59 protein-coding genes, 1 tRNA gene and 1 other RNA gene (2 of these 61 only partly in view) are annotated in these 57333 nt (G+C 44.1%); 32 read left to right on the top strand and 29 right to left on the bottom strand.

What is annotated here, in order from left to right; translation table 11 throughout:
• The 7 genes from purE to ICE88_RS05505 form a co-directional block, all read right to left on the bottom strand.
• Positions 1-124, bottom strand: the start of a protein-coding gene (purE, locus tag ICE88_RS05535; protein WP_216250306.1) for a 5-(carboxyamino)imidazole ribonucleotide mutase. Its footprint begins 374 nt before the window's first position; the window shows 124 of its 498 coding nt (coding positions 1-124); it begins with the start codon at positions 122-124; its stop codon lies beyond the left edge, outside the window.
• Positions 125-153: 29 nt separating this feature from the next.
• Positions 154-1047, bottom strand: coding sequence for a phosphoribosylaminoimidazolesuccinocarboxamide synthase (locus ICE88_RS05530; RefSeq protein WP_216250302.1), 894 nt, complete (start codon positions 1045-1047; stop codon positions 154-156).
• Between the two features lie 7 nt (positions 1048-1054).
• On the bottom strand, positions 1055-2119 hold the full coding sequence (gene fba / locus ICE88_RS05525) for a class II fructose-bisphosphate aldolase (protein ID WP_216250300.1): 1065 nt from the start codon (positions 2117-2119) through the stop codon (positions 1055-1057).
• Positions 2120-2141: 22 nt separating this feature from the next.
• A complete protein-coding gene (gene pyk, locus ICE88_RS05520; protein ID WP_216251890.1) occupies positions 2142-3575 on the bottom strand; it encodes a pyruvate kinase in 1434 nt (477 codons plus the stop codon).
• Entirely contained in the window at positions 3572-4786 is a 1215-nt protein-coding gene (locus ICE88_RS05515; RefSeq protein ID WP_216250297.1) for a phosphoglycerate kinase, read from the bottom strand. The genes pyk and ICE88_RS05515 overlap by 4 nt, the downstream gene beginning before the upstream one ends.
• 66 nt (positions 4787-4852) lie before the next feature.
• Positions 4853-5179 (bottom strand): AzlD domain-containing protein, encoded by a 327-nt coding sequence (locus ICE88_RS05510; protein WP_216250295.1) that lies wholly within the window; start codon positions 5177-5179, stop codon positions 4853-4855.
• Positions 5176-5838 (bottom strand): AzlC family ABC transporter permease, encoded by a 663-nt coding sequence (locus ICE88_RS05505; protein WP_216250293.1) that lies wholly within the window; start codon positions 5836-5838, stop codon positions 5176-5178. The genes ICE88_RS05510 and ICE88_RS05505 overlap by 4 nt, the downstream gene beginning before the upstream one ends.
• 179 nt (positions 5839-6017) lie before the next feature.
• On the opposite strand from ICE88_RS05505, the gene ICE88_RS05500 reads away from it, so the two are divergent.
• Genes ICE88_RS05500 through ICE88_RS05485 form a run of 4 tightly spaced genes read left to right on the top strand, consistent with a single transcriptional unit; the run spans position 6018 to position 8606 of the window.
• Positions 6018-6938 carry a branched-chain amino acid transaminase gene (locus tag ICE88_RS05500; protein ID WP_216250289.1) on the top strand — a complete coding sequence of 307 codons (921 nt, stop codon included), beginning with the start codon at positions 6018-6020 and terminating at the stop codon, positions 6936-6938.
• Positions 6939-6954: 16 nt separating this feature from the next.
• Positions 6955-7146, top strand: coding sequence for a zinc-finger domain-containing protein (locus ICE88_RS05495; RefSeq protein ID WP_216250286.1), 192 nt, complete (start codon positions 6955-6957; stop codon positions 7144-7146).
• Position 7147: 1 nt separating this feature from the next.
• Positions 7148-8164 (top strand): lipopolysaccharide heptosyltransferase II, encoded by a 1017-nt coding sequence (waaF, locus tag ICE88_RS05490; RefSeq protein WP_216251888.1) that lies wholly within the window; start codon positions 7148-7150, stop codon positions 8162-8164.
• 7 nt (positions 8165-8171) lie between these two features.
• The gene (locus ICE88_RS05485) at positions 8172-8606 is read left to right on the top strand and encodes a nuclear transport factor 2 family protein (RefSeq protein ID WP_216250283.1); all 435 of its coding nucleotides are present in this window, start codon (positions 8172-8174) and stop codon (positions 8604-8606) included.
• Between the two features lie 14 nt (positions 8607-8620).
• Here ICE88_RS05485 and ICE88_RS05480 read toward each other — a convergent pair whose 3' ends face one another.
• Positions 8621-10270, bottom strand: a complete 1650-nt coding sequence (locus ICE88_RS05480; RefSeq protein ID WP_216250280.1) for a M48 family metalloprotease — start codon at positions 10268-10270, stop codon at positions 8621-8623.
• Positions 10271-10296: 26 nt separating this feature from the next.
• Here ICE88_RS05480 and moaC point away from each other — a divergent pair, with 26 nt between their 5' ends.
• On the top strand, positions 10297-10770 hold the full coding sequence (gene moaC, locus ICE88_RS05475) for a cyclic pyranopterin monophosphate synthase MoaC (RefSeq protein ID WP_216250276.1): 474 nt from the start codon (positions 10297-10299) through the stop codon (positions 10768-10770).
• Positions 10771-10882: 112 nt separating this feature from the next.
• Here the strand turns inward: moaC and ICE88_RS05470 are convergent, their stop codons facing one another.
• The 7 genes from ICE88_RS05470 to recA form a co-directional block, all read right to left on the bottom strand.
• The gene (locus ICE88_RS05470) at positions 10883-11398 is read right to left on the bottom strand and encodes a pilin (RefSeq protein WP_304608746.1); all 516 of its coding nucleotides are present in this window, start codon (positions 11396-11398) and stop codon (positions 10883-10885) included.
• 110 nt (positions 11399-11508) lie between these two features.
• Entirely contained in the window at positions 11509-12216 is a 708-nt protein-coding gene (locus ICE88_RS05465) for a TerC family protein (protein WP_216250274.1), read from the bottom strand.
• A 76-nt stretch (positions 12217-12292) separates the two neighbouring features.
• On the bottom strand, positions 12293-13186 hold the full coding sequence (gene sucD / locus ICE88_RS05460; protein ID WP_215290345.1) for a succinate--CoA ligase subunit alpha: 894 nt from the start codon (positions 13184-13186) through the stop codon (positions 12293-12295).
• 25 nt (positions 13187-13211) lie between these two features.
• Complete coding sequence (gene sucC, locus ICE88_RS05455) at positions 13212-14372, bottom strand: ADP-forming succinate--CoA ligase subunit beta (protein ID WP_216250271.1); 1161 nt, start codon at positions 14370-14372, stop codon at positions 13212-13214.
• Between the two features lie 107 nt (positions 14373-14479).
• Positions 14480-15058 (bottom strand): DUF2889 domain-containing protein, encoded by a 579-nt coding sequence (locus ICE88_RS05450; protein WP_216250268.1) that lies wholly within the window; start codon positions 15056-15058, stop codon positions 14480-14482.
• A gap of 24 nt (positions 15059-15082) precedes the next feature.
• The gene (recX, locus tag ICE88_RS05445) at positions 15083-15556 is read right to left on the bottom strand and encodes a recombination regulator RecX (RefSeq protein ID WP_216250265.1); all 474 of its coding nucleotides are present in this window, start codon (positions 15554-15556) and stop codon (positions 15083-15085) included.
• Positions 15549-16631 (bottom strand): recombinase RecA, encoded by a 1083-nt coding sequence (gene recA, locus ICE88_RS05440; protein WP_215290349.1) that lies wholly within the window; start codon positions 16629-16631, stop codon positions 15549-15551. The genes recX and recA overlap by 8 nt, the downstream gene beginning before the upstream one ends.
• A gap of 192 nt (positions 16632-16823) precedes the next feature.
• Here recA and ICE88_RS05435 point away from each other — a divergent pair, with 192 nt between their 5' ends.
• The 15 genes from ICE88_RS05435 to ICE88_RS05365 all read left to right on the top strand — a co-directional run bounded on the left by ICE88_RS05435 (position 16824) and on the right by ICE88_RS05365 (position 31692).
• Complete coding sequence (locus tag ICE88_RS05435) at positions 16824-17525, top strand: response regulator transcription factor (protein WP_216250263.1); 702 nt, start codon at positions 16824-16826, stop codon at positions 17523-17525.
• Positions 17526-17533: 8 nt separating this feature from the next.
• Entirely contained in the window at positions 17534-19024 is a 1491-nt protein-coding gene (locus tag ICE88_RS05430) for a sensor histidine kinase (RefSeq protein ID WP_216250261.1), read from the top strand.
• Entirely contained in the window at positions 19021-19245 is a 225-nt protein-coding gene (locus tag ICE88_RS05425; protein WP_216250258.1) for a DUF4212 domain-containing protein, read from the top strand. The genes ICE88_RS05430 and ICE88_RS05425 overlap by 4 nt, the downstream gene beginning before the upstream one ends.
• Positions 19246-19361: 116 nt before the next feature.
• Complete coding sequence (locus tag ICE88_RS05420) at positions 19362-20378, top strand: DUF6352 family protein (RefSeq protein WP_216250254.1); 1017 nt, start codon at positions 19362-19364, stop codon at positions 20376-20378.
• 330 nt (positions 20379-20708) lie between these two features.
• Positions 20709-21512, top strand: a complete 804-nt coding sequence (locus ICE88_RS05415) for a bifunctional 2-polyprenyl-6-hydroxyphenol methylase/3-demethylubiquinol 3-O-methyltransferase UbiG (protein WP_216250250.1) — start codon at positions 20709-20711, stop codon at positions 21510-21512.
• Positions 21513-21621: 109 nt separating this feature from the next.
• A tRNA-Met gene (locus ICE88_RS05410) sits at positions 21622-21698 on the top strand.
• Positions 21699-21910: 212 nt separating this feature from the next.
• A complete protein-coding gene (locus tag ICE88_RS05405; protein ID WP_216250248.1) occupies positions 21911-23176 on the top strand; it encodes a putative Na+/H+ antiporter in 1266 nt (421 codons plus the stop codon).
• A 3-nt stretch (positions 23177-23179) separates the two neighbouring features.
• On the top strand, positions 23180-24520 hold the full coding sequence (gene miaB, locus ICE88_RS05400; protein WP_216250246.1) for a tRNA (N6-isopentenyl adenosine(37)-C2)-methylthiotransferase MiaB: 1341 nt from the start codon (positions 23180-23182) through the stop codon (positions 24518-24520).
• Between the two features lie 7 nt (positions 24521-24527).
• A complete protein-coding gene (gene ybeY / locus ICE88_RS05395) occupies positions 24528-24992 on the top strand; it encodes an rRNA maturation RNase YbeY (RefSeq protein WP_216250243.1) in 465 nt (154 codons plus the stop codon).
• Between the two features lie 30 nt (positions 24993-25022).
• The gene (locus tag ICE88_RS05390) at positions 25023-25862 is read left to right on the top strand and encodes an HlyC/CorC family transporter (protein WP_216250242.1); all 840 of its coding nucleotides are present in this window, start codon (positions 25023-25025) and stop codon (positions 25860-25862) included.
• Entirely contained in the window at positions 25855-27309 is a 1455-nt protein-coding gene (lnt, locus tag ICE88_RS05385) for an apolipoprotein N-acyltransferase (RefSeq protein ID WP_216250240.1), read from the top strand. Before ICE88_RS05390 ends, lnt begins: the two co-directional genes overlap by 8 nt.
• Before the next feature lie 52 nt (positions 27310-27361).
• Positions 27362-28261, top strand: a complete 900-nt coding sequence (gene glyQ / locus ICE88_RS05380) for a glycine--tRNA ligase subunit alpha (RefSeq protein ID WP_216250237.1) — start codon at positions 27362-27364, stop codon at positions 28259-28261.
• Complete coding sequence (gene glyS, locus ICE88_RS05375) at positions 28258-30393, top strand: glycine--tRNA ligase subunit beta (protein ID WP_216250235.1); 2136 nt, start codon at positions 28258-28260, stop codon at positions 30391-30393. Before glyQ ends, glyS begins: the two co-directional genes overlap by 4 nt.
• Position 30394: 1 nt before the next feature.
• Complete coding sequence (gene gmhB, locus ICE88_RS05370; protein WP_216250233.1) at positions 30395-30955, top strand: D-glycero-beta-D-manno-heptose 1,7-bisphosphate 7-phosphatase; 561 nt, start codon at positions 30395-30397, stop codon at positions 30953-30955.
• Positions 30952-31692: a 1-acyl-sn-glycerol-3-phosphate acyltransferase gene (locus tag ICE88_RS05365; RefSeq protein ID WP_216250230.1), complete on the top strand. Its 741-nt coding sequence runs from the start codon at positions 30952-30954 to the stop codon at positions 31690-31692. Before gmhB ends, ICE88_RS05365 begins: the two co-directional genes overlap by 4 nt.
• Here the strand turns inward: ICE88_RS05365 and rsmA are convergent, their stop codons facing one another.
• The 4 genes from rsmA to ICE88_RS05345 are packed head-to-tail and all read right to left on the bottom strand — an operon-like array spanning position 31693 to position 37122.
• Positions 31693-32490, bottom strand: a complete 798-nt coding sequence (gene rsmA / locus ICE88_RS05360; protein ID WP_216250228.1) for a 16S rRNA (adenine(1518)-N(6)/adenine(1519)-N(6))-dimethyltransferase RsmA — start codon at positions 32488-32490, stop codon at positions 31693-31695.
• On the bottom strand, positions 32490-33449 hold the full coding sequence (gene pdxA / locus ICE88_RS05355) for a 4-hydroxythreonine-4-phosphate dehydrogenase PdxA (RefSeq protein ID WP_216250225.1): 960 nt from the start codon (positions 33447-33449) through the stop codon (positions 32490-32492). The genes rsmA and pdxA overlap by 1 nt, the downstream gene beginning before the upstream one ends.
• 2 nt (positions 33450-33451) lie before the next feature.
• Complete coding sequence (locus ICE88_RS05350; protein WP_216250222.1) at positions 33452-34774, bottom strand: peptidylprolyl isomerase; 1323 nt, start codon at positions 34772-34774, stop codon at positions 33452-33454.
• On the bottom strand, positions 34771-37122 hold the full coding sequence (locus ICE88_RS05345) for an LPS-assembly protein LptD (RefSeq protein ID WP_216250219.1): 2352 nt from the start codon (positions 37120-37122) through the stop codon (positions 34771-34773). The genes ICE88_RS05350 and ICE88_RS05345 overlap by 4 nt, the downstream gene beginning before the upstream one ends.
• 30 nt (positions 37123-37152) lie before the next feature.
• Here ICE88_RS05345 and ICE88_RS05340 point away from each other — a divergent pair, with 30 nt between their 5' ends.
• Genes ICE88_RS05340 through ruvB form a run of 10 tightly spaced genes read left to right on the top strand, consistent with a single transcriptional unit; the run spans position 37153 to position 46541 of the window.
• Positions 37153-38178 carry an aminoglycoside phosphotransferase family protein gene (locus ICE88_RS05340; RefSeq protein ID WP_216250215.1) on the top strand — a complete coding sequence of 342 codons (1026 nt, stop codon included), beginning with the start codon at positions 37153-37155 and terminating at the stop codon, positions 38176-38178.
• The gene (gene murU, locus ICE88_RS05335; protein WP_216250212.1) at positions 38178-38882 is read left to right on the top strand and encodes an N-acetylmuramate alpha-1-phosphate uridylyltransferase MurU; all 705 of its coding nucleotides are present in this window, start codon (positions 38178-38180) and stop codon (positions 38880-38882) included. The genes ICE88_RS05340 and murU overlap by 1 nt, the downstream gene beginning before the upstream one ends.
• Before the next feature lie 2 nt (positions 38883-38884).
• The gene (locus ICE88_RS05330) at positions 38885-40252 is read left to right on the top strand and encodes an aminopeptidase P N-terminal domain-containing protein (RefSeq protein ID WP_216250210.1); all 1368 of its coding nucleotides are present in this window, start codon (positions 38885-38887) and stop codon (positions 40250-40252) included.
• A 22-nt stretch (positions 40253-40274) separates the two neighbouring features.
• A complete protein-coding gene (locus tag ICE88_RS05325) occupies positions 40275-41393 on the top strand; it encodes an FAD-dependent monooxygenase (RefSeq protein ID WP_216250208.1) in 1119 nt (372 codons plus the stop codon).
• A 60-nt stretch (positions 41394-41453) separates the two neighbouring features.
• Positions 41454-42470, top strand: a complete 1017-nt coding sequence (gene dusB / locus ICE88_RS05320) for a tRNA dihydrouridine synthase DusB (protein WP_370624432.1) — start codon at positions 41454-41456, stop codon at positions 42468-42470.
• A 1-nt stretch (position 42471) separates the two neighbouring features.
• Positions 42472-42714: a helix-turn-helix domain-containing protein gene (locus ICE88_RS05315; protein ID WP_089514770.1), complete on the top strand. Its 243-nt coding sequence runs from the start codon at positions 42472-42474 to the stop codon at positions 42712-42714.
• Positions 42715-42769: 55 nt separating this feature from the next.
• On the top strand, positions 42770-44353 hold the full coding sequence (purH, locus tag ICE88_RS05310; RefSeq protein ID WP_216250206.1) for a bifunctional phosphoribosylaminoimidazolecarboxamide formyltransferase/IMP cyclohydrolase: 1584 nt from the start codon (positions 42770-42772) through the stop codon (positions 44351-44353).
• 3 nt (positions 44354-44356) lie between these two features.
• The gene (gene ruvC, locus ICE88_RS05305; RefSeq protein ID WP_215290374.1) at positions 44357-44854 is read left to right on the top strand and encodes a crossover junction endodeoxyribonuclease RuvC; all 498 of its coding nucleotides are present in this window, start codon (positions 44357-44359) and stop codon (positions 44852-44854) included.
• 18 nt (positions 44855-44872) lie between these two features.
• Complete coding sequence (gene ruvA / locus ICE88_RS05300; RefSeq protein WP_216250205.1) at positions 44873-45451, top strand: Holliday junction branch migration protein RuvA; 579 nt, start codon at positions 44873-44875, stop codon at positions 45449-45451.
• 31 nt (positions 45452-45482) lie between these two features.
• Complete coding sequence (ruvB, locus tag ICE88_RS05295; RefSeq protein WP_216250204.1) at positions 45483-46541, top strand: Holliday junction branch migration DNA helicase RuvB; 1059 nt, start codon at positions 45483-45485, stop codon at positions 46539-46541.
• On the opposite strand, the gene ICE88_RS05290 is transcribed toward ruvB, so the two are convergent.
• A complete protein-coding gene (locus tag ICE88_RS05290; RefSeq protein WP_216250202.1) occupies positions 46496-47152 on the bottom strand; it encodes a histidine phosphatase family protein in 657 nt (218 codons plus the stop codon). The genes ruvB and ICE88_RS05290 overlap by 46 nt on opposite strands.
• A gap of 3 nt (positions 47153-47155) precedes the next feature.
• Positions 47156-48403 (bottom strand): tyrosine--tRNA ligase, encoded by a 1248-nt coding sequence (gene tyrS, locus ICE88_RS05285; protein ID WP_216250200.1) that lies wholly within the window; start codon positions 48401-48403, stop codon positions 47156-47158.
• Positions 48404-48464: 61 nt separating this feature from the next.
• Between tyrS and ICE88_RS05280 the strand changes: the two genes are divergently transcribed.
• Positions 48465-49595: an anhydro-N-acetylmuramic acid kinase gene (locus tag ICE88_RS05280; RefSeq protein ID WP_216250196.1), complete on the top strand. Its 1131-nt coding sequence runs from the start codon at positions 48465-48467 to the stop codon at positions 49593-49595.
• A 4-nt stretch (positions 49596-49599) separates the two neighbouring features.
• On the opposite strand, the gene erpA is transcribed toward ICE88_RS05280, so the two are convergent.
• From erpA to rplM, 4 genes are all read right to left on the bottom strand, one after another.
• The gene (gene erpA / locus ICE88_RS05275; RefSeq protein ID WP_089514778.1) at positions 49600-49974 is read right to left on the bottom strand and encodes an iron-sulfur cluster insertion protein ErpA; all 375 of its coding nucleotides are present in this window, start codon (positions 49972-49974) and stop codon (positions 49600-49602) included.
• A 64-nt stretch (positions 49975-50038) separates the two neighbouring features.
• A complete protein-coding gene (argC, locus tag ICE88_RS05270) occupies positions 50039-51097 on the bottom strand; it encodes an N-acetyl-gamma-glutamyl-phosphate reductase (RefSeq protein ID WP_216250194.1) in 1059 nt (352 codons plus the stop codon).
• A gap of 76 nt (positions 51098-51173) precedes the next feature.
• Positions 51174-51566, bottom strand: coding sequence for a 30S ribosomal protein S9 (rpsI, locus tag ICE88_RS05265; RefSeq protein WP_088812966.1), 393 nt, complete (start codon positions 51564-51566; stop codon positions 51174-51176).
• Positions 51567-51575: 9 nt separating this feature from the next.
• A complete protein-coding gene (gene rplM / locus ICE88_RS05260; protein ID WP_088812964.1) occupies positions 51576-52004 on the bottom strand; it encodes a 50S ribosomal protein L13 in 429 nt (142 codons plus the stop codon).
• A 376-nt stretch (positions 52005-52380) separates the two neighbouring features.
• Between rplM and ICE88_RS05255 the strand changes: the two genes are divergently transcribed.
• Positions 52381-52803: an OsmC family protein gene (locus tag ICE88_RS05255; RefSeq protein ID WP_215290380.1), complete on the top strand. Its 423-nt coding sequence runs from the start codon at positions 52381-52383 to the stop codon at positions 52801-52803.
• A 16-nt stretch (positions 52804-52819) separates the two neighbouring features.
• Here the strand turns inward: ICE88_RS05255 and rnpB are convergent.
• From rnpB to ICE88_RS05235, 4 genes are all read right to left on the bottom strand, one after another.
• Positions 52820-53126, bottom strand: an RNA gene (rnpB, locus tag ICE88_RS05250) — RNase P RNA component class A.
• Positions 53127-53137: 11 nt separating this feature from the next.
• Entirely contained in the window at positions 53138-54190 is a 1053-nt protein-coding gene (gene pyrC, locus ICE88_RS05245; RefSeq protein WP_216250192.1) for a dihydroorotase, read from the bottom strand.
• A 3-nt stretch (positions 54191-54193) separates the two neighbouring features.
• Positions 54194-55528 carry a glycerate kinase gene (locus tag ICE88_RS05240; protein ID WP_216250188.1) on the bottom strand — a complete coding sequence of 445 codons (1335 nt, stop codon included), beginning with the start codon at positions 55526-55528 and terminating at the stop codon, positions 54194-54196.
• A 1-nt stretch (position 55529) separates the two neighbouring features.
• Positions 55530-57333 carry the 3' portion of an ABC transporter ATP-binding protein/permease gene (locus ICE88_RS05235; protein ID WP_255535313.1) on the bottom strand. It continues 11 nt past the right edge of the window, so the window shows 1804 of its 1815 coding nt (coding positions 12-1815); its start codon lies beyond the right edge, outside the window; the stop codon is at positions 55530-55532.

Raw genomic sequence — 57333 nt, 5'->3', positions numbered from 1 at the left:
GCGCAGAAACCACCTTGGCTTCGTATGCAACTCCGAAATCAGTGAGAGTTTGAGCTGCGTTCTGCATGGTGTCCCAATCAGAATTTGAACCCATCAAGATTCCAACAATTGGTTTTTGACTCATCTTTTTTCCTTTGTGCTTTTAGCGAGCAATTAAGCAGTCAGTGTTGCTAAAGCTTCACGGTATTTAGCCGCTGTTTTTTCAATCACATCATCAGGTAACTTTGGTGCAGGTGCAGACTTATTCCATGGTTGACCATTGATTCTTGCAGACTCCAACCAATCACGCACAAACTGTTTATCAAATGATGGAGGATTAGATCCCACTTGATATGAAGCTGCTGGCCAAAAACGAGACGAGTCAGCAGTTAACACTTCATCCATCAATACCAATGTATTATTTTCATCTAAACCAAATTCAAATTTCGTATCAGCAATGATGATGCCTTTACTTGCAGCATAAATAGAAGCTTCTTTGTATAAACGAATACTCACTTCTTTGATTTTTGCAGCTAATTCTTGACCAATGCGTTTTTCAACTTCTGCATAAGAAATATTTTCATCATGCTCACCAACATCCGCTTTTGCGGCTGGTGTGAAAATCGGCTCAGGCAACTGTTGTGCATTTTTAAGGCCTACTGGCAATTTGATGCCGCAGATAGCGCCAGTGTCTTGATAATCCTTCCAACCACTACCAGATAAATAGCCGCGCACCACCGCTTCAACCATGATTGGTTTTAAACGCTTCGTCACGATGGCTCGACCTTTGACTTGATTTACCTCATCAGCCGCCACCACTGAGCATGGGTCAATACCCGTCAAATGATTAGGAATCACATGGCTTAACTTACCAAACCAAAAATTAGCCATCTCATTAAGAACAATGCCTTTGCCAGGAATAGGTTCACCCATGACAACATCAAATGCTGATAAACGATCAGTAGTCACCATCAACAGTTGATCATCACCAATGGCGTAAATATCTCTTACCTTGCCTTTTGAGATTAATGGCAATGACTTGATTGAAGATTCGTAAAGAGCTTGCATGAATACCTTATTTAACTAATTGAGCTAATTGACCGCTTTTGTAACGCTCAGCCATTTGTTCCAAAGGAATTGATTTGATCTTGCCAGCTTGGCCTTCGCAACCAAACGCTAAATAACGCGCTTTACAAATCTCTTTGGCAGCTTCACGTGCTGGCTTCAAATAATCGCGTGGATCAAACTTGCCTGGGTTCTCAAATAAATATTTACGAATAGCAGCAGTCATTGCCAAACGAATATCTGTGTCGATATTGATTTTTCTAACGCCGTGCTTGATACCTTGCTGAATCTCTTCAACAGGCACACCGTAAGTTTCTTTCATGTCGCCACCAAACTCACGGATGATTGCGAGCAACTCTTGAGGTACGCTGGAAGAACCATGCATCACAAGGTGTGTGTTTGGAATACGTTGATTGATTTCTTTGATGCGATCAATCGCCAAAATATCACCCGTTGGTTTTTTGGTGAACTTATAAGCGCCATGGCTCGTACCAATCGCAATCGCCAAGGCATCACATTGAGTTTGCTTCACAAAATCAGCCGCTTGCTCAACATCGGTCAATAACTGTTCACGAGTCATAGCACCTTCTGCGCCGTGACCGTCTTCTTTATCACCCATCATGGTTTCTAAAGAACCTAAAACACCCAACTCAGCTTCAACAGTTACACCAATCGAATGCGCAAACTTCACCACCTCTTGAGACACAGCGACGTTGTACTCGTATGAGGCAACTGACTTACCATCAGCCATCAAAGAACCATCCATCATCACAGATGTGAAACCTGAACGAATCGCTGCCATACAAACGGCTGGGCTTTGACCGTGGTCTTGATGCATCACCACTGGAATATGCGGATAAGCCTCAACAGCCGCATCAATCAAATGACGTAAAAATGCTTCTCCAGCATATTTACGTGCGCCAGCAGAAGCTTGCATGATGACTGGTGCATTGACTTCATCGGCAGCAGCCATGATGGCTTGTACCTGTTCAAGATTATTCACATTGAATGCTGGCAGTCCATAAGCATTCTCAGCAGCGTGGTCCAATAATTGGCGCAAAGATACAAGAGCCATTGCTATTTCCTTAAATTAAAATTTATTTAACATTCACAATCTTGAGCGTGTTGGTTCCGCCAACTTGGCCCATTGGCTCACCCACCGTCAATACGATGGTGTCACCAGAAGCCACAACGCCTAATTTTTTAATTCTTGCCTCTGCCTGCCCTAAAGCAGTGTCCCTGTCATTGCTGGTATCCAAATGCAAAGGGTGCACGTTTCTGTAAAGTGCCATTGATCTCTGACTAGCGATTTTTGTTGTGAGTGCAAAGATAGGAACCTGGATCTTATGGCGGCTCATCCATAAAGCAGTTGAGCCAGAATCAGTCAATGCAGCAATTGCTTTGACACCCAAGTGATAGGCGGTGAATAAAGCACCGAAAGCAATTGATTGATCAATGCGCGTGAACTTTTGATCAAAGAAATCAGCATCCAAATGATGCACTTCGGTTTTTTCAGCCTCAAGGCAAATAGCTGCCATTTGTAAAACAGTTTCAATTGGATACTGACCCGATGCAGTCTCGGCCGATAACATCACAGCGTCTGTGCCATCAAGAACTGCATTGGCCACATCGCTGACCTCAGCTCTGGTTGGCACCGGATTAACAATCATTGACTCCATCATTTGAGTCGCAGTGATCACCACTTTGTTCGCTTCACGAGCCAAACGAATCATTCGTTTTTGCAGCGCCGGAACAGTCGCATTCCCAACCTCCACAGCCAAGTCGCCACGAGCCACCATGATGCCGTCACTGACCTCAAGAATTTCTTCCAATACACCAGGCATCACTGCTTCTGCACGCTCAATCTTTGCAATGAGTTTTGTTTTATGACCAAACTCTTTGCTGGCAGCATCAGCCAAGCCACGAGCAATTTTCATGTCTTCAGCATTTTTGGGGAAACTGATCGCAATGTAATCGGCGCCCAATGCCACTGCTGTTTTTAAATCTTCTTTGTCTTTATCCGTCAATGCAGGTGCAGTCAAACCACCACCTGCACGATTGATGCCTTTGTTATTTGAAAGCTCACCGCCCAATTCAACAATCGTGTGAATGCAAGAACCCTCAACACCCTCAACTCGAATCACCAATAAGCCGTCGTTCAGCAATAACTTATCGCCAACCTTCACATCATTGGGCAAGTTTTTATAATCAAGACCTACTTTTGTTTGATCACCTAAAGTGCAGTTGGCATCCAAAGTGAACTTTTCGCCAGCTTTCAAAATAATTTTGTTATTTTCAAATTTGCCGACGCGGATTTTTGGACCTTGTAAATCTGCCATGATGGCAACTTCACGACCGGCCGCTTTAGAAACTTCTCTAACAAGCTGAGCTCTGGCTTGGTGATCTGCTGCTGTACCGTGTGAAAAATTCAAGCGGACAACATCAACACCCGCTTCCATTAATTTTTTTAAAACTTCAGCACTGCTTGATGCTGGACCTAGGGTCGCAACAATTTTTGTTGCACGCATTATTTATCCGCTCTTTCTGACAAGATAGCAAAGGCTGGCAAGGTTTTACCTTCTAGGAATTCCAAGAAAGCGCCTCCACCAGTAGAAATGTAATCAACTTGTTTCTCAATACCGTACTTGGCAATCGCTGCCAAAGTATCACCACCACCAGCGATTGAGAATGCTGGAGAGTGAGCAATTGCAGCGGCCAACATCTTCGTGCCACCGCCAAATTGATCAATTTCAAAAACACCGATCGGGCCGTTCCAAACAACTGTTCCTGCGTGTGCAATGATGCTTGTCAGTTCAGCTGATGTTTTTGGCCCTACATCCAAAATCATGTCATCAGGCTGAACATCGGTTGATGCCACTCTATTCGCACGCGCCAATGGTGACAATTCATTCGCAACCACCACATCCACAGGAATCGGCACACTCGCACCACGCTTGGCCATCAAATCAATGATTGCTTTTGCTTCGCTCACCAAATCTGGTTCAGCCAAAGACCTACCGATCGGCAAGCCTGCTGCCAACATGAAAGTGTTTGCGATACCGCCGCCCACAATCAATTGATCAACTTTTTCTGCCAATGATTTAAGAATCGTTAATTTTGTTGAAACTTTTGATCCTGCAACAATCGCCACCAATGGACGCTTTGGATCAGTCAATGCTTTACCCAATGCATCTAATTCAGCGGCCATCAAAGGACCCGCACAAGCAACTGGTGCAAATTTAGCCATGCCATGAGTTGTTGCCTCAGCACGATGCGCTGTACCAAATGCGTCATTCACATAAACGTCACACAAGCTAGCCATTTTTTGAGCTAACTCATCATTGTTTTTCTTTTCGCCCTTGTTAAGACGGCAATTCTCTAAAAGCACCAAGTCGCCAGGCTGTATTTCAAAGCCACCCTCAACCCAGTGACTGATCAATGGAACTTTGCGCTCCATGAGTTCTGCAATTCTGTCGGCAACTGGTGCCAAAGTATCCTCAGGTCTGAACTCACCCTCAGTTGGGCGACCCAAGTGAGATGTCACCATCACAGCTGCACCTGCATCCAATGCCAACTTGATGGCTGGAATGGATGCTCTGATGCGAGTGTCTTCAGTGATGTTGCCTGCCTCATCTTGTGGAACGTTCAAATCAGCTCTGATGAAGACTCGCTTACCTTTTAGCTGGCCATTGGCGGCCAAGGTTGAAAGGCGATTAAATTGAAGTTTTGATGTGCCTGGCATAGCGAATTTTCGACAAAAGACAAGAAAGTCAGATTTTACCTTTTTACAGCTCAATTGGACGGTTTTTTAGGACCCAATCAAGCCCACCAAGGTAAAAGCCAACATTCCCAAAATAATCGTGAAAAACATACTTCTTGTGACTAAAAATGCCACAAAAGAGGCAACACCTCCCCAAAATTGAGGCGTGGTCACTTCAGATGGGGTGAATGTCTGAGTGATAAATATTTCAGGGGCAATGATGGCCACCAAAGCGGCGGCTGGAGCGTATCTGAGGGCATTCTGAACTGTTTCTGATAGCTCCATTCGTTCGCCAATGATCAAAAAGAAGCTCCGAGTGATCAAAGTCACCACCATCAGGCCGATGATCACGATCCAACTATCGACTGGGCTCATGACACTCCTTTCCTTTGCCTAAAAAGACGATCAGACGCAATACCGACCACTATGGCTGCCAAAACCGCCAAAACAATGCTCAACTTATAAGGCAGGTCATTGGCCGCTAATGCCACTACCAAGGCTGTAATGGCTGCCAAGCGCATGGATAAACCATCCAACATCGGTAACAAAATGGCGATCAATGCCAATGTTCCAGCAAAGCCTAGACCCCAAGCATCTGGGACTGCTCCGGCAAGAAATATCCCAATCAAAGACCCTGTTTGCCAAATCGTCCAGTTGGTCAAAGACATGCCTAAGAAAAATGGTAAGTGGGATGGATCCGCTCGATATTGTGAATAACGAGACATCAAAAGAGCAAAGGTCAGATCCCCGTTCATGTAACCCAAAATAGATCGCTTCCAAAGCGTTCTGTCTTTAAAAAACGGTTGTAGGCCAGCGCTGAAAATAACAAATCTCAAGTTGACCACGGCAGCCGTTAAAAAAATGGTCCAAAAAGGGAAATCACCAGCCATCAAGGGCAAGGCAGCCAATTGTGCAGAACCGGCGTAAACCAACAGTGACATTCCAATGGCTTGCCAGGTGGTCAAACTTGATTCAGCCATGGCCATACCAGTCACCAGCGCCCAAGTGAAGATCGCAAAACCAGCTTTTGACATGGTTTTACTGCCTTCAAGTAGGTGTTTTTTATTGTTTGAGAGCCAGGTCACTGTGAATTCAGTCGTCTAAGAGGATCTTTGATTATAGGGAGCACAGATGTCTTCGTCATAGCCATCTCCCTGTGGCTGTTTTACAATGGCGCTTCAACCCATTTTTCTCAGAATTTAGGAAACAAACCATGTCAATGGCAAATCGTGATGGCTTTATTTGGATGGACGGCAAGATGGTCCCTTGGAGAGACGCAAACATCCACGTGTTAACTCACACACTTCATTACGGCATGGGTGTTTTTGAAGGCATCAGAGCCTACAAAACTGATGCTGGTCCAGCGATCTTCCGTTTGAAAGAGCACACACGTCGCTTATTCAATTCAGCAAAAATCTTCCAGATGAAGATGAACTACACCGAAGAGCAAATGGCCAAAGCAATTATTGATGTTGTTAAAGAAAATAAATTGGCATCTTGCTACATTCGTCCAATTGTTTGGATTGGCTCTGAAAAACTAGGTATTTCTGCAAGAAGTAATTCAATTCACGCGGCAGTTGCTGCTTGGGAATGGGGTGCTTATTTAGGTGAAGATGGTTTGAACAAAGGTATTCGCGTCAAGGTATCTTCATTCACAAGACATCACGTCAACGTTTCTTTGGTGAGAGCCAAAGCTTCTGGTTACTACATCAACTCAATCCTTGCCAATCAAGAAGTGACTGCTCAAGGTTACGACGAAGCGCTTCTTTTAGACACTGATGGCTATGTGTCAGAAGGTTCTGGCGAGAACGTTTTCATCGTTAGAGATGGTGTTATCTACACACCTGATTTGGCTTCATGTTTGGATGGCATTACTCGTGATGCTATTTTTACAATTGCTAAAGATCTTGGCATTGAAATTAAAGAAAAGCGCATCACGCGCGATGAGATGTATTGCTGTGACGAAGCCTTCTTCACAGGCACAGCCGCGGAAGTAACACCAATTCGTGAACTTGATGATCGCATCATTGGTGATGGCACACGCGGTCCGATCACAACAAAAATTCAGAAAATATTCTTTGATGCAGTAGCTGGTAAGAGCGATAAATATCGTCACTGGCTAACTGTGGTTTAAGAAAACCGAGGCCATCATGAGTCAGCAAAGTGTTATCAAGGTCGATGGCAATAAAGATTTACCTCTTCATTGCCCCAACAATAACTCCCCTGCCTGGAGCATGCACCCTCGCGTCTTTCTAGATGTGCTGACCACTGGCCATGCTAAGTGCCCATACTGCGGCACCGAATATGAGCTTCTGCCTGGCACAAAGCCGCACGGTCACTAAGATGGTGAAGATACTCATCATTGCACCCAACTGGATTGGTGATGCAGTGATGACTGAACCTCTGATATCTCAGCTTAAAAAAAATAATCCCAACAGTCAGATTGATGTTTTAGCGACCCCATGGGTGGCCAGCATCATGAAAGCAATACCAGCAGTTGATCAAATCATCACCGCTGATTTTCAGCATGGGGTATTACAGTGGAACGAGCGAAAAGCTCTGGCCAAACAATTGGCCAATGGCGCTTACACCCATGCCTATGTTTTACCCAATAGTTTTAAATCAGCACTGATTCCTTGGCTTGCCAAGATTCCGCGCAGAATTGGCTACCAAGGTGAGATGCGTTGGGGCTTGATCAATGAGGCGCTCAACAATCCATCTCGCTCACATCGCCCACCCATGTCGAGCCATTACTATGCACTTTCAGGGCAGACGTCCTCCGAAGTGCCGCAACCTCACCTATCATTGCCAAAAGCAATGATTGACCAGAGCCAGCAAACGCTTCAAAACATTCAAGCGCATCAAGAGCTCTATGTGCTCTGCCCTGGTGCTGAATATGGCCCAGCAAAACAATGGCCCATAGAACATTTTGGTAACTTGGCCAAACAACTCATTCAAACAAAGCAAAACTCTTTGGTATTAATTCTTGGTAGCAAGAAAGAGTTTTCAATTGGCAGTGATATTGCAAACATCAGCAATCATCCAGATAGGGTCATCAATTGGTGTGGTCAAACCAGTCTTGAAGATGCCATGGCTGCCATCAGCAATGCCACAGCCGTCATCAGCAATGACTCTGGCTTGATGCATATTGCTGCTGCATTTAGACGCCCTCAAGTGGCCATATTTGGCTCTAGCGATCCAAGGCACACACCGCCACTCTCGAAGCTTGCCTCAATTCATTGGCTACATCTCGAGTGCAGCCCATGCTTTAAGAGAACTTGCCCACTCGGCCACTTGAAATGTTTAGTGGACATAGAAGTAAAAGACGTCCTAAACTCTGTCAATCAACTTAATCAATAAAAATACCATGCCAAGTCAAGCCAGATTGTTTCAAATGCCAGAAGAAGTCATCGAAGCATGGCGCGAATCATTGCATCGCAATGACTTGGATGGATCCATTGATCTATGGATGGATGAGGACTCAATCACATGCATCTTGCCAGGTGGCAAACGCTTGAATGGGCACGCTGAGCTTCGCGAAGGATTGAAGAAAATACTTGAAGATCACTTTTTGTGGCTCGACCCAATTCAAGTGATTGGTCACACAGGCATCGGTATATCTTTCTTTGACTCAACCGAAGCTGTCCGCTTAGAGGCTGAGCAAATTGAACCTGAGTTTTTCTTGAACTTCACTTATATCTTGGTTCAAGGCCCTATGGGCTGGAGAATTGCTCATATTCACACAAGCCCTGCTCAAGAAGAACATATTCAATTGCCGAGCACCATCCACGGCTTTCACTGATCAAACCATTAAAACTATTTTTGTTTTTGTTGAATAAGTTCTTGACGATACAAGTCTTGAATTTGTCTAGCGCGAGCATCAATTTCTGAAGACTGATAAAAATCAGCGTCAACGGCTAACTTAGCTAAACGCATCTGCTCAATAGCAGCAACCCACGCCCCATCAGCAACATACTTCTCTGCTAAGGCGCCATGCTGAAGCGCTTTTTTACCTGATTGCGCATAGGCTCTTGCCAGGAGGTCCCACCATATTGAATTTTCTGGCTGTGATTTTGTTTGATTTTTTAACCAATTAATGGCTTGATCATATTGCTTGGTTTTTAACTGACCTTCAACCGTCAAAATATTCAGAGATCTTGAATGAGGGTGCGTTGCTTTGATTTGAGCAATTTGTTTAAGCCCTTCTGCATGTTGACCTTTGGCAAACAAAATATCAATCGCAGTTGTTTCTAGAGAGAGGCTTGAGCGCTGCACGGGAGAGCCCTGTGCAGAAACTGTTTGCATCAACACCCTACTTTTTTGCAAATATGACTCTGCTTCACTTATCTTTTGTTGCTTAAGATTCAACAATGTCAGGCCGTAATTACCCTCCAACTGCTTAATAGAATCGGGTTTTCTGGCAAGGCTTTCGTAAAATTGTTTTAGTTCAGGGTAATTACTTGAGCTTGTGGTTTGTATTAACCTCGCTCTGGCTTTCAACAAGTAAAACTCTATTGATGAATTGACCTTCGGCTTGCTCAAGCCACGCACTCGATCTTGCATATCTGCAATACGATCTGTTGTCAGTGGATGGGTGCGCACATAACCAGGAACACCACTTTCCATGATGCTATTGGCTCTTTGCATTCTTTGGAAAAAGTCTGGCATGCCCTGTACATCAAAACCACCTGCCTGAAGAATTTGAAAACCCACGCGATCAGCTTCACGTTCAGCATCTCTTGAATAGGCCAATTGATTCTGTATCGCTAATGCTTGACCACCCACAGCAAGTCCTTGAGCTGCGTTCGGATTACGGCTGGCAGCAACTGCCGCCAAAATGATCGATGCCAAGGCAATCATTGAATTAGTGCCTTGCTGACTAAACATGCGAGCAATGTGTTTTTGAGTCACATGGCCAATCTCATGACCAAGCACTGAGGCTAATTCAGACTCTGTTTCTGCAGAAACAATCAAACCGGTGTGCACACCAATAAAACCCCCTGGCAATGCAAAGGCGTTGATGCTCTTATCTCGCACACCGAATAATTCAAAATTAATGGCAAAGCTACCTCGACCATCTAAACCAGCCACGCCTTGCTTTTTAGCTGTATCAATTAAATGCTGACCAACTGTGTTGAGGTAATCATGAAAAACCGCATCCTTTGAATAATCTGGGTCTCTGCGAATATCGCGCATGATGCGCTCACCCAATAATCTTTCATCAATCGGGGATAAAGCTGCACTCGATGAATCCCCCAAATCAGGCAAGACCAATTGAGGTTGTTGAACTCTTTTACTAGGAGGCGCAAATTCAGAGCCAGCTCTGGGAGACTGCATGGTGCGATCAATATTCTCCTGCGCCACTCGATTGTTATCGATCTGAGCCAATAAGCAGCTTGGATAGAAAATGAAAGCGAGCGAGCTCGCAATTATTTTCTGAGCGACATTATTCTTTTTTCGATTCATATCCCTAATTATGGTACAAATACCGCATGAACAAACTGACTCATTTTGATGAAACTGGCCAAGCCCACATGGTAGATGTGGGCCAAAAGGCTCACACACACCGCATTGCAACTGCTACTGGCAGTATACAAATGCAAAAAAGTACTTTTGACATGGTAATGTCGGGAAGCCACAAAAAAGGTGATGTGATTGGCATCGCCAGAATTGCGGCTATCCAAGCCACCAAAAAGAGTCCTGATTTGATTCCTTTATGCCATCCTATCGCATTGACCAGGGTTGCTGTTGAATTCACCCCTGACGAGTCTCAATCCACTATTCACTGCACAGTCACGACTGAAAACATTGGTCAAACTGGTGTTGAGATTGAAGCCTTAACGGGCGTGCAAATTGGCTTGCTCACCATTTATGACATGTGCAAAGCCGTAGACCGCGGCATGGTCATTAAAGAAGTAAAGCTACTTGAGAAGAGTGGCGGCAAGTCTGGTACTTGGAAGGCTTAAACCACATGGCATAGATTCTTCATAGAATCTTAAAAGCAAAAAAGGCGAAGATTCTTCGCCTTTTTTTGTTGCTCTACTTTATTTATTCTTTATTTTTTAAAACTTTATTTCCTTACTTGCAATCACTTGGTTGTAGTTTTGCAGGCAAGGTTGTTGCTGGAGATTTGCATGACCAAATACCTGCCCATGGTTGCTCACCTTTAACACTAAGATCCAAAGCTGTGACAGCATCGCTACTGGCGTTGTTGACCGGCACAATGCTCAAGGTATTAGCGCCTTCAGGAGCTACGCTGGATTGATAGGTGATCAAAATAGCGCCAGATTTTTCAATCTTGATTTCTTTCACGCTGTTTGTTGTGGTGCTCTTGAATGTTGACTCTGTTGCAACTGCCATATCTGCAGCGCCTTTACCGGAATAAACCTCAGTCACCGCTAACTTAGCGCCTGCCGCCAAACTTAAACCTTCAGTCACACGAGTTTTAGCAATGTAGTCTTGATACTTAGGCACTGCGATTGCAGCCAAGATACCAATGATGGCAATCACCACCATCAGTTCAATCAAGGTAAAACCATTTTGCTTGTTTACAGAAGTCTCTTGCTTAGGCGTCATAAGGTCTTTATTTTTCATTCATTCAATCCTTTGTTAATGGGAAACCATCTTCTCAGATGATACCCATCAACAAGGACTACATCGTTGTCAGAAAGCTCTGATTTTGAGTTGAGTCAAAGAACAAGCAATTAAGCTTGTTTTGTCTTCTTCTTTTGCCTCTTCATTACTTCACCGTAAAGCATAACGCCAACAGCTGCGACGATGCCTGCAATCGTTGCATAGTTCTCTATGCCGGCACCAAGGTGTTTAATGAGACCAGGATCAGAGAAAATCATTCCGCCAGCAATCCATCCCAACAGGCCTGCGCCCAAAGTCACGATCCATGGGAAACGATCAATCAAATAAAGAACGATTTGGCTACCACCCACGATCAATGGGATTGAAACCAACAAACCAAACACAATGTATCCAAACTGGTGATGAGCGGCATCCACTTGACCAGCAGCTCCTGCAATCGCGATCACGTTATCCACGCTCATCGCAATGTCAGCCACGATGATGGTTTTAACAGCGGCCCATAATTTATCGGAAGCTTCAAGTTCGTGGCCATCATCATCTTCTGATTGCACCATCAACTTGTAACCAATCCACAACAGCAAAATTCCGCCAGTGAACTTCAAGAATGGAATTTGTAACAAAGTCACCGCAAATGCCACCAAGGCAATACGCAAGATGATCGCACCCGCAGTGCCCCACATGATGCCTCTGCGTCGCTGGTTAGGATGCAAGTTGCGACAAGCCAATGCGATCACAACCGCATTATCACCACCCAATAAAATATCAATCATGATTATTTGAGCAATCACGGCCCAATCAATCGTTGCTAGAAATTCCATGTCAACCTCATATTTTTATTATTTAAACAAAAAACGGGAGCTAGGCTCCCGTTAATTTTGACCCGTAAAAGGGATATTACAACAATGCCTTAAGCAATTTGCCCATTTCTGATGGATTGCGTGTCACTGTGAAACCACACTCTTCCATGATGGCCAACTTAGCATCCGCTGTGTCAGCACCGCCAGAAATCAACGCACCAGCATGGCCCATGCGCTTACCTGCAGGAGCTGTAACACCAGCAATGAAACCTACCACTGGTTTTTTCATATTAGCTTTGCACCAACGAGCTGCTTCAGCTTCATCAGGACCGCCGATTTCACCAATCATGATCACTGCATCAGTATCTGGATCGTCATTGAATGCTTTCATCACATCAATGTGCTTAAGACCGTTGATTGGGTCACCACCAATACCAACTGCTGAAGATTGGCCAAGACCAATTTCTGTTAACTGAGCAACAGCTTCATAAGTCAAGGTACCTGAACGGCTCACAACACCAATACGACCTTTGCGGTGGATGTGACCTGGCATGATGCCGATCTTGATCTCTTCAGGAGTGATCAAGCCTGGGCAGTTTGGTCCCAACAACAAAGTCTTTTTGCCGCCTTTAGCTTCTTTAGCAGCCATTCTGTTACGAACTTCTAACATATCGCGAACAGGAATACCTTCTGTAATACAGATAGCCAAATCAAGATCAGCTTCAACAGCTTCCCAGATCGCAGCCGCAGCACCCGCTGGTGGCACATAAATCACTGAAACAGTTGCACCTGTCTCTGCAGCAGCTTCTTTCACTGACGCATAAATAGGAATGTTGAAAATTTTCTCGCCAGCTTTTTTAGGGTTCACGCCAGCAACAAAACATTCTTTGCCGTTTGCGTACTCTTGACACTTTTCAGTGTGGAACTGACCTGTTTTACCAGTGATACCTTGAGTAATGACTCGTGTGTTTTTATTAATAAGAATAGACATTTAAATTCCTTTCGTGGCCGGTGGCTTATTTAACCGCTGCAACAGCTTTAGTAGCTGCTTCAGCCATCGTGTCTGCACTGATGATTGGTAGACCTGACTCAGCTAACATCTTCTTGCCAAGGTCCTCGTTCGTGCCCTTCATACGAACCACCAAAGGCACGTTCAAGTTCACCGCTTTACAGGCTGTGATCACGCCATCGGCAATCACGTCACACTTCATGATGCCGCCGAAAATGTTCACCAAGATAGCTTTCACATCTTTGTTCTTCAACATGATCTTGAATGCTTCTGTTACTTTTTCAGCAGTTGCACCACCACCAACGTCCAAGAAGTTTGCTGGCTCACCACCAAACAACTTGATTGTGTCCATGGTTGCCATCGCCAAACCGGCACCGTTCACCAAGCAACCAATGTTGCCGTCTAATGAAATGTAGGCCAAATCAAATTTAGAAGCTTCTACTTCAGCTGGATCTTCTTCATCCAAATCGCGGTAAGCAACGATTTCTGGATGACGGAACAAAGCATTTGAATCAAAGTTGAACTTAGCGTCCAAAGCCTTGATCTTGCCGTTGCCTTCAAGAATCAATGGGTTGATTTCAACCAATGATGCGTCTGTGTCCATATAAACTTTGTACAAGTTTTGCAAAGCTTCCTTTGCCATCGCTTGTGATGCCTCTGGCACGCCAATACCTTGCGCCAATTTAGTTGCATCAGCGTCTGTTAAACCAACCAATGGGTTCACAAATGCTTTGATGATTTTTTCTGGGGTTTTTTCTGCCACTTCTTCGATATCCATGCCGCCTTCGCTAGACGCCATCACCACCACTGATTGTGTGCCACGATCAGTCAAGATACCTACGTAATATTCTTTTTTGATATCCGCACCGTCCTCAACCAACAAACGGCGAACTTTTTGACCTTCTGGACCTGTTTGGTGAGTCTTTAATTGCATACCCAAAATTTGAGTTGCATAAGTCTTCACTTCATCAAGACTCTTGGCAACCTTAACGCCACCACCTTTACCGCGTCCGCCTGCATGGATTTGGGCCTTCACAACCCAAACTGGGCCACCCAGTTTTTTAGCTGCTTCAACAGCCTCATCAACGCTTAAAGCTGAAATGCCATTTGGCACTGGAACATTGAACTGACGCAAGATTTCCTTGCCTTGGTACTCGTGGATCTTCATTAAGGCTCCCTTTTGAATAGACCGAAATATTAATGTTTTTAGCTTACTTAACTCTGTCTATTTACTATTTTTGCTAAGTAATCTCATTATTATCGCTTTTTCAGGGATTAAGACTCTTTTTTTGAAATTTCCACGGGTGTTAATGGGGCTCCAAACCAAGCCCGGTGATACCTTTTGACTGTTTCACCATCGGTTCTTAAAGCGTGGCATCGGTTGAGTTGAAACGGCATGGTTCCAGACCCTTCGTCTGCAACCTTGAAGATTTCTCCGGCAAATGCCTGAATGGCCACTGTTGGCAAAACCGAACAGAGTTCAGTCATGTGGGAACACCCTGAAATCCCGCTCAATCGCTCTTTTACGGCGCCCCTGAAGCCATTTGCCAGATTAAGCCCTATGAGTTTTCGGTAGTCAGGCTCAATGGTTTTGCAATGATCATCGTAGGGGGCCGCATGTGTTTTAGCCTGGGCATCAACAATATTGAACTTGGTATCAATGGTGACTGTTAAAACCATTTGATGAATGGCTTCACCTCTGGGCTTAACGCCTGAAGCCAAATGAAAGTCTTTATCTTTGACATCTAGCAAGGTGGCTTCAATATCCCACAAACCATCATCGCGACGAAAGGCTTGAGTCTTGATGTCTCTGGTATGTATCAGGGTACGATTGGATGTAGAAGGTGAGCTCATGAACAAAGTCTACACCAGCTAAATTTATCGCGAATCTTCCTCGGATGGCGAGAATCGCCCATCAACAATTCTGGTGACCACGCTCAAAGGAAAACCTTTGGATACCAAGTAACGCATTTGCTTGGATTTCTCTTTTGGATCTTTGGTGACCATTGAATCAAATTTTCGTTGCCACAGTTCCCAAGCTCTGGTGGCATCAGAAATTTTTAGTCGCTCTTTGATTTCCAGCAAAGAGTCGCCTTCAATACCTTGCTGCTTTAATTCATCAACAATTTTCAAGCTGCCATATCGTTCAGATTTACGACGTACCAGGCTCTCAGCGAAACGCTCATCTGATAACCAAGACTGCGCCTCAAGCTTTGTCATAAGCTCATCCAACTCAGTATCAGATTCCGCATAAGGCAAGAGCTTCTTGCGAAGCTCTTGGCGACTATGCTCTCTTCTTGATAAATACCGAAGAGCTCGCCCCATCAAACTTGGGGCTTGCTGTTTAGGCATCCGCTTCTTCTTTAGGGCTGATCACACTACCGGTGTTAACGCCTAATTTTTCGCGAACCCTTGCTTCAATTTCTTTGGCAATTTCAGGATTCTCTTTCAAGAACTCACGTGCATTGTCTTTACCTTGACCAACACGCTCGCCGTTATAGCTGTACCAAGCGCCTGACTTTTCAACGATGTCACACTCAACACCTAAGTCAATGATTTCGCCTTGTCTAGAAATACCTTCTCCGTACATGATGTCAAAGATGGCCTCTCGGAATGGCGGAGATACTTTGTTTTTAACAACCTTCACACGAGTTTCGTTACCAACAATGTCATCGCCTTTTTTGATGCTACCGATGCGACGAATGTCTAAACGCATTGAGGCATAAAACTTCAAAGCATTACCACCAGTGGTTGTTTCAGGTGAACCAAACATCACACCAATCTTCATACGAATTTGGTTAATAAAGATCACCATTGAATTTGTGCGCTTGATTGTTCCTGTTAATTTACGCAAAGCTTGACTCATCAAACGAGCTTGTAAACCAGGTAAAGAATCACCCATGTCGCCTTCAATTTCAGCGCGCGGCACCAAGGCTGCCACAGAGTCAATCACGATCAAATCAATGGAGCCTGAACGAACCAAAGCATCAGCGATTTCCAATGCTTGCTCACCAGTGTCCGGCTGAGAAATTAATAAGTTATTTACATCAACGCCCAATTTAGCTGCGTACTGCACATCCAAAGCATGCTCAGCATCAATGAACGCACATGTACCACCTAACTTTTGCATTTCTGCAACAGCGTGCAAGGTTAAAGTTGTTTTACCTGAAGATTCTGGGCCGTATATCTCAATCACACGGCCTCTGGCCAAACCACCAACGCCCAAGGCAATGTCCAAGCCTAAAGAGCCTGTTGATACCACTTGAATATCCTGGCCAATATCACTGTCACCAAGACGCATGATGGAGCCCTTACCAAATTGTTTTTCAATCTGAGCAAGTGCTGCATTGAGGGCTTTTTGCTTATCAGAGCTCATTCCCTCAATATCAGCGGGGCCTGATCCAGATTTCTTTTTTTGGTCTTCCATGGTCGTCCTTATTTAAAATTAGGTGTATTTTGTCTACACATGAGCAATTTACAGTAATTACTGTATATAAAAACAGTACTCTATGCAAGGATTTTTTTAATACCTAGCTAGAATATGCACTAGAAACTAGTTTATTGCTGCCTAATGTCAGACAATACCTATAAACAAGCAAGATTTTGCTGATTGGGCTGTATGAGAATACTGATTGCAGAAGACGATAGCGTATTAGCTGATGGGTTAACCAGGTCCTTGAGACAGTCTGGTTATGCAGTTGACCATGTCAAAGATGGCCAATCTGCTGATCTCGCCCTATCCGCCCAGGCCTTTGACCTATTGATCCTAGATTTGGGCCTGCCCAAAATGACTGGTCTTGAAGTGCTCAAGCGCCTGCGCTCCAGAAATTCAATGCTCCCTGTTTTGATTTTGACAGCCGCTGACTCTACTGAAGAACGCGTCAAAGGTTTGGACGCGGGTGCCGATGATTACATGGCCAAGCCATTTGCTTTATCTGAACTAGAAGCCAGGGTTCGAGCATTAACGCGACGTGGCACTGGTGGCGGACCAACTGTTGTCAAACACGGTCCATTGCAATTCGACCAAGTAGGTCGCGTGGCTTATATCGATGAAAAGATGCTCGAATTATCTGCACGAGAGCTAGGACTTTTAGAGGTTTTATTGAAAAGAGTGGGCCGCCTTGTTTCCAAAGATCAATTGGTTGATCACTTGTGCGAGTGGGGCGAAGAAGTCAGTAACAACGCGATTGAAGTCTACGTGCATCGTCTGCGCAAAAAAATTGAAGTGGGTGGGATTCGGATTGCCACAATCCGTGGCCTAGGTTATTGCCTAGAAAAATTTCAAGCACCTCCTGAAGCTCCAAAAGTATCTGAAGCTTAATATTTAAGATGGCTGATGTCCGCCCCGCCATTGATGCGGAACTTCAACGACTCTTACCACCGGAGTCATACGGTTTAAAGCATGCCAACAAAGGTCCAAGGTCACTGTTTGGAGAAATCTTAGATTGGATGTTGGCACCGCTTTTATTGTTATGGCCCATGAGTATTGCTGTGACCTATTTGGTTGCGCAATCAATTGCAACCGCTCCATTTGATCGAAGTCTTGAAAACAGTGTTCAAGCCATCTCTCAACAAATTAAAGCAGTTGGCGATGAAATATCACTGACATTGCCAATGTCAGCCAGACAAATTCTGCGCGCTGATGAAAACGATACGATTTACTTTCAGGTCATTGGCCCGCGCGGAGAATTAATTGCGGGCGATAAAGATTTATCTTTGCCAGCAGATGGCGATCCATTGCAAGTGGGCACCATCACTTACCGTGATAGTCGAATTGCCGGCAATGAAGTTCGCATTGCTGCCACTTTGGTCATACTCTCAACGTCGACTGGCCCAAGCCCCGTGATGGTTCAAGTTGCTGAGACCTTAGAAAAAAGATCGCAGCTGGCCAATGAAATCATCAAAGGTGTGATCTTGCCGCAGTTCATCATTTTGCCGATTGTGGTGGTCTTGGTTTGGTTTGGTTTGAGCAGAGGTCTTGCACCATTGAACGCTCTACAAAATAGAATTCGTAATCGTTTGGTTGATGACACCAGCCCAATTGAAGAGCGCGCCGCACCTCAAGAAATCATGCCTTTGATTTCTAGTTTTAATGACGTCTTGTATCAGCTTGAAGATTCTGTGCAATCACAGAAACGATTCATTGCAGATGCCGCTCATCAATTAAAAACACCTTTGGCTGGTCTACGCATGCAGGCGGAATTAGCTCAAAGAGAAAATAGCCCTGAAGAACTGCAAAGATCTTTAGAACAAATTGCCGATAGTTCCACCCGAGCTACTCGCCTTGTACAGCAATTACTGTCATTGGCCAGAATGGAAAACACCAACAAGCTCAGCGAAAAGATTTTGATTGATTTATCGCAATCAGCCGCTGATGCAACTAAAAATTGGTTATCAGCTGCCTGGGAAAAGAACATTGATTTGGGTTATGAGACCAATCAACAGTCACACAAAATGTATGGCAACCCAGTGATGCTTAAAGAGCTATTCAACAACTTACTCGATAACGCCATCAAATACACTCCACCCAATGGCACCGTGACCGTTGATGTGAGACAAGCCAACCAAGCAGGATTGCTGATTGTTGAAGTAAAAGATACTGGACCAGGCATTCCGCCAGAAGAAAGACAGCGAGTTTTAGAGCGCTTCTACCGAGTGCTTGGAAGTGATATTGAGGGCAGTGGTTTGGGTTTAGCCATCGTGAAAGAAATTGCTACACAGCATGGCGGCAAGCTTGAGATTCTAGAAAACATCTATCAAGAATCGCCACTTAAATACGGCACCTGTATGCGCGTTTATCTTCCTGTGGGTACTCCATGAAAACATGGTCTAAAAATAAGCGCCTGATCGCCATCCTATTAAGTATTTGGTTTGTGACAACATTGGTGGTTGGCCTTGCTCCAGAGCCCTTGAGATTTAATTTCTTTGGCTGGAACTTCACTTATTGGTGGGGTGCTCAAGGTGCACTCCTGATTTATTTGGCTCTCATCTGGATTTACGCACACAAGATGCATCAATACGAAAAGAGAAGAAAGCCATAAAAACAAGCCGAAAATAATCTGGCATTAACCCTAAAAATGAAGCGGTCTATGGATTAATTTCATAGATTCATTTCAGTTTCATTGCACAATACTAAAAAACATTCTAACGAGACATCATGCGCAAATTTTGGCCTAACAGCAATTACCAGTTTTTATCTGTCAATCAAGATCGACAGCTGATCATCACAGATGACTTTTTGAAATCTTATTTAAGAAGGCCCGAGCTTGCTCTTATTCCTGAGTCTTGCGCACAGGAACAAAAGATCCATCAATTGCTCACAGATAATCCAAGAGCAACAATCGATCCTGCTGAAATTAAAAAAATGCAAGACCCTGATATTCAGGTGAACTACGAGATCTGGTTGCGCTTCAGGGACAAGTTGGTTCAAGCGCCCACATTAGAGAATTTTTACTTGGGTTTATTTCAAGGCGATGGCGTTGATGTTCCGCCGCTCTTTGTTGATCAATTGACCCAAATACTTTGCCAACATCTCTTAGGTGAAAATCCAAGTGCTATTGAGGCAAGAGCTGCCGAACTTTTATTCAGAATGCAAAAGATCACCATCCTAGAAGATGGTCACATCATGTCAGCCGATCAAATAACTGTTGAGAAATATGCAGAAACTGGTGGCTTTGGCAGCATTGGTGAATTACTCAAACAAAACTCAGCACCTCTAAGAAGCATTGATTTAGATGTCATGATCAAAGACAACGCTGATGACTACTGGGAACGTGATGAGTTGCATGACTTTGTTCTGCAACTGAACTATGACCAAGATGGTGCTGCAGCTCTTAGCAAACTTCTTGAAAAGTGGATCTTTCACTTCCACGGCACCAAAGTCACGATCACCCCTCAAGGTCAAATCTCAGACTCTAAGTGGTCATGGCACATTGGTCTTGATGTGAATGCCACTGAAATTTTGAACGCACTCTATAACGGCGAAACGGTCGACAACTCAAAATTGGCACAAGTCTTGTGTTTATTCAAATTAGAGTTTGTTGACAAAGGTCGCATGCTGCCGGAAATTGCTGGCAAACCTATTTATCTTGCAATGGCCCATGACATTGATAAGTGTCTTAAGTTCAAGCCGCAGAACTTGCTCATCAATTTACCTCTGGCTGAAACCTCTTAAAATCATTAAGAAAGTGATCAAGGTTTAAAACGTTCTTAAACCTTGCAATCACCATGGTTTATTTCCTGATAGCATCCATTTATTAACAATAAATGGTGACTTATGGCCCCTACTTGTCAGTTATGTAATTCTACAAATTTGCATACTCATTCTCAAAATGATGCAAAAAGTAAATCGCCACTTGCCATTTCATTCTGCTCAAATTGCAGCCTTGTTCAGCAGACAGAAATTCCTTCGGATGAAGAATTAAAAATCTACTATTCTCACAATTACCGCCAAGACTATAAAAGTACTTACTCACCAAAGCCAAAGTATGTTCGTCGCGCGGGCATGACCGCATTAGATAGAATTAAATTTCTTGAATCACACGTTCAGTTGTCCAATCAAGTTCTTCTAGATATAGGTGCAGGCGGTGGTGAATTTGTCTACATGGCGCAAAAAAGAGGCCTGCAGTCCAAAGGAATAGAACCCAATCTTGGTTACTCAACATTTTCAAAAGAACAGTATGGCGTTGAAGTTAAAACAGCCATGCTGTCAGATGTTCAGGATTCTTCCGCAGACATCGTGACCTTGTTTCATGTGTTCGAACACATGGCAAAGCCTTTAGAAGTGATGAAAAAGTTGCACTCAAGTATCAAAGAAGGTGGCTATCTGTTCATCGAGGTTCCAAATATTTTGCAAGCGGATGCATCACCACACAATATCTACTTCAAAGCTCACCTCTTCTATTATTCAAAATTCACACTTGCATGTGCTGCCAGTCAGTACTTTGATGTGGTCAAAGTAGAAGAGCAGGGAAACTTAAAAATCCTATTTAAGAAAAAAGTTCAACCCTCTGACAATATTTCTTCAGTTCAGTCGGATCAAATTGAGTACTCTCAAAACAGAATCAAACAAAAAGGTTGGTTTGAATACCTCATTAATGGCAAAGGGATCGTTAAACCTCTCCTCAGAATTGATCGAGTAGTCACAGAATTGTTCATTAAAAAATCCAGCCCCAAAGAAATACTGGATTCACTCTATTCATCTAGAGAAGATTTTTCACGACCACTGTCAAAATACAAGCTCAAAAGAACTGCCGCTTGGTCAAGCGCCGGTGGCTTGGGATTTATCGCAATCGAAGCATTTTGTTGATTAGCCAAGAGTGCAAAAGATTCGCAACCTTAGTATTTACCGTCTATAAGTTGCTTAAAGACCGCTTGGCTAGGTGAAATTAGCAAAATAAGCTATACTTTCGGTCTTTGGCGAATTAGCTCAGCCGGTTAGAGCGACGGAATCATAATCCGCAGGTCCGGGGTTCGAATCCCTGATTCGCCACCAATTTCCCCTCTCGCAGCATCAATCGATGAATGCGGGTTTGATTGAAAAGCCTCAAGGCTTCAATTTCAACTACTAAATCCCAGAAATACCCAGATACCTTCAACATCTTCATTCCGGTAGTCACTGGTATTTACCTAGTTCTTATGTGGAATTTCGGTGTTTTCAGTGGCTTACAATAGAGCCCATAACGATTTGAATACCCAAGGCCATCAATGAACCCAACAACCTTACAAATTATCGCCACAACACTTTTTGCTATTGCGGTGTTGCACACATTTTCATCATCATTTTTTGAGCATTTAGCTCATAAGCAGCCCAACCACTCTGGCCTATGGCACTTGCTTGGTGAAGTTGAGGCTGTTTTTGGTTTTTGGGCGATGATCTTAATTGTGTTCATGGCATTTGCTGCTGGCGGTTATCAGCCTTCCGTTGAGTATTTAGAAAGCAGAAACTACACAGAGCCTTTATTTGTATTTGCCATCATGGTTGTGGCAGCAAGTCGTCCTGTGTTGCATTTTGCGTCAGAGTTAGTCCGATTGGTGTCTGGTTTACTTAGTCAGTTATTCCGCATCAACAATGTCACCACCAGTTATTTTGTGACACTTGCGATGGTTCCATTGCTTGGCTCATTCATCACTGAACCAGCAGCGATGACTTTGGCGGCACTGCTTTTAAAGAAGAAAGTATTCAGTCAAACATCGAACGCGAAATTAATGTACTTAACGATTGGCGTGTTGTTCGTTAATATTTCTATTGGTGGCGCATTAACCAGCTTTGCTGCTCCTCCAATCTTGATGGTGGCAAGCGCCTGGGGTTGGGACACTGCTTACGTTTTCCAAACATTTGGTGTTAAAGCAGCTTTAGCAGTTGTCATTAACGCTACGCTGGTGACATTACTGGTTCGCAAAGATTTACCTAAGGCCAATGCAAACCATCAGAACGATGTGATGCCACTCTTTGTTGTGGCAGTTCACTTGCTATTCTTAGCTGGCATTGTTGTGTTTGCTCACCACCCAGTGGTGTTCATGGGCCTTCTTCTTTTCTTCATGGGCTACACACACGCTTACGCTAAGTTTCAAAGTCCTTTGCTACTAAAAGAAGCGTTGATGGTTGCCTTCTTCTTAGCTGGATTGGTTGTGCTTGGCGGTATGCAGCAATGGTGGTTACAACCTATTTTGGAAAACATGAGCAGCACGCTGGTTTACTACGGTGCAACAGCATTGACTGCCATCACTGATAACGCAGCTCTTACCTATCTAGGATCATTGGTAGAAGGTACCAGCGAAGAGTTCAAATATGCATTGGTTGCTGGCGCCATCACTGGCGGCGGTTTGACCGTGATTGCGAATGCACCAAATCCTGCTGGCATGTCCATTCTTCGCGAACATTTCCCTGATGGCAGCGTTTCTGCTCTGTGGTTATTTTTGGCAGCTTTGCCGCCAACCATCATTGCAATCATTGCGTTTCAGTTCATCTAAGCAATGAAAAAAGTTTATATCAAAACCTTCGGTTGTCAGATGAATGAATATGATTCTGACAAGATGGCGGACGTGCTCCACTATCACGATGGCATGGTAAAAACTGATACACCAGAAGATGCAGACTTAATTCTTTTAAATACTTGCTCCGTTCGCGAAAAGGCTCAAGAAAAAGTTTTCTCTGATTTGGGTCGACTACGCGAATTAAAGTTAAAAAGACCTGAACTGATAATTGGTGTTGGCGGTTGTGTTGCCAGCCAAGAAGGTAAACACATCGTTAACCGCGCACCTTATGTTGACATTGTGTTTGGTCCACAAACTCTGCACAGACTTCCTGAACTGATTCAGGCACGACAATCAAGCGGCCTATCTCAGGTTGACATCAGCTTTCCAGAAATTGAAAAATTTGATAACTTGCCACCTGCCAAAGTTGAAGGCGGTGCAGCGTATGTGTCCATCATGGAAGGCTGCTCTAAATATTGCAGCTATTGCGTGGTTCCCTACACAAGGGGCGAAGAAGTTTCTAGGCCATTTGAAGATGTTTTAACTGAAGTGGCTGGCTTGGCTCAACAAGGTGTTCAGGAGATTCAATTATTGGGTCAGAACGTGAATGCCTACAGAGGCAGCATCGCAGGATCAAGTGAAATTGCTGACTTTGCGATGCTATTGGAATATGTGGCAGAAATACCAGGCGTTGAAAGAATTCGTTTCACGACCAGCCACCCTAAAGAATTCACACAACGCTTGATTGATGCCTACACAAAGATTCCTAAGCTTGTGAATCACCTGCACCTACCAGTTCAGCATGGCTCAGACAGGGTTTTAGCCAACATGAAACGCGGCTATACCATCTTAGAATACAAAAGCATCATCAAAAAGATGAAGGCTGTACGTCCTGGCATCTCTATTTCAAGTGACTTCATCGTTGGCTTCCCTGGCGAAACAGAGGAAGATTTTGAACAACTGATGAAGTTGGTCAAAGAAGTTAAATTTGATAACAGCTATTGCTTCACTTACAGCGAGAGACCAGGAACTCCTGCCGCCAATCTTGTGGATGACGTTCCATTGGCAGTTAAGAATGACCGTCTCAAACGATTGGTGTCTCAGATTGATCAGCACGTATTAGAAATCAATCAAAGCATGGTCGGTAAAACTGAGCTTGCCATGGTTGAAAGCATGGCACGCGATGGCATTCATTTGCAATGCCGCACAGAAAATGGTCGCGTCGCTCTAATCAATGCTGGCTCAGATCAAGCCAAACGTCTGATCGGTAAATTAATGCCTGTGACATTCACTGAAGCCATGCCGCATTCTTTGCGTGGCGAATTGATGATTCAGGAATAAATTAAAAATGAGCAAAGCATTTAAGCTAACACTCGATGTTCAATTTGCAAGCGAATCCCTTGAGCAAACTTGGTCACCACTGATCAGCAAGAGAAAAATTGGTAACTGGATTAAAAAAGCTTTGCAACAAGACGCCAGAATGACTGTGAGATTTGTTGGCAATGCGGAGAGTAAAAAACTAAACGCGACATATCGACACAAAGACTACGCGACCAATATCCTCACATTTCCCTACGACATTGATCCTGCTAGCAATGCTCTGAACGCTGATTTGGTCATTTGCTTGCCGGCGCTTAAAAAAGAAGCTTTAGCTCAAAAAAAATCCATTGAGCAACATTTGATACATTTGATTGTTCACGGCACGCTTCATGCCCAAGGTTTTGATCATGAAGATGAAATTGAGGCTGAAGCAATGGAAGAGCTTGAAATCAATATTCTAAAAAGTCTTAAACAGGCAAACCCTTACTGCTGAATTTAAATAAATCAGTTATTCTTACTCATTATGACAACTGAACCTGAGTCGAAAAGCCTCTTAGAACGCATCAGTGCCCTGCTGACGCCAAGCCCTTCTTCACCATTAGAGCAGCGCCGCGAGCTACTAGAAACCCTCAAAGAAGCACAAGCCGATGGCCTCATCGATGCAGATGCCTTATCAATGATTGAGGGCGTTTTTCAGGTCAGCGAACTTTCAGCCAGAGATATTTTGATCCCTAGAGCTCAAATTGACTGGATCGATATCAATGAATCAGTTGAAGACACGATTGCAGAAGTCATCCGAGCTGCTCACTCACGATTCCCCGTATACGAAAACAACCGCGATAACGTGATTGGAATTTTGCTTGCGAAAGACCTTCTACGTCATTCTCAAGAAGAAGACTTTCAATTGCGCGACTGGTTAAGACCCGCGGTCTTCATTCCTGAATCAAAACGCTTGAGTGTGCTTTTGAAAGACTTCAGAGAGCATCGCAATCACATCGCCATCGTTGTTGATGAGTATGGTGGTGTTGCAGGTTTGGTGACGATTGAAGACGTGCTTGAACAAATTGTGGGTGACATTGAGGATGAACATGACACCGATGACATTGAAGACAACATCATCAATGTCAGTGAAACAAAATTTAGAATTCGTGGCATCACTGAACTAGAGCAAGTCAATGAAGCTCTAGGAACTAACTTTGCGGATGAAGACAATGACACCCTTGCTGGTTTTATCTTAAAGAAATTAGGCAGGGTTCCACACAAAGGTGAATCCATCACCATTGAAAATATCCTGTTTGAGATTCAACGTGCAGATGCTAGACAAGTGCACGTTTTATTAGCCACCAAATTAGAAATTGATTAAAGCCTTACTTTTTTTCCTACTAGGAAGTATCTGCGCTTGGTTGATTGAGTTGCCATTTGGCGGCTGGTTCTTAATTCTGGGCTTAGCCCTATACATTCATTTTATTTTTAAAGAACAAGGGGCATTCCTTTTTGCCTGGCTGTTTGGTTTGGGATATTTCTGCAATGCACTGTGGTGGATTTATGTCAGCTTACATGACGTAGGGAAAATCGCTGCACCCATTTCTGCTCTAGCTGTAATTGCACTATCAGCATACTTAGCATTATTTCCAGCAGCTGCCCTCAAGCTGACTCATCAATTTCACTCTTCTGCTGCCAGAGTTTTAGGACTTGCCAGCGCCTGGGTAATCATGGAGTGGGCCAGAGGTCAATTATTCACAGGCTTCCCTTGGGCGGGTCTTGCTGAATCTCAAGTGGATGGCCCATTCTTTGCCTGGGCAACCATTTTTGGCGGCCTGGCTTGTGCGTGGTTTTGCATTGCCTTAGCTGCGTATCTCAGCCAAGGCAAACACAATCTATTCACCAAGTGTGTTGCATCTATCGCCATCATTTCAGCCAGTCACGCTTTGGGGTTAATTTCATTCACAGAACCCATTGGCAGACCAATTGATGTGACTTTGATTCAAGGTAATTTTGAACAGTCCCTCAAATTTGACCCCGAATACATTCACCAACAAGTTGGTTTTTATTCAAACGCAATCAAAAATAGCGATAGTCATTTAGTGGTTGCACCTGAAACTGCCTTTCCTCTCCCTCTTAAGGCAATTCCACAAGAACTAATATCGGACATAAAACCAACTATTGCCAAAAAGAATGTGATTCTTGGCGTGGTGAGTACAGGTCCTTCTGGCTTACCAACTAATTCGGCAATTGCCTTGAATCAAGGTAACTTGATTTATCAATACGATAAAAGTCACTTGGTTCCATTTGGCGAATTCATACCATGGGGATTTCAATGGTTCGTCGATTTATTCAAAGTACCCCTCGGTAATTTTGAGCGTGGCTCAATGGCACAAATGCCTTATATCCTTGATCAAGGCACAGACCAAATTGCTATTGGTCTGATGATTTGCTACGAGGACGTTTTTGGCGATGAACTCGCCAAAAGACAAAGAAACTCCTCGCTCGAACATCATTTGTGGATTAACTTAACAAATCTGGCTTGGTTTGGAGAGAGTCAAGCCCCAGAGCAGCAACTCAGATTGGCCCGCCTAAGATCTATTGAAACTGGCATTCCTACTTTAAGGGCAACAAATACTGGGGTTACGGCAGTGATCGATTCTCAAGGTCAGGTTGTTTATGAGTTGCCTAAATTTCAGCAGGCCACCCTCAAAACAAGTGTTCAAGCTTATTCAGGTAAAACGCCCTATGTTTGGTTGGGAGATTTACCCATTTTGATCATCAGCGCCCTTTTCCTAGTATTTGCCTGGTATCAGAACAAAAAATAAGGTCATACGGTCGCAAGAAAGGTAAAATCACTGGGTTCAGGAAACCTAATATATGCTTACCTTTCAGCAAGTTATTCTTACTCTTCAAAATTACTGGGACCAACAAGGTTGTGCCCTTCTTCAGCCCGTCGACCTAGAGGTTGGCGCCGGCACATCCCATACAGCAACATTTTTAAGGGCCATTGGTCCGGAGCCATGGAAGGCTGCTTATGTGCAACCTTCACGCCGCCCTAAAGATGGTCGATATGGCGAAAACCCAAATCGCTTACAACACTACTACCAATACCAAGTAGTGTTAAAGCCAGCCCCCGAAAATATTTTAGATTTGTACCTTGGGAGCTTAGAAGCTTTAGGTTTGGATCTGAAACAAAATGACATTCGTTTTGTTGAAGATGACTGGGAAAATCCAACACTTGGTGCTTGGGGTCTTGGTTGGGAAGTTTGGCTCAATGGTATGGAAGTAACGCAGTTCACTTATTTTCAACAAGTGGGTGGCATCGACTGCAAACCAATTTTGGGTGAAATCACTTATGGCTTAGAACGCTTGGCCATGTATTTGCAAAAAGTTGAAAACGTTTACGACTTGGTCTGGACCGAAGGCGTCAGTTACGGCGACGTCTACCATCAGAACGAAGTTGAGCAATCAACCTACAACTTTGAATACTCAAATGCAGATTTGTTATTCCAGCAATTCACGAATTATGAGAGTGAAGCCAAACGGTTGATGGAAATTCCTTTGGCACTACCTGCTTATGAAATGGTTTTAAAGGCAGCTCATACATTTAACTTATTAGATGCTCGTGGTGCAATTTCAGTCACAGAGCGAGCAGCATATATCGGTCGCATCCGCAACTTATCTCGCAGCGTTGCACAAGCTTATTTCGAGTCTAGAGAAAAGTTAGGCTTCCCGATGTGTCAACCGATGAGTCAAACATTAGGGGGTGCAAAATGAGCCACGCCCCATTGATCATTGAATTATTCACAGAAGAACTTCCGCCAAAGGCTTTAAAGAAGTTTGGTCAGAGTTTTTCTGAAAACATTGAACAATCACTGAATGCCCAAGGTTTATTAGGTTCATCAAGTGTGACCACCAGCTACGCCACACCGCGCAGACTGGCCGTTCACTTATCAGACGTCTTAGCAAAAGCGCCTAATCGACAAGTCAAAGAAAAGTTACTGCCAGTAGCGATTGCACTCGATGCGAATGGACAAGCAACCGCGCCTTTATTAAAAAAGCTAGCTGCTTTAGGTCATCCTGATATCAGCTTAGATAAATTAGAAAAACAAGGCAGTGATAAAGCAGAAACTTTTTACTTGAATGTTGAAGTCACTGGTCAAACCTTGGCTGCAGGATTACAAGCGGCTTTAGAGCAAGCCATCAGCAAGTTACCAATCCCTAAATTGATGCGCTATCAAATCGCACCAGGAACGGCTCAAGTCAAAGATGTTGAATTTGTACGACCTGCTCACGGCTTGGTAGCCATGCATGGTGCGGAGATCATCAACATTGAAGCTTTGGGCTTGAAAGCTCACAACACGACCCTGGGTCATCGCTTTTTATCAAATGGCACTTTGACCATCAAGCATGCTGACGAGTACGCTAAAACTCTAGAAACATCTGGCAAAGTGATTGCCAGCTACAACAACCGTCTTGAAAAAATTCGTGAGTCATTGCTCAAAGCTTCGAATGGTCACTCAGTGCTAATGCCAGAGTCTCTTTTAGAAGAAGTTTGCTCATTGGTTGAGTGGCCAGTTGTTTACACCTGTGAGTTCGAAAAAGAATTCTTGGAAGTTCCTCAAGAGTGTCTGATTCTGACCATGCAGACGAATCAAAAATATTTTGCGATGACCGACAAAAACGGCAAGCTGGTCAATCAATTTTTGATTGTTTCAAATATTGAAACATCAACTCCTGAAGCCATCATCTCCGGTAACGAACGAGTGGTGAGACCTCGCTTAGCGGATGCAAAATTCTTTTACGAGCAAGACCGCAAAAAAACTTTGTTTGAGCGTACCGCCCTTTTATCGAAGGTGGTTTATCACAACAAATTGGGTACTCAATTAGAAAGAACTGAAAGAGTTGCCAAAATTGCTGAAGTGATTGGTAACGAACTCAAGAAACATCAAAGCTCGATTGACGTTAGTCTGGCAGTGCGCGCAGCGCAACTGGCCAAGGCTGACTTACTGACTGATATGGTTGGCGAGTTCCCAGAGCTTCAAGGCATCATGGGTCGCTATTACGCTCTGAACGATAAAGAGCATCCTGATGTCGCCGCAGCTTGCATGGAGCACTATGCACCAAGGTTTGCAGGAGATGCCCTACCGGTGACTGATACGGGCACCATTTTGGCTCTTGCTGATAAGCTAGAAACCCTTGTGGGTATTTGGGGCATTGGTTTGGCACCAACTGGTGAAAAAGATCCATTTGCTTTGCGTCGCCACGCATTGGGCATCTGTAGGATTCTTTTAGAGAAGAAACTGCCTCTGAATATCCGTGATGTACTGCAATCGACAATCAAGCAATTCTCACAAGCTGAAGTTCATCAAAATTCTTCAATTGATGTGATTCATGGTTTTATTTTGGATCGCTTAAGAGCCTATCTAAAAGATCAGCAGTGGGATGGCAAAAACTATTCAACCAATGAAGTTGAATCTGTTGTCAGCCAAATGCCTGTTGTTTTTGGTGATGTTCTTGAAAGACTGAAAGCCGTTAGATTGTTCAGTGCTTTAGATGAGTCAACAGCTCTAGCAGCTGCTAACAAGAGAATTGGAAACATTCTGAAGAAGGTTGATTTCAAGATACCTGACAGCGTTGATAACAATCTACTCACTTTGGATGCTGAGAAATCTTTGGCTAAAGCTTTGGATCAAATTCTGCCGCAGGTGAATCAGTCTTTTAAAAATGGTCAGTTCACAGAAGCTTTACAAGCTTTTGCTACTTTAAGACTCGATGTTGATAACTTCTTCAACGATGTCATGGTGATGGATCCTGACACCAAGCTAAGAGATAACCGCCTTGCTTTACTTGAAAAAATGCATGGCCTCATGAATCAAGTTGCTGATATTGGTAAATTAGCCAGCTAATATGCTACAAAAGTTAAACCATTCGAAACTGGTAATCTTGGATAGAGATGGCGTCATCAACCATGACAGTGATCACTACATCAAATCACCGGACGAATGGGAACCAATACCTGGCAGTCTAGAAGCCATCGCCAAGCTTAATCAAGCCGGGTACCACATAGCAGTTGCAACCAATCAATCCGGGATTGGTCGTGGGCTCTATGACATGGATACCCTGAACGCTATTCATATGAAATTTCATCGTCTCTTGGCAAAAGTAGGTGGGCATGTTGATGCAATCTTCTTTTGCCCACACACAGATGCCGATGGCTGTAGCTGCAGAAAACCTCTCCCGGGCATGATTGAACAAATTTCACAGCGTTACGGCGTGCCAATCAAAGGCGTGCCCATCGTTGGTGATAGCGTCAGAGATTTGGTTGCAGGAGTGAGTGTTGGAGCTGAGCCACATCTGGTTTTGACCGGTAAAGGTGAAAAAGCGCGCGCCAGCGGAGAACTTCCGCCCTACACCGCGATTCATCAAGACTTAATGGCTTTTGTTAATCACTTCATCGGACGCACATGATTTTTGCTAGGTCGCTGACCTTCTTCCTCGCCATGCTACTTGTTACACCAGTGTATGCCGTGGCTTGTTTGATCATCTTCCCAGTCGTTAATGCCTCAACCCGCTATGAGTTTGTGAAAGGTTGGAATATCACCATCACTTACTTGGCAAAAGTCATCTGCAAGATTGAATATGAAATCAAAGGCATAGAAAATATGAATGCCTTGTTAGATCAACCGGCAATCATCCTATCGAAACATCAATCAGCCTGGGAAACCATTTCTTTTATGGCCTTGTTCCCAAAACAATTGTGCTTTGTCTTTAAACGTGAACTTCTTTGGATACCATTTTTTGGTTGGGCCTTAGCTTTACTACGCATGATTCACATCAATCGCTCCAAAACCTCTGCAGCCTCTCAATCGATTGCAAGTCAGGGCAAGAAATATTTGGCTCAAGGAATCTGGATCATTATTTTTCCTGAAGGCACCAGAACAAAACCAGGTGCAAACACCAACTATCGCAAAGGTGGGGCTCGATTAGCAAGCGCTACCAAGGCTTGGGTGATTCCTGTGGCACACAATGCAGGGCAGGTGTGGCCAAGAAATAGCTTTTTAAAGTACCCAGGAAAAATCACTGTCTCAATTGGGCCAGCCATCACTTCTGAAAACAAATCAGCTGAAGAATTACATCAACAAACTGAACGTTGGATTGAAGCTGAAATGCGCGTGATTGATGCGCCAGCTTATAAAACCAAATAATTAATGAGCCAGCTGGCGAGCCCAGCCAATGTAGTCATCAACCGATATATCTTGGGCACGAAGCCCTAAAACATCATCACTGAGCTTCAAAATATCTTTGATGCTCGCAAGATTATTTCTCAAGACTTTTCTTCTCTGAGCAAAAGCCATAGAAACAACTCGCTCTAATGACTCATACTCTTTGGGAGTCAAATTGATATCTTTCCTTGGAATCATTTTGACAATGGCAGAATTTACTTTAGGGGGTGGATCAAAGCATTCAGGAGGAACATCTAAAACATTCTCCATGTGATATTTTGACTGCAACATCACTGATAGCCGTCCATATTCTGAATCACCATGCTGCGCAGCCATCCGCTCCACCACCTCGGCTTGCAACATGAACACTTGTTCATCAACATCGGCTACAGCCGACATCAAATGAAATAGTAAGGGTGAAGAAATATTGTAGGGAAGATTGCCCACAATTTTGACGCGAGCTTCAGGTGCATTTTTTTGAAGCAGCGTCCTTTGCTCTTTGGCCCACGCTTGGAAGTCAAACTTCAAAGCATCAGATTCATGAACATGTAACTTCTGAATGGCTTGGTTTTTCCAAAATTTAACCAAATCTCTATCAAGCTCAACCACCGCCATTGCATCCAAGCAATTGAGCAATGGCTTTGTCATGGCACCCAATCCAGGTCCAATTTCAATCAGTGCATCTTGCGGTTGCGGGTCAATGGCTTTGATGATGAGATGAATCATCCCGCTATCAACTAAAAAGTGCTGCCCAAAGCGTTTACGAGCTTGATGTGCCACTAAGAACCTTTAGCCTTTACCATTTGATAAGCCATATTCAAAGCAGCCAACATACTGTTTGAGTCAGCCTGACCTTTTCCTGCAATACCTAAAGCAGTGCCATGATCAACAGATGTACGAATGATTGGCAAACCCAAAGTGACATTCACACCTTCGCCAAATGTGGCAAATTTAAATGGGGCCAAACCTTGGTCGTGATACATGGCCAAAATCACATCGGCATTTTTTAAGTTCTCGGGACTGAAAATCGTATCGCCAGGAAATGGTCCTGACACACGGTAATTTTTCTTTTTCATGCGCTCAATCGCTGGAGCAATCACATCTCTCTCCTCAAGACCCATGTGACCAGACTCACCCGCATGTGGATTTAAGCCCGTGACATAAATCGATGGATCTTTGATGCCAAATTTACTCTTGAGATCTTGCCAAACTATTTCAATGGTATTTTCAATCAATTCGGCCGTGATAGAGGCTGATACTTTTTGCAATGGAATGTGCGTGGTAGTCAATGCCACTCTTAATTGATCAGGCAGGAGTTTTGATTCAAAAATAGGTTTGCCACAAAGCATCATCACAACCAACTCAGCGTTGCACTTCTCGGCCAAGTATTCAGTGTGGCCACTGAACTTAACACCAGAATCAGAAATAACACTTTTTTGAACTGGCGCAGTGACCATGGCCTGGTACTCACCACTCAAACAACCATTGATTGCGATATCCAAAGTGTTTAACACATAAGGAGCATTCAAAACATTCAACTGACCAGGCACAACTTTTGTACCAAGATCGCAATGCTGTACCAATAACCTGTCGTGACTTTGAGGAGTCAACAAAGATTGATCAGCCACCAGGTGAATGAACACATCAGGATGCTGCTCTAAAAACTCTTGAGCAGCCTTTTGACTGATTTCTGGGCCAATACCAGCCGGCTCGCCAGTTGTCAGAGCAATATGAATCATCGTTAATTAGATTGGCGGATTTCTACAGTGGCCGCATCTCTGATTTGACGGAGCCAATCTTGATAGGCTTGATCCATTTTCTTTTCTCTGATGGCAGCTCTGGCGTAATCACGCTGCTTATCAGCCGATAGTTGAGCTTGACGTCTTTCAACCACCTGGATTAAATGCCAACCAAATTCAGTTCTAACAGGATCGCTGACCTCATTGATATTCAATTGGTTCATCGCCTGCTCAAATTCCGGCACCAACTCACCAGGTGACATCCAGCCTAAATTGCCGCCGTTTGGCGCAGAGCCATCCTCAGAGTGTTTTTTTGCTAACAAAGCAAAGTCAGATGCTTTCACTTTGATTTGATCTCTAAAACCATTCAAACGACGTTGCGCCTCAAGATCGGTAACACCTGGACGATGTCTCAAAAGAATGTGGCGAGCCTGGGTTTGTGTCACAACAATATTTTGAACATTGGCGGCCAACGTGCCTTTTCTATCAATCACTTTGATGATATGAAAGCCAGCACCACTTTGTAAAACTCGAGGAATCATTTGATTGGAACCAACACCTTGAGCACCATCCACAAATAACTGTGGCAAACGATCCAAGGTTCTATAACCAAGATCCTCTACTCGCACACCGGATCCTGGCAAAGCAATCTTTTTGCCATAAGCTAGAAAATCTTTTTCAACGCTTGCTTGTTTTAAAACATCTTCAGCTTTATTTTTTGCTGCAAGCACGTCAGATTCACTGGCATTGACTGGTAAAGCAACTACTAACTGAGCAAGGTAAATCTCATCATTGCCAGCTTGCAATACTTTGCCTCTATTCTTTTCAGAAATATAGCTATCAATTTCGCTTTCACTCACCTGCACGCGCGCATCAACCTCACGCTCACGCAATCTTGCCGCCTGAACTTCTTTTCGAATTTCTTCTTTGTATTTATTAAAGTTAGCGCCCTCTTTTTCAACTTTGAGCTTTAACTCAGCAACTGATAACTTACTCTGTGCAGCAATATTTCCAAGAATTCTGTCTAAATCTTTATCGCTCACTTTGATTCCAGCTTCCTTGGCTAAGTTTTGCTGAATCCGCTCAGAAATCAATCGCTCTAATACCTGCGCCTTTAAATCATCTGCCGGAGGCAAAGCTCTATTGGCAGCTTTGAATTGTTTTTCAATCAGAGCAACCCTGTTTTCAAGCTCCAACTTGGTAACCAAGCTTGTATCAACAACCGCAATCACCTCATCGATGGATCTGTTTTTATTTTGCGCTAAAGGCATCTCACTCAAGAGCATTAAAGCAACTGCACTGAAAACAATATTAGCTAGCTTCATTCGTAACTTTCAAATGGTGATATTGGTGCTGGATTAGGGCTGATTGGCTCATATCCAGGTATATTAAAACGAATTAAGTTAATAGGGTTACTGCCCAAACCAGTGAAGCCCTTAAAGTCAATCTGCATATAAATTTCAGAAGTTGCCAGCACTGATGTATTTTGATAATGGCGGTGAACCACTCTGACCACCCAGCAGTCAGCATCGTATTCAAGGCCGGCAACTCGATTCAAGACTTGATTAGAAATTAAGTCGAAGTTGTAGCGTGCAATACCGTACCACTGACGTGTGATTGGCCATTGCCCAGAAAGCTCGTACTGATCTGAAGTTGCTTTGGTGTCAGCTGGATTGACCACTCTTTTATAGCTGGCATTGAGTAATTTTCTAAGTTCAGGTCGATAACTTGCAGTGACACTTTGCTGCACCAATTTAGATACCTGCTCGTTGTACTGAATCACACCATCAAGATTGAAGTTACCAACCAAACGAGTTGATAAACCCGCCAATAAATCTGATCTTTTAATAGGGGTCTGTTCAGCGGTCAATCCAACGCGCTGACCTTCCATGTCGATACGTTGAGCAATGGTGGCACGCAAGCGTTCAATACCTGTATCAGCATCTAGAACTCTTGAAGTGATACCAAAGGTTACTTTGTTGTTATCGGCGATACGGTCGTTACCAGCAAAAGAATTTTCACTAAAAATCTGAGAGATACCAAAACCAGCATCAGCGGTATCAAACAAAGGCAAATCGTTTTGATAGCGGTATGGCGTGTAAACATAAAAAGCTCTTGGTTCAAGAGTCATCAATATGTTTCTACTGAACAATGTATTTAACTCAAGTGCATCACGCTCAAGAACCAAACCAGAATCCAAACTGAATGTTGGCAAGGTGATATTTTTATTTAAATCTGCTTGACCTGGAAAAGGATCTACTGAGTACTGCGTTGTTCTAAAGGATACCTTTGGAGTCAGGTAATAACCAGGTGTCATGAATGGTCGCGCAACCGATGTGGTCGCATAAGCACGATTGCCTTCTTTAAAGGTTCTACTAGAATTAACTAAACCTTTGTATGTGAACTTGGTGGCGTCTGTCTCAACAGTGACATTCAAACCATTCCAATTATTTCTGACGTATTTAGCATTGACCTGTGGCTCTCGCTCATAAGGAAGAAGTACTTGATAAGCAGGGTTTGGATCAGGTTGTAAAGTTTGGAACTTCTGCACTCTGGTCAAAATATTCCAACCAGCATAGCCATACCTTGCGCCAACTTCTTGATTGAACTGACGATTGACCACACCATTCAAGCTCTTACCCAGATCATCAACATACAAATCATCGGATACTTTGCTGTAATCAGCATAACCCTGAAGACCATTCGCAATATTTTGAGTGTGCTTTAAACCAAAGGCCCAACGATTTTTGCCATAAGCAGCATCATCTAAAGCTTCAGCTGTTACAACACCCGTGTAATTTCTATCTAAGTAACGATATTCAACACCCAACTGCTCACCACGTCCTTCAAGGTAACGCGGAAACAAAGTCATGTCTCGATTAGGCGCTAAATTGACATAGTAAGGAAGAGTGACATCCCAACCTTTGACCCCACCACGACTTGCACGACCGTATGTTGGAGATAAAAATCCTGAGCGACGCCCTGAACCTGTTGGCAATGAAAACACCGGGGTGTACAAAATAGGTACTTCAAAGAAATGAAGAACGGCATTTGTTCCGACCGCTGTTTGCGTATCTTGCTCCACATCCATTCGACTAGCGGTCAAATACCAATCTAAATTTTCAGGACGGCAAGTGCTGTAAGTTAACTTTTCAAATTCAATTTCGTTATCTTCTTTGAACTCAACTCGGCGAGCCTTACCGCCACCACCAATATCTCTGAGTTCATAGTCAGGCTGATCCATCCAACCCTCTTGAGCATCAACCTTGATTTTTGCTTTTGGGCCTTTGAAAGAAGTGGAGTCTTTTAGTAAGGTTGCATTGCCATCAACATCTGCAATATCGGTATCAGGGTCATAAGTGATGACATCGCCTTTGATCACAGTGCGATTTCTTCTGATGACTGCATCGCCCTCTAAGCGCATTTGACGATCCATGACTCCATCCAATTTCTTAGATGAAGTAAAAGTCGGTGCCACATCATCAGGAACAACTGGTCTTACCAATAACTGGTCGGCCAACTTCAGCTTCAGCTGATCTTCCTTAGGTAAAACATCTTGTGCAAAACCCATGGACGCCAGAGAAAAAGAAGCACAAAAACCTCCCACTTTAAGAAGTGATGGGAGTCGTTTGATATCGAGAATAAAGCTCGGAACGATAAAAGTTTTAGGCATATGACTTAAGTGCTTTTATTATACGAACCCATGAACCCTGATATCCGCTTATCTCAATTAAATTCTTGGTTAGCCAATTTGGCAAGCAAGTGGTCACTAACTCTCGAAAGCTTGGCTCCTGCCTCAAGCGATGCCAGTTTTAGGCGCTATTTCAGGGTTACAGGCTCTAAAAATGGGGCTCATCAGAGCTTCATAGTGATGGATGCCCCACCAGCAACCGAGGATACAAAGCCATTTATCGCTATTTCTGAGCTTTTTGCCCAAGCAAAACTCAATGTGCCACTGGTTCTGGAGCAAGATGTTGAACAAGGGTTTTTACTTTTAAGTGATTTAGGCAATGAAACCTATCTCTCGGCACTCAATCCAGCATCAGCATCAAAGCTCTACAGCGATGCCAATGAAGCCTTGATCCAACTTCAATTAGCCAGCAAACCAGGCATTCTTCCTGAATACAACAAAGAGCTACTCAGTCGTGAACTGAATCTTTTTACCGAGTGGTATTTGGGTAAACACCTCAATTTAGAGCTGAATTCAAAACAAAGTGCTGATTTAGCCCATATTTTTGACATGATCCTGGAAAACAACCTCTCTCAAGCGCAAGTCTATGTTCACCGAGATTTTCACAGTAGAAATTTGATGGTGACAAACGATAACAATCCAGGGATTTTGGATTTTCAGGACGCGGTCTACGGACCCATCACTTATGACTTGGCTTCTCTCTACCGTGATGCCTACATTGAATGGGAAGAACCTGAGCAAATGGACTGGCTGATCCGCTATTGGGACAAGGCCCGTAAAGCTGGACTATCAGTACCTTCTGAGTTTGGTGACTTTTATCGTGATTTTGAATGGATGGGTTTACAAAGACACTTAAAGGTTTTGGGCATTTTTGCGCGCCTCTATCACCGTGACGGCAAAGATGGTTATTTGAAAGATATCCCTTTGGTTTTCAAATACACTAGAAAAGTGGCTGAAAGATACATTGCTCTCAAACCCCTTCTTCAGCTTTTAGATACCATCGAGGGCATTGACCGCCCAGACGGATTAACTTTTTAATGACCAATCTCTCCCCTATTCCTTGCATGGTGTTGGCCGCAGGCCGAGGAGAAAGAATGCGTCCACTGACCGATCACACCCCTAAGCCGCTATTAGAAGTTCAAGGTAAAAAACTGATTGACTGGCACATCGACGGTCTCTTGAAAAATGGCTTTACTCAAGTGGTTATTAATCACGCTTGGTTAGGCGAACAAGTGGTCGCCCATGTATCTCAAGTCAAGAACAACGCATTGAATGTGCAATTTTCTAAAGAGCTCACAGCCCTAGAAACTGCGGGCGGCTTGCGCCAAGGCATGAGCCTAATGAAACTAGATGATTACTTTTTTGCCATCAATGGCGATGTTTTTTGTCCAAGCTTTCCCTTCGAAAGAATTCAAGACATTGTTCAAGGATTGCGGGGTGATCACCCAACAATCTTGGCTTATCTTTTTTTGGTTCAGAATCCGGACCACAACCCTCAAGGGGACTTTCAACTAGAGGGGTCTTTCGTCAAAGACAAGGATGTACAAGGCTCGAGCCTCACCTTTTCAGGCGCAGGCATCTACCATCAAGATTTGTTTAAAAGTATTAAGATAGGGGAAATTGCCAAGCTTGCTCCAATCCTAAGACAGGCCATGGGTGAGAATCGAGTTTTAGGCGAAGCATTAAGCGTCCCATGGGTGGATGTTGGAACTCCAGAAAGATTGGCTGAGCTAAATAAATAACCATGACAACAATGACTAACTTCCCCAAAGATATCTATGCCAATCGAAGAGCGCGATTGGCAGAAATCATGCTGGGGAAAAGTGATGGTGGCGTTTTAGTTTTAGAAACAGCTCCTGAGCATTTTAGAAATCGAGACAGTGACTTCCCATATCGTCACGATTCTGATTTTTACTACCTGACTGGATTCACAGAACCAGGGGCCACGCTGGTGATGATGGTTGATAAGAAATCAATTAAGTCGATTCTTTTTTGTCGCCCCAAAGATTTGGAACGTGAGATCTGGGATGGCTGGCGTTTAGGCCCTGAGGCCGCTCCAACTCAACTGGGAATTGATCAAGCATTTGCGCAAAATGAATTAGATAACTTGATGCCTGATTTTTTAGCTGATCAACCAGCTATTTACGCAAGACTCGGTAGCGAAGGTCCGCTCCAAAATCAACTCAAGAGTTGGTTACAAAAAGTCAGAGGTATGTCACGTTCAGGTGCAAGCACACCCAACAGGATCGAAGATGTTGAGGCGATGATTCATGAAATGCGTCTATTCAAAGATGCTCATGAAATAAATATCATGCGCGCATCTGGCAAGATTGCCGCAGATGGCCACATCAGCGCAATGAAAGCATCCAAACCAGGTCTTCGCGAATACCACTTAGAAGCATCACTTCTATATTCATTCAGAAATGCAGGCGCACAAAGCGTTGCCTACAATAGCATTGTTGCAGGCGGTGCCAATGCCTGCGTGCTTCACCATCGCGCTGGCAATGCTGAACTAAAAGATGGTGATTTATGTTTGATTGATGCTGGCTGCGAACTGGATGGTTATGCCTCAGACATCACACGCACATTTCCTGTGAACGGCAAATATTCCGGGCCACAAAGAGCCATTTATGACATCGTATTGGCTGCTCAAGAAGCATCAATTGCGGTCACCAAAGTCGGCTTTGATTTTCAAGCACCTCACGACGCAGCATTAAAAGTTCTCACTCAAGGTTTACTTGATTTAAACCTGCTTGATAAAAAAATAATTGGTGGGCTTGATAACGCTATAGAAACAAAAGCGTACCAACGCTTTTACATGCACAGAACCAGCCACTGGTTAGGCATGGATGTTCATGATGTTGGTAACTACAGAGAGCCGGGCAGTTCAACAGAACCAAAAGCTTGGCGTTCACTCAAACCCAACATGGTTTTAACTATTGAGCCCGGTCTTTACATTCGCAAAGCGGATGATGTCGATCCACGCTATTGGGACATTGGTATTCGGATTGAAGATGATGCCTTGGTAACCAACGGTGAATGTGAACTGATGAGTCGGGGCGTACCAGTCAAAGCAGATGAGATTGAGTACTTGATGAAGCAATCATCCTGAAGCAGGCATCCCAAGCAAACTCATGAAAAAAATTGTCATCATCGGCGCTGGCCCTGTGGGTTTGGCATGTGCGAATTGGGTGTTGAGCAAACAACCCGATGCGCACTTGCATCTATTTGACCGCCTGCCAGAAGCTGATGACGCAATCAAGCAAGGTGATAGTCGCGGTATTGCTGTTTCGCAAGGCAGTCATTTACTGCTTAAAACAATCAATGCCTGGCCAACACCGTCTCCTGCTATTCACACCATTCATATTTCTCACAGAGGCCACTTTGGCAAAGCCATTGTGAGAAGAGAAGAACTCCAACAAGACGCCTTGGGTCACATTGTTCGTTATGCAGACATCCATCTTGCTCTCAGGCAAGCTCTGAAAAAAATAGCCAATCAATCACCCAACTTTCACTGGCACTTCAATCAAGACAATGATCAATTAAATCTTGATCAACTCGGCGATGTGATTGTTCATGCTGAAGGCGGTCTTTTTAAACAACAAGAGTGGCAAGAAATTTATCGCGACTACCAACAAAGCGCGATTGTTGGTTGGGTTAAAACAAATCAACTTAACCAACACATGGCCTGGGAAAGATTCACGGATGAAGGGCCGCTTGCTCTACTACCAAATCATCAAGGCCCTGAATACCTTAATTTGGTATGGTGCGGCAGCCCCGCATCCACCGAGCGACGCCTGCAACTTGATAAAGTCACTTTCATCAAAGAACTACAAGAGGCATTCGGATCTCGCGCCGGCTCATTCATCGATGTTGCTGAACTAAGAAGTTATCAACTTGGTTTAAACGCCAGAAAAAAGATTGTTGATAAAAATGAAGTGTGGATTGGTAATGCAGCGCAAACGATGCATCCTGTGGCTGGTCAAGGACTTAATTTAGGTTTGCGCGATGCTCACACCTTGGCCGATGTGCTGTGTGATGAAAATGATGTTGATCTAGCGCTTAAAAAATATCAAGAACTTCGCAAAAAAGATCGAAAAGCCACGATTGGCGCCACCGACTTTTTAGCCAGAGTTTTCACCTCAAAATTAAAGCCAGTCATCTGGGGAAGAGGCATTGCGTTGTCCAGCCTTCAATTACTCAGCCCTCTCAAACAAAGCATCACCAGGCAAATGATGTTTGGTCAGCGTTAAAGCACCAATCTGCCTAAAATTTAGGCAAAAGTCAGTCTGACATGTTAGAGTGGCGTCCTGATGAAATTAGGCCCCTACACGCTCCCCAATCATTTATTTGTTGCTCCCATGGCCGGAGTAACAGATCGTCCTTTTAGGCAGCTCTGTAAGCGTTTGGGTGCGGGATATGCGGTTTCTGAAATGATTGCTTCCAACGCCATGCTTTGGAATAGCCCTAAAACTCTTCGCAGAGCAAACCATGATGGTGAGGTTGAGCCAATTTCAGTCCAAATTGCTGGAGCAGATCCCGAAATGATGGCAGAAGCGGCCATATTAAATGTAGATCGTGGCGCACAAATCATCGATATCAATATGGGTTGTCCCGCAAAGAAGGTTTGCAACGTGGCCTCTGGATCAGCCCTTTTAAAAGACGAAGTACTGGTTGGCAGAATCTTAGAAAAGATTGTCTCCTCGGTTAAAAGAGACCACCCCTTGGTGCCAGTGACTTTGAAGATCAGAACTGGTTGGGATAGAGATAATAAAAATGCCCTCAATATCGCCAGAATAGCTGTCAACAGCGGTATTGAAATGCTCACCATCCATGGCAGAACAAAAGCTGATTTATATCGTGGTGAAGCTGAATACGACACCATCGCGGCCGTTAAAGCTTCTATCAATATTCCTGTGGTTGCCAATGGCGACATCAACACCCCAGAAAAAGCAGCGTTTGTTCTGCAACAAACTGGGGCCGATGCTTTGATGATTGGCAGAGCTGCACAAGGTCGCCCTTGGATTTTTCGTGAAATTTTGCACTTCCTTGAAACAGGTGAGCATTTACCTGCTCCGAAAATTTCAGAAATTCAAGACATCATGAACCATCACTTGTTGGATCACTACAGCTTTTATGGCGAACATGCGGGTGTTAGAACTGCCCGCAAACACATTGCCTGGTATTGCAAAGGACTCAAAGGTTCTCATGTCTTCAAGCAGCACATGAATACAATAGACGATTGCCAAGAACAATTAAAAACGGTGAATCATTTTTTTGATTCACTGAAACAAGAATCTGAACACTTAATTTATTTAGAAGCTGCTTGATATGCAACCCCCAGTTCAACACCCAGTTAGCCAGACCATCGAAAAACATCTGAAGCGTTATTTAGATGACTTGGGTGACACCGCTCCAAGCAATGTTTATCAAATGGTTTTGACTGTCATGGAAAAGCCTGTACTAGAACTGATCATGCAGCATGCCGGACAAAATCAATCCTTGGCCGCCAATTATTTAGGCATCAATAGAAACACCCTAAGAAAAAAACTACAAGAGCACGGTCTTTTATAAGCACTACTTCACTTAAATCCAATTTCATTTACTCACATTAACTTTAAAGATAACTATGATTCGTACAGCCCTTCTTTCTGTCTCCGATAAATCTGGCATTGTTCCATTTGCAAAATCACTTCACGAGTGTGGCGTTAAATTAATCTCTACTGGTGGCACTGCCAAACTACTGGCTGAAAATGGCCTACCTGTTATTGAAGTTTCAGAAATCACTGGCTTTCCAGAAATGCTTGATGGTCGCGTAAAAACATTGCACCCAATGGTGCATGGTGGTTTGCTTGCTCGCCGAGATACTCCTGAGCACATGGCAGCCATCAAAAAGCACGGCATTGAAGCGATTGATATGTTGGTTATCAATCTTTATCCATTTCAAAAAACAGTGGCGCAACAAACTTGTTCATTTGAAGATGCGATTGAGAACATCGATATCGGCGGTCCAGCCATGTTGCGTGCAGCAGCAAAAAATCATCAAGATGTGACTGTGCTTATTTCTCCATCTGACTACGATGCGGTTTTATCTGAAATGCGCGCCAACAAAAATGAAGTTTCATTCAAAACAAATTTTGCTTTAGCAAAAAAAGTGTATGCGCACACCGCCCAATATGATGGTGCGATTGCAAACTATTTATCAAGCCTTGGCGATGATTTAGATCATGGCAACAGAAGTGCTTATCCACAAACCTTCCACTTGGCCTTCGATAAAGTTCAAGAAATGCGCTATGGTGAAAACCCACATCAAAGCGCTGCTTTCTACAAAGACACTCAATCAGTGATTGGCGCATTGGCCAATTATCGCCAGCTACAAGGCAAAGAATTGTCATACAACAACATTGCCGATGCTGATGCAGCTTGGGAATGCGTTAAGAGCTTTGGTAGCACTGTGACAACAGGACAACCTGCTTGCGTGATCATCAAACACGCCAATCCTTGCGGAGTAGCGGTTGCGTCTTCAGCGCTTGAGGCTTACCAAAAAGCATTTAAAACTGATTCAACTTCGGCTTTTGGCGGCATCATTGCTTTCAATCGCCCATGTGATGGCGCAACAGCAGAAGCTGTTTCTAAACAATTCGTTGAAGTATTAATTGCTCCAGCATTCACGCCAGAAGCATTGGCCATCTTTGCAAGCAAACAAAACGTTCGTTTATTAGAAATCGAATTGGCCGAAACCATCAATCCACAAGACATCAAACGTGTGGGTGGTGGTCTATTGGTTCAAAGCCCTGATTCGAAGAACGTACTTCTTTCTGAATTGCGCATCGTGACCAAGCGTCAACCGACTGCCAAAGAAATGGAAGATCTGATGTTTGCTTGGCGCGTTGCTAAATACGTTAAATCAAATGCAATTGTTTTCTGCGGCGACGGCATGACCCTTGGTGTAGGCGCTGGCCAAATGAGCCGCATTGACTCAGCCAGAATTGCGAGCATCAAAGCTCAAAACGCTGGTTTAACTTTACAGAATTCTGCAGTAGCCAGCGACGCCTTCTTCCCATTCAGAGATGGTTTAGATGTGGTTGTTGATGCAGGCGCTACTTGTGTGATTCAACCAGGCGGCAGCATGCGTGATGATGAAGTGGTTGCTGCTGCGGATGAACGCGGTGTTGCCATGGTTTACACCGGCACACGTCACTTCCGTCATTGATCAATGAGAATCTTAGGTATTGACCCAGCACTTCGCGTCACAGGTTTTGGCGTGATAGAAGTACAGGGTCAACGCCTTCATTACATTGCGTCAGGCACGATTGAAACAGGTGGCACAGAAATACCAGTGCCACAGAGATTGGCGACACTTTATGCAGGTATTCGTGAAGTGGTCGAGCTGTATCAACCAAATGCAGCATCGATGGAGCAGGTATTTCTGAACGTCAATCCAAGATCCACGCTTTTGTTGGGGCAAGCTCGGGGAGCGGCGATTGCCTCTTTGGTATCCGATGGTTTGCCGATGGTTGAGTTCAGCGCCCTGGAAGTCAAGAAAGCCATTGTAGGCACGGGAAGAGCCAGTAAAAGCCAAGTTCAAGAAATGGTCAAACGTTTACTCAAGCTCAACAAGGTTGCTGGCACTGATGCCTCAGACGCTCTTGCAGTCGCTATTTGCGCAGCTCATCATCGAGAGCTAAACGAACGTCTTCACCAATTTCGCTAATCAGCTTAAGATGTCGACATGATCGGAAGAATTCAAGGCACCTTGATTGCCAACACCCCACCTAGATTAATCATTGATTGCCATGGCGTTGGCTATGAAGTTGATGTTCCTATGAGTACTCTTTACCAAATGCCATCTTTGGGACAACAAGTCACTCTATTGACTCATTTTGTTGTTAGAGAAGATGCGCAACAATTATTTGGTTTCGCCACAGACTCTGAAAGAGAAGCGTTCAGAGCTTTAATCAAGATCAGCGGTGTGGGAGCAAGAACTGCTCTTTCATTGCTCTCGGGCATGAGCGTTGAAGAACTTTCTCAAGCCATCACATTGCAAGAGTCTGGTCGCTTGACCAAAGTGCCAGGCATTGGCAAAAAAACAGCTGAGCGCCTACTTTTGGAACTTAAAGGTAAATTTGGTGCTGATATTGGCTTAACTGGCCAAGCACCACAAATTGATAGTCAGCTTGAAATTTTGCAAGCTTTGACCTCACTGGGCTATTCCGATAAAGAAGCTCAGCTGGCCATGAAACAAGTCAGTCCTGGTAGTTCTGTATCAGATGGCATCAGATTGGCACTCAAAGCCTTATCTAAGGCATAAGTCAAAGTAGAAATAGTTATAAACTCTGTTCATGGCCATTAAAACTGACGACATCACCCCATCATTTGATCCTCAAGAAGAGAGATTGGTGACGGCCGCTGCTAGCGCTGATGACAATGCACTGGAGCGTGCCTTACGCCCAAAACAGCTTGAAGAATATGTCGGCCAGAAAAAAGCCCGAGAACAATTAGAAATTTTTATCTCGGCAGCAAAACAACGTCAAGAAGCGCTTGATCACGTCCTTCTATTTGGGCCACCAGGTCTTGGCAAGACAACTCTTGCGCACATCATTGCTCGCGAGATGGGCGTTAACTTACGCCAAACCAGCGGTCCTGTTTTAGATCGTCCAGGTGATCTAGCCGCACTACTAACGAATTTAGAAACCAATGATGTTTTATTCATTGACGAGATTCATCGACTATCCCCAGTCGTAGAAGAAATCTTGTACCCAGCTTTGGAAGATTACGCGATTGACATCATGATTGGTGATGGTCCAGCTGCAAGAAGCGTCAAACTTGATCTAAAACCCTTCACGCTCATTGGTGCAACCACACGCGCAGGCATGCTCACCAATCCATTGAGAGATCGCTTTGGTATTGTGGCGCGCTTAGAGTTCTACTCAATTGAAGAATTAGCAACGATTGTTAAACGCTCAGCCAATCTTTTGAATGCTGGCTTGGATGATGGTGGCGCCCTGGAGATTGCCAAACGCTCAAGAGGCACTCCTAGAATTGCTAATCGTCTATTGCGCCGCGTGAGAGACTACGCAGAAGTTAAAGCGGATGGAAAAATTTCACAAAGCATTGCTGATGCAGCTTTATCAATGTTGGACGTTGATGCCGTTGGCTTTGATGTGATGGACAGAAAACTGCTTGAAGCCATTGTGCATAAATTTGATGGTGGACCCGTTGGCGTTGATAACTTAGCATCAGCCATCAGCGAAGAAAGAGAAACCATTGAAGATGTGATCGAGCCTTACTTGATACAGCAAGGGTTTTTACAAAGAACTCCACGAGGCAGAGTGGCCACACCGCTGGCCTATGCTCATCTTGGGCTACCGTCGACCTCATCCAAAGATTTACTCGGCTGACCCTGTTCATTCAGGTGATTCACATCACCCCAATGCACTAAATCAAACTGCTCATCCCGATAAGTCAGGGTATTCAAGCTCGCATTCAATATTTCAAAGTCTCTGGCCACATCTAAAGACACTTTTCTAGCAGCGCGGTTCAAACAATCAAGCACCCCACCGTGCGCCACAATTGCAATCTCTTTTCCTGCATATTTTTTAGCCCATGAAGCAATGGCTGTCACCACGCGGTCATTAAACTGAGCCAAGCTCTCACCATTCTCTGGTTGAAAATGGATGTCTCTTTTTTTCCAGGCTTGATGATTTTCAGGATGATGCTCAGCAATTTCTTGATGGCTTAAACCTTGCATCACGCCATAGTGTCTTTCTCTTAGAGCTGGATCTAAATGAAGCTCCAATTGATGATGAAGTGCAATCGGTTTAGCTGTATCAATGGCGCGACTCAAATCACTAGAAATGATGGCTGAGATCTTTTTATCCACGAGGCTTTTTGCAAGACGATCCGCCTGCTGGTGACCGATGTCATTCAAGCCAATATCGATGTGACCCTGTAAGCGCTTCTCGCGATTCCACATCGTTTCGCCATGGCGAATTAAATAAATAACAGTCATCGATTACGACAAGGATATCTTGGCAAATTTACGCTTACCAACTTGCACCACAAAAGTTCCAGCTTCTACTTTGAGTGCTTTATCAGAGACAGTGGCGCCATCAATTTTTACCCCGCCTTGCTCGACGTTGCGCATCGCTTCAGAGGTGCTAGGCACCAAATTGGCTTGCTTTAGCAACTGGCCAATGCCGATAGGCGCGCCCGTCAAACTTATTTCAGGGATATCGTTTGGCACCCCGCCTTTGGCGCGATGATTGAAATCTTCTAATGCCTTATCAGCAGCGCTGGCATCATGAAAACGAGTCACGATTTCTTGAGCTAATGCCACTTTGAAGTCACGTGGATTTCTGCCAGAAAGAACTTCCTCCTTCATTTTGGCAATTTCAGCAAGTGGCTTGAAAGAAAGCAGTGTGAAATAACTCCACATCAACTCATCAGAAATACTCATCAACTTACCAAACATCTCACTTGGTGCTTCGCTGATACCGATGTAGTTGTTTTTAGACTTACTCATCTTGTCAACGCCATCTGTACCAACCAGCAAAGGCATTGTCAAAATACATTGAGCTTCTTGTCCGTATTCTTTTTGTAGCTCACGACCAACCAGCAAATTAAATTTCTGATCCGTGCCACCTAATTCCAAATCACTTTTCAGTGCGACAGAATCGTAACCTTGCATCAAAGGATATAAAAATTCATGCACAGAAATCGGTATGCCACCTTTGTAACGCTTGGTGAAATCGTCACGCTCTAACATGCGGGCAACCGTGTACTTGGCAGCCAATTGAATCATTCCTCTGGCACCCAATGGGTCGCACCACTCGCTGTTGTATCTGACCTCAGTTTTACTTGGATCTAAAACCAAGCTTGCTTGCTGATAATAAGTTTGAGCATTGATGGCAATCTCTTCTTTAGTCAAAGGAGGACGCGTGGCATTTCTACCAGATGGGTCACCAATCATGCTGGTGAAGTCGCCAATCAAGAAAATGACCGTATGGCCCAAATCTTGTAATTGACGCATTTTGTTCAAAACAACGGTGTGGCCCAAATGAATATCAGGCGCCGTTGGGTCCAAACCTAATTTGATCCTTAAAGGGGTCTTGGTGGCTTCGCTGCGGGCTAACTTGGCCAACCACTCAGCCTCAACTAATAATTCGTCACAGCCCCGTTTTGAGACCTCCATGGCCTCCAAAACACGGTCCGTGATTGGATATTTAACTTGTTCTGTTTTATTCTCGTTAGCTAAAGACATAATCTATCGGTTACATTAATTTCCTAGAGCATCATTGTCGCATCACTTAAGAGTCAACCCTATGAAGAATTACTATATTGGCATTATGTCCGGAACCAGCATGGATGGCATTGATGCTGTTTTAGCAGAAATTTCCGATGACGGGCAGACCACTGTTTTATGTCACAAAGATGTTCCTTTTGAGAAAAACCTCAAAAATACCTATTTTGATCTTCAGGCGGCCAGTGATAACGAAATTCACAAAGAAGCCCTGGCAGCCAACCATTTGGCCCAACATTATCATTTGGCCTGCGCAGCCATCCTTCAGGAAGCAAAACTTCAGCCATCCGATATCAGTGCTATTGGCGCCCACGGACAAACCATTCGCCATCAACCTCAAGCACATGATGGGATCGGTTACACCAAACAATCTCTTAACCCTGCTTTGCTAGCAGAACTAACTGGCATTGATGTGATCGCTGATTTTCGTAGTCGCGATATCGCAGCTGGCGGTCAAGGCGCCCCCTTGGTACCTGCTTTTCATGCCGCACAGTTTGGCTGTCATGAAGATTTAGCCATCTTGAACATTGGTGGCATTGCCAATCTAAGTCTGATACCGGCTAATCGTGAAGAAAAAATGATTGGCTTTGATTGTGGCCCAGGCAATGTGTTGATGGACCACTGGGTCAAACAATCGATTGGCCAATCTTTTGATGAAGATGGTCAATGGGCCGCCAAAGGGCAAGTGATTCAAAAACTTTTAAGCAGCATGCTTGATGATGATTACTTTAAAAAAACTCCGCCGAAAAGCACGGGTAGAGATTTATTTAATCCAGAGTGGCTCCAACATCATTTGAAAATCAATGATTGCTTGAATCAAAAACCGGAAGATATTCAGGCCACCTTATTAGCACTCACTGCTCAATCAATTGCTCAAGACCTCAAGCAACATGGTCCTAAAACCAAGAGATTGTTGATTTGTGGTGGTGGCATTAATAATAAGCAGCTGATTGCGCATTTAAAAAATGCTTGCGCTTGGATACCTCAAGACAATATTCAGAGCACTGCTGTCAAAGGTGTTGACCCTCAAACTGTTGAGGCTGCAGCCTTTGCTTGGCTTGCTTGGGCCCACCAAAGAAAACAGCCAGCAAATTTGCCGGCTGTGACTGGTGCTAAAGGTTTGCGCGTACTAGGTGCGCACTACCCTGCTTAATGAATTAAGCTGAGAAAGAAGAACCGCAACCACAAGTTGTTGTGGCGTTTGGATTCTTGATCACAAACTGTGAACCATTAATGTCTTCTTTGTAATCAATCTCTGCGCCTACCAAATATTGGAAGCTCATTGAGTCAATCAACAAAGTTACATTGTCTTTGGTTACCAATGTGTCGTCTTCATTCACTGCTTCGTCAAATGTGAAGCCATACTGAAAACCTGAGCAACCACCACCTTGCACGAATACGCGCAATTTCAAATCTGGGTTACCTTCTTCAGCGATCAAATCGGCTACTTTTGCCACAGCGCTATCAGTAAAAACCAACGGCATTGGCGGCTCTAAATTTTCAGTACTTTGTGTTGTTTGTGTCGCGCTCATGATGAACTCCTTTTAATACATAGACTCTATTGTAGGCTTCAATGCCAACAATTGCTGTAGGGGTTTATGGTAACAGGGCAATATGGCTTAACCCAGTTTTTTCCGGCAAACCGAACATCAGGTTCAAACATTGAACCCCTTGACCTGAAGCACCCTTTACCAAGTTATCTTCAACCACCAAAATAACCAAGGTATCGCCGCCCTGAGGACGATGAACCGCAATTCTTAGGGCATTACTGCCTCTTACGGATCTTGTCTCTGGAGTGCTGCCAGCAGGCATCACATCAACAAAGGGCTCACCGGCATAAAACTTCTCAAAAAGACTTTGATAATCAACATCTTTCCCCTCAGGAAGGATGCGGGCGTACAAAGTTGAATGAATACCCCTGATCATTGGGGTCAAATGAGGCACAAATGTCAGCCCCACAGATTGACCACCAGCAATCGCTGATAAGCCCTGACAAATCTCAGGATGGTGTCTGTGACCCTTCACGCCATACGCTTTAAAGTTATCACTGGCTTCAGCCATCAAAGTGCCAACTTCAGCTTTACGTCCTGCTCCTGAAACGCCAGACTTTGAATCTGAAATCAAGCTGTTTAAATCAATAAGTTTTTTACCACCCGTTGATTTTGGTGAAATCAAGGGCGCAAAGCCCAATTGAACCGAAGTTGGATAGCAACCGGCCAAACCAATCACCCTGGCTTTTTTAATTGCTTCACGATTGATCTCAGCCAAGCCATAAACTGCCTCAGCAAGAATCTCTGGACACGCATGAGGCATGCCGTACCATTTTTCAAATTCAGCAGTATCTTTAAGACGAAAGTCTGCGGCCAAATCCAATACCTTGACCCCAGCAGCCAAAAGCTCTTTAGCTTGAGCCATGGCAACCCCATGAGGAGTTGCAAAGAAAACAGCATCGCATTCTGTGAGCTTGGCATCTTCTGGCGTAGAAAAGCAAAGATCAACCCTGCCCCTTAGGGAAGGGAACATTTCGGCAACAGGCATACCCGCCTCTTTACGGGACGTGATAGCCGTTAATTGAACTTCTGGGTGCTGAGATAACAAACGCAGTAATTCAACGCCTGTATAGCCTGTTCCACCTACTATGCCAACTTTGATCATTTAAATCCTCCAATATCTCTATTGTAGAAAAGAAAAAGCCGCGCAGTGCGCGGCTTTTCGTAGAACAGCAAAAAAATTAACGCTTGCTGAACTGTTTGCGACGACGCGCGCCATGCAAACCAACTTTTTTACGCTCAACTTCACGAGCATCACGAGTAACAAAACCAGCTTTTGAAAGCGTAGGCTTCAAAGCTGCATCGTAGTCGATCAATGCACGTGTCACACCGTGACGAACTGCACCAGCTTGGCCAGTTTCACCACCACCTGATACGTTGACTTTGATGTCAAACGTTGTACCGTGGTTAGTTAACTCTAGCGGCTGACGAACAATCATACGTGATGTTTCGCGAGCAAAGTATTCAGCAATAGGCTTGCCGTTTACAAGAATTTCACCTTTACCAGCCTTGATGAATACGCGGGCTACTGAGCTCTTACGACGGCCAGTACCATAGTTCCAGTTTCCAATCATATCGGCTCCTTAGATCTCAAGAACGCTTGGCTGTTGAGCCGCGTGTGGGTGGTCAGCTTCTGCATAAACTTTCAATTTCTTGATCATTGCATAGCCAAGTGGGCCTTTAGGCAACATGCCCTTAACAGCCTTCTCGAGAGCACGACCAGGGAAACGAGCTTGCATCTTGTCGAAGTTAGTTTCGTAGATGCCGCCAGGATAGCCACTGTGCGTGTAGTATTTTTTATTCAAGCCCTTAGTGCCAGTTACGCGCAACTTAGAAGCATTGATGATGACGATAAAGTCGCCTGTATCAACGTGGGGGGTGAATTCTGGCTTGTGCTTGCCGCGTAGACGGTGTGCCACTTCACTGGCGACACGACCGAGGACTTTGTCCGTAGCGTCAATCACGAACCACTCACGCTTCACCTCATGCGGTTTTGCTGAGAAAGTTTTCATGATTACCTTAAATTGTTAAGCCCTAAAAAAACAACCATCTCATCATCCCTTTGGCTCCGCTTATGCTTGCAGGCTCGCAGTTCAAAATTAACAGCTGGTACAGCATTTCCCTAATGGGCAAACTAGGAAAGCTTTAAATTGTAGCAAAAAAAAGCCCAGGAGGATATCCTGGGCTGAAATCCACCTATTAGAGGGTGGAGGAGACAAACAAAGAATTAGCTAAAATCATTAATAGATAATCAGTTGTTGCTAGAAATTATAGTTAATATCGTCAATTATTCAAGGAACTTGTTGTTTTAATTGAATATTTTCTAATTTGTCTAAGGCAAACATTGATACTTAAATTAATCTTCTAAGTGAGTTTTTGAAAGAAATTATGGAAACAACGGTCAAATGGTTGGGCAATGATGGCATGGCATTTTCTGCAGAAACTGGCAGCGGTCACCTTGTAAACATGGATGGTGCGCCTGATGCAGGGGGCAGAAACTTGGCCCCTCGCCCAATGGAAATGATGCTAGTTGGGGCTGGCGGATGCACTTGTTTTGACGTTGTGATGATTTTGAAGCGAGCTAGACAAAATATTCATGATTGTCAGGTTACTTTGAAGGCTGAACGAGCCAATGAGGACCCAAAGATCTTCACGAAGATCCATATGACCTTCAAGGTGAGCGGTAAAAATTTAGATAAAAGCCGCGTTGAAAAGGCCGTTGAACTCTCGCATGACAAATATTGCTCAGCAACCATCATGCTTGGCAAAACTGCAGAAATCACACACAGTATTGAATTGATCGAACTGTAATCAAATCAAGTAAAAAGTGCAGAGCCGGCTATTAAGCCGGATTCTGTCGCCCGCATTTTCATGCAGGGGCAACCATTCATCTAGTTTCACCGTTACCAGTGAAATCAAGCTCCCTACCCGCAAGCTCAGCGGACCGCCTCAACGCTTGCCTATTTGGGATTGCTCCGAGTGGAGGTTACCGCGTTTCACCGTAACTAAATACGCTCGTCTCTGTGGCCCTATTCCTCACGTCACCGTGGATGGCTGTTAGCCATCACCCTGTCCTATGGAGTCCGGACTTTCCTCCCCCTTGTTACCAAGGCAGCGGTTGCCTTACCGACTCTGCCCCGCTAGTCTAACCGACTATTGTCCAAGCAAGACTTTCACCGGCTCGAAGAGGAACAACGGTGCTACCACCAATCGGGAACTCATTTGGTATTTGTTGCGCCTGTCGTTTTAAGATCAACTTACCTGTGTTTCTAGGCAAGTTGTAAAAGTCTGGACCAAAGTGACTGGCAAATCCCTCTAAACGATCAAGAGCGTTGGCTTGATCAAATACTTCTGCATACAAAGGCATGGCATGCCAGGCTGTGTAGCAACCAGCACAACCACAGGCGTTTTCTTTTGTACCTTTTACATGAGGTGCACTGTCGGTGCCCAAGAAAAATCTTGGATTACCAGAAGTAGCCACTCGAACCAATTCTTGACGATGCTCTTCTCTTTTTAAAATTGGCAAGCAGTAATAATGAGGACGTATCCCACCAGTAAAAATCGCATTGCGGTTGTAAAGCAAATGTTGGGGTGTGACAGTCGCAGCAATTGCACCAAAGCGCTGGTTATCTGCAGACTCTACATACTGGGCCGCTTGACGCGTCGTGATGTGCTCAAAAATAATTTTCAAGCCTGGATGACAACTTCTTAAAGGCTCTAACACCTGATCAATGAAAACTGCCTCACGATCAAACACATCCACATCTGAGTGCGTTACTTCGCCATGGATCAACAAAGGCATGCCGCACGATTCCATCGCCTCCAAAGCCTTCGCACACTTTTTAATGTCCGTGACACCAGCATCACTGTTAGTGGTCGCGCCAGCAGGATACAGCTTGAAACCAACCACACCATCTTGATGAGCTTTTTTCACTTCATCTGCAGTAGTGTTATCAGTCAAATACAAAACCATCAATGGAGTGAATGAGCTACCAGCTGGTAAAGCTGCCAAGATACGTTTTTTATAAGCAACTGCCATTTCTGCAGTGGTCACCGGTGGCTTTAAATTTGGCATGATGATGGCACGCTCAAATTGACTGGCCGTGTGCTTCAGTAAATCAGCTAGAACTTCTCCGTCCCTGATATGCAAATGCCAATCATCAGGACGAGTAATTTCAATTGTGTTGATTGAACTCATGTATCAAGACTCACTATCTATTAGCAAAATTCTGAAATCATTCACGTTCGTCAAAGTAGGACCCGTGTGAACCAAAGTATCTAAGTCTTTAAAAAATCCATAACTGTCATGTTTAGCCAAACCGTCTTTGGCCAATTGATGATTATTATTCATGAGTTTTCTGGATTCTGATGCAAACCATGCGCCAGCATTATTTTCACTGCCGTCAATCCCATCTGTATCAGCCGCTAAGGCAGACAGCGTGCCAAGGTCAGGAGTGGCCACATACAAAGATAATAAAAACTCGCTGCAGCGACCGCCACGACCTTTGACATCGCGAGGAATTGTCACAGTACACTCTCCGCCAGAAAGAAGAGCAACTGGTTTTTTAAACGGTTGGTCATGAAGATAAATTTCACGGGCAAGGGCTGCTTGCATCAAAGCCACATCTTTGGCTTCTCCCATCACGGTGTCTCCTAAAATTACTGCTTTGACACCCTGAGATTCACAATAGTTGGCCGCCGCCTCTAAACAAGAATGAGCAGTTGCCAAGAGATGATTATTGATTTGTTTAAAAATAGGATCGCCTGATTTTGGTGTCTCAGGATTTTTACCTGACAATCCATTCTGCAAATAATCAGTCACCACTTTTGGAATTTGGCCTTGCAGCAAATCATAATCTTTAAGAATTTGAATTGCGTCTGCAAATGTAGATTCATCAGGTGCGCACGGTCCACTAGCAATACTAGAAGGATGATCTCCGGTCACATCTGAAATCAAAAGGGCATCGACTTTAGCGCCACGGCCAGCAGCTTCTCTGGCCATGTGACCGCCCAAGATACCCGATAAGTGTTTACGCACAACATTCATTTGACCAATGGGTGCACCTGACATCAACAAGGCCTGAGTGGTGATTTGCAAATCCTGAATACTCAAGTCTGCAGCAGGTAAAGTCAAAAGACTGGATCCACCACCTGAGATGAGTGCAATCAGTTGGTCACCAGGCTGCAAGGTTCTGATCAAACGCAGAGTTTCCTTGGCGCCGTTAAGTCCTGCCTCATCAGGCACTGGATGACCAGCTTCAATCACCTTGATGGTCTTGGTTGGTAAACCATGACCGTAACGAGTGATGACCATGCCTTCAAGCTTGGCCTCAGGCCAATTGTCTTGGGCGTATTGCTCAAGAGCCACCGCCATAGAAGCTGCTGCTTTTCCTGCACCCAAAACCAAGCATCGACCCTTTAAAGGTGTGCTGAAAACATTGCGCAAACCGTCAGGTAGCATCACTTGAGGATCGGCAGTTTTTAAAGCCGCATCAAATGCAGCCTGCAAAAATTGGGGGGTATTTTTAATTGCCATACTAGGATATTAGCTTGGTTTGAGATTGTTGGGCTTGCCACATGTCACTATAACGACCTCCCAAAGACAAGAGCTCATCATGTGTACCTCTTTCAATGATTGAGCCATCATCCATCACCAAAATTTGATCGGCATAAATAATGGTCGACAAGCGATGTGCAATGATCAATGTTGAACGGTTTTTAGCCAAAGCCATCAGCTCTTTTTGGATGGCACGCTCTGTCTCAGAATCTAGTGCAGAAGTTGCCTCATCAAAAATCAAAAAGGATGGATTTTTCAAAAGTGTTCTGGCTATGGCCACTCGTTGCTTCTCGCCCCCAGACAATTTCAAACCACGCTCACCCACCGCTGAGTTATAGCCATCTGGCAGTGATGTGATGAAGTCATGAATTTGTGCCGCTTTGGCGGCAGTCTCTATTTCCTCTTGCGAAGCTCCAGGACGACCATAAGCAATGTTGTAGGCAATCGTGTCATTAAATAGAACTGTGTCTTGAGGAACAATACCAATACAAGCTCTCACACTTTTTTGCGTCACCGCTTGAATATTTTGCTGATCAAATTCAATTGAGCCTTTAGTCACATCATAAAAACGGAACAACAATCGGGCTAAAGTACTTTTGCCAGCGCCACTGTGCCCAACAACTGCTGTGGTCTTGCCAGGTAGAACCTCAAAATCAATGCTTTTTAAAATTTGGCGATTGCGCTCATATGAAAATGACACATCGCGAAATTGAATATGCGGCCCCAATGATTGGTTCTTGATCACCAAATCCTGAGCACCTTCTTGATCAGCAATTTCTCGATCAGTGCCAAGCAACTTGAACATCCGATCCATATCAATCAGAGCTTGTTTGATTTCTCGATAAATTACACCCAGGAAATTAAGCGGTATATACAACTGAATCATCAGCACATTCACCAACACCAAATCACCCAAAGTCATAGAGCCATTAGAAACACCAATGGTGGCCTGCCATAAAATTAAAATCAGGCCCGTGGCAATGATGGTTTGCTGACCAACATTCAGAATCGCCAAAGAACGTTGCGACTGAATCGCAGCCTCTCTGAAACATTTTAGATTTTCATCGTAACGTTTCGTTTCATATTCTTCATTACCAAAATACTTAACAGTTTCAAAATTAATCAGAGCATCGACTGCTCTTTGATGAGCCTTTGAATCAAGCTCGTTCATTCGCTTGCGATATTTTGTGCGCCACTCAGTCACAACAATCGTAAAAATTACATACAAAACCAATGCGATCAAAGTGATCAGCGCAAATAAGTAGTTATAGGCCCAGATAAAATATCCAAGCACTAAACCCAGCTCCACCATTGTGGGCAAAATGCTGTACAAGGAATAAGAGATCAACGACTGAATGCCTCTTGTGCCTCTCTCAATATCTCTGGTCATCCCACCAGTCTGTCGTGATAAATGAAAACGTAAAGACAAGGCGTGCAAGTGCTCAAACACTTGGAGTGCAACGGTTCTGACTGCGCTCTCAGTCACTCTTGAAAAAATGAGCTCCCTCAACTCCGTAAACAGTGAGGCTGATAATCTCAATAAGCCATAGGCAATGATGAGCGCCACAGGAACAACAATCAAGGTTTGCATTCCTGGCGGCACACTCATTGAGTCAACCAAGAACTTGAGCAAAATTGGCACGCCAAGATTAGCGACCTTAGCGGCAATCAAGCAAGACAAAGCCAAAATCACTCGGCCTTTAAAAGTCCATAGATAAGGCAATAAATTTGCAATCACCTTCCAATCATTACTTTTTTCATGAGTGGATTTAGCCTGAACTTCT

The sequence above is a fragment of the Polynucleobacter sp. AM-26B4 genome, from assembly GCF_018882285.1.
In the GTDB taxonomy this organism is placed as follows: Bacteria; Pseudomonadota; Gammaproteobacteria; order Burkholderiales; family Burkholderiaceae; genus Polynucleobacter.
Note: the sequence above shows the minus strand (reverse complement) of the source record. Positions and strands in the feature narration are given on the sequence as shown.

What these genes read in the sequence shown, in the direction of transcription:
- ruvC (WP_215290374.1), top strand. Translation starts at nt 44,357, where the DNA reads ATGAGAATCTTAGGTATTGACCCAGCACTTCGCGTCACAGGTTTTGGC.
- ICE88_RS05325 (WP_216250208.1), top strand. Translation starts at nt 40,275, where the DNA reads ATGAAAAAAATTGTCATCATCGGCGCTGGCCCTGTGGGTTTGGCATGT.
- ICE88_RS05480 (WP_216250280.1), bottom strand. Translation starts at nt 10,270, where the DNA reads ATGAATCGAAAAAAGAATAATGTCGCTCAGAAAATAATTGCGAGCTCG.
- ICE88_RS05415 (WP_216250250.1), top strand. Translation starts at nt 20,709, where the DNA reads ATGACCGCATTAGATAGAATTAAATTTCTTGAATCACACGTTCAGTTG.
- ICE88_RS05505 (WP_216250293.1), bottom strand. Translation starts at nt 5,838, where the DNA reads ATGTCAAAAGCTGGTTTTGCGATCTTCACTTGGGCGCTGGTGACTGGT.
- ICE88_RS05240 (WP_216250188.1), bottom strand. Translation starts at nt 55,528, where the DNA reads ATGGCAATTAAAAATACCCCCCAATTTTTGCAGGCTGCATTTGATGCG.
- sucD (WP_215290345.1), bottom strand. Translation starts at nt 13,186, where the DNA reads ATGTCTATTCTTATTAATAAAAACACACGAGTCATTACTCAAGGTATC.
- ICE88_RS05430 (WP_216250261.1), top strand. Translation starts at nt 17,534, where the DNA reads ATGGCTGATGTCCGCCCCGCCATTGATGCGGAACTTCAACGACTCTTA.
- ICE88_RS05420 (WP_216250254.1), top strand. Translation starts at nt 19,362, where the DNA reads ATGCGCAAATTTTGGCCTAACAGCAATTACCAGTTTTTATCTGTCAAT.
- ICE88_RS05405 (WP_216250248.1), top strand. Translation starts at nt 21,911, where the DNA reads ATGAACCCAACAACCTTACAAATTATCGCCACAACACTTTTTGCTATT.
- ICE88_RS05330 (WP_216250210.1), top strand. Translation starts at nt 38,885, where the DNA reads ATGACAACAATGACTAACTTCCCCAAAGATATCTATGCCAATCGAAGA.
- ICE88_RS05530 (WP_216250302.1), bottom strand. Translation starts at nt 1,047, where the DNA reads ATGCAAGCTCTTTACGAATCTTCAATCAAGTCATTGCCATTAATCTCA.
- miaB (WP_216250246.1), top strand. Translation starts at nt 23,180, where the DNA reads ATGAAAAAAGTTTATATCAAAACCTTCGGTTGTCAGATGAATGAATAT.
- ICE88_RS05345 (WP_216250219.1), bottom strand. Translation starts at nt 37,122, where the DNA reads ATGCCTAAAACTTTTATCGTTCCGAGCTTTATTCTCGATATCAAACGA.
- ICE88_RS05365 (WP_216250230.1), top strand. Translation starts at nt 30,952, where the DNA reads ATGATTTTTGCTAGGTCGCTGACCTTCTTCCTCGCCATGCTACTTGTT.
- rplM (WP_088812964.1), bottom strand. Translation starts at nt 52,004, where the DNA reads ATGAAAACTTTCTCAGCAAAACCGCATGAGGTGAAGCGTGAGTGGTTC.
- ICE88_RS05425 (WP_216250258.1), top strand. Translation starts at nt 19,021, where the DNA reads ATGAAAACATGGTCTAAAAATAAGCGCCTGATCGCCATCCTATTAAGT.
- ICE88_RS05255 (WP_215290380.1), top strand. Translation starts at nt 52,381, where the DNA reads ATGGAAACAACGGTCAAATGGTTGGGCAATGATGGCATGGCATTTTCT.
- argC (WP_216250194.1), bottom strand. Translation starts at nt 51,097, where the DNA reads ATGATCAAAGTTGGCATAGTAGGTGGAACAGGCTATACAGGCGTTGAA.
- moaC (WP_216250276.1), top strand. Translation starts at nt 10,297, where the DNA reads ATGAACAAACTGACTCATTTTGATGAAACTGGCCAAGCCCACATGGTA.
- tyrS (WP_216250200.1), bottom strand. Translation starts at nt 48,403, where the DNA reads ATGTCTTTAGCTAACGAGAATAAAACAGAACAAGTTAAATATCCAATC.
- ICE88_RS05280 (WP_216250196.1), top strand. Translation starts at nt 48,465, where the DNA reads ATGAAGAATTACTATATTGGCATTATGTCCGGAACCAGCATGGATGGC.
- ICE88_RS05515 (WP_216250297.1), bottom strand. Translation starts at nt 4,786, where the DNA reads ATGCCAGGCACATCAAAACTTCAATTTAATCGCCTTTCAACCTTGGCC.
- ICE88_RS05350 (WP_216250222.1), bottom strand. Translation starts at nt 34,774, where the DNA reads ATGAAGCTAGCTAATATTGTTTTCAGTGCAGTTGCTTTAATGCTCTTG.
- ybeY (WP_216250243.1), top strand. Translation starts at nt 24,528, where the DNA reads ATGAGCAAAGCATTTAAGCTAACACTCGATGTTCAATTTGCAAGCGAA.
- erpA (WP_089514778.1), bottom strand. Translation starts at nt 49,974, where the DNA reads ATGAGCGCGACACAAACAACACAAAGTACTGAAAATTTAGAGCCGCCA.
- sucC (WP_216250271.1), bottom strand. Translation starts at nt 14,372, where the DNA reads ATGAAGATCCACGAGTACCAAGGCAAGGAAATCTTGCGTCAGTTCAAT.
- ruvB (WP_216250204.1), top strand. Translation starts at nt 45,483, where the DNA reads ATGGCCATTAAAACTGACGACATCACCCCATCATTTGATCCTCAAGAA.
- ICE88_RS05450 (WP_216250268.1), bottom strand. Translation starts at nt 15,058, where the DNA reads ATGAGCTCACCTTCTACATCCAATCGTACCCTGATACATACCAGAGAC.
- ICE88_RS05290 (WP_216250202.1), bottom strand. Translation starts at nt 47,152, where the DNA reads ATGACTGTTATTTATTTAATTCGCCATGGCGAAACGATGTGGAATCGC.
- dusB (WP_370624432.1), top strand. Translation starts at nt 41,454, where the DNA reads ATGAAATTAGGCCCCTACACGCTCCCCAATCATTTATTTGTTGCTCCC.
- ICE88_RS05495 (WP_216250286.1), top strand. Translation starts at nt 6,955, where the DNA reads ATGAGTCAGCAAAGTGTTATCAAGGTCGATGGCAATAAAGATTTACCT.
- gmhB (WP_216250233.1), top strand. Translation starts at nt 30,395, where the DNA reads ATGCTACAAAAGTTAAACCATTCGAAACTGGTAATCTTGGATAGAGAT.
- ICE88_RS05315 (WP_089514770.1), top strand. Translation starts at nt 42,472, where the DNA reads ATGCAACCCCCAGTTCAACACCCAGTTAGCCAGACCATCGAAAAACAT.
- ICE88_RS05470 (WP_304608746.1), bottom strand. Translation starts at nt 11,398, where the DNA reads ATGAAAAATAAAGACCTTATGACGCCTAAGCAAGAGACTTCTGTAAAC.
- waaF (WP_216251888.1), top strand. Translation starts at nt 7,148, where the DNA reads ATGGTGAAGATACTCATCATTGCACCCAACTGGATTGGTGATGCAGTG.
- ICE88_RS05500 (WP_216250289.1), top strand. Translation starts at nt 6,018, where the DNA reads ATGTCAATGGCAAATCGTGATGGCTTTATTTGGATGGACGGCAAGATG.
- glyQ (WP_216250237.1), top strand. Translation starts at nt 27,362, where the DNA reads ATGCTTACCTTTCAGCAAGTTATTCTTACTCTTCAAAATTACTGGGAC.
- ICE88_RS05485 (WP_216250283.1), top strand. Translation starts at nt 8,172, where the DNA reads ATGCCAAGTCAAGCCAGATTGTTTCAAATGCCAGAAGAAGTCATCGAA.
- pyrC (WP_216250192.1), bottom strand. Translation starts at nt 54,190, where the DNA reads ATGAGTTCAATCAACACAATTGAAATTACTCGTCCTGATGATTGGCAT.
- pdxA (WP_216250225.1), bottom strand. Translation starts at nt 33,449, where the DNA reads ATGATTCATATTGCTCTGACAACTGGCGAGCCGGCTGGTATTGGCCCA.
- ICE88_RS05465 (WP_216250274.1), bottom strand. Translation starts at nt 12,216, where the DNA reads ATGGAATTTCTAGCAACGATTGATTGGGCCGTGATTGCTCAAATAATC.
- ICE88_RS05435 (WP_216250263.1), top strand. Translation starts at nt 16,824, where the DNA reads ATGAGAATACTGATTGCAGAAGACGATAGCGTATTAGCTGATGGGTTA.
- ICE88_RS05340 (WP_216250215.1), top strand. Translation starts at nt 37,153, where the DNA reads ATGAACCCTGATATCCGCTTATCTCAATTAAATTCTTGGTTAGCCAAT.
- ruvA (WP_216250205.1), top strand. Translation starts at nt 44,873, where the DNA reads ATGATCGGAAGAATTCAAGGCACCTTGATTGCCAACACCCCACCTAGA.
- ICE88_RS05390 (WP_216250242.1), top strand. Translation starts at nt 25,023, where the DNA reads ATGACAACTGAACCTGAGTCGAAAAGCCTCTTAGAACGCATCAGTGCC.
- ICE88_RS05510 (WP_216250295.1), bottom strand. Translation starts at nt 5,179, where the DNA reads ATGAGCCCAGTCGATAGTTGGATCGTGATCATCGGCCTGATGGTGGTG.
- fba (WP_216250300.1), bottom strand. Translation starts at nt 2,119, where the DNA reads ATGGCTCTTGTATCTTTGCGCCAATTATTGGACCACGCTGCTGAGAAT.
- murU (WP_216250212.1), top strand. Translation starts at nt 38,178, where the DNA reads ATGACCAATCTCTCCCCTATTCCTTGCATGGTGTTGGCCGCAGGCCGA.
- purH (WP_216250206.1), top strand. Translation starts at nt 42,770, where the DNA reads ATGATTCGTACAGCCCTTCTTTCTGTCTCCGATAAATCTGGCATTGTT.
- glyS (WP_216250235.1), top strand. Translation starts at nt 28,258, where the DNA reads ATGAGCCACGCCCCATTGATCATTGAATTATTCACAGAAGAACTTCCG.
- recX (WP_216250265.1), bottom strand. Translation starts at nt 15,556, where the DNA reads ATGCCTAAACAGCAAGCCCCAAGTTTGATGGGGCGAGCTCTTCGGTAT.
- recA (WP_215290349.1), bottom strand. Translation starts at nt 16,631, where the DNA reads ATGGAAGACCAAAAAAAGAAATCTGGATCAGGCCCCGCTGATATTGAG.
- rpsI (WP_088812966.1), bottom strand. Translation starts at nt 51,566, where the DNA reads ATGATTGGAAACTGGAACTATGGTACTGGCCGTCGTAAGAGCTCAGTA.